The organism is Haloferula sp. A504, assembly GCF_044385805.1.
GTDB lineage: Bacteria > Verrucomicrobiota > Verrucomicrobiia > Verrucomicrobiales > Akkermansiaceae > Haloferula.
The window spans coordinates 55564-113234 of sequence record NZ_JBISBU010000011.1; the positions used below are offsets into that span (position 1 = coordinate 55564).

Annotated in this window: 39 protein-coding genes (2 of these 39 only partly in view); 24 read left to right on the top strand and 15 right to left on the bottom strand. The window is 66.7% G+C overall.

Annotated elements, in window-relative coordinates:
- A protein-coding gene (locus ACG2LG_RS07820; RefSeq protein WP_396257858.1) for a PQQ-dependent sugar dehydrogenase crosses the window boundary here: on the bottom strand, nucleotides 1-611 show its beginning. Its footprint begins 664 nt before the window's first position; 611 of the gene's 1275 nt are visible here — the first part of the coding sequence; the start codon lies at nucleotides 609-611; its stop codon lies beyond the left edge, outside the window.
- Nucleotides 612-698: 87 nt separating this feature from the next.
- Nucleotides 699-1289, bottom strand: a complete 591-nt coding sequence (locus tag ACG2LG_RS07825; RefSeq protein WP_396257860.1) for a DUF4136 domain-containing protein — start codon at nucleotides 1287-1289, stop codon at nucleotides 699-701.
- Nucleotides 1290-1454: 165 nt separating this feature from the next.
- Between ACG2LG_RS07825 and ACG2LG_RS07830 the strand changes: the two genes are divergently transcribed.
- The 6 genes from ACG2LG_RS07830 to ACG2LG_RS07855 all read left to right on the top strand — a co-directional run bounded on the left by ACG2LG_RS07830 (nucleotide 1455) and on the right by ACG2LG_RS07855 (nucleotide 13843).
- Nucleotides 1455-3551, top strand: coding sequence for a beta-galactosidase (locus ACG2LG_RS07830; RefSeq protein ID WP_396257861.1), 2097 nt, complete (start codon nucleotides 1455-1457; stop codon nucleotides 3549-3551).
- A gap of 139 nt (nucleotides 3552-3690) precedes the next feature.
- Complete coding sequence (locus tag ACG2LG_RS07835) at nucleotides 3691-5988, top strand: autotransporter domain-containing protein (protein ID WP_396257862.1); 2298 nt, start codon at nucleotides 3691-3693, stop codon at nucleotides 5986-5988.
- Between the two features lie 150 nt (nucleotides 5989-6138).
- Nucleotides 6139-6288, top strand: coding sequence for a hypothetical protein (locus ACG2LG_RS07840; RefSeq protein ID WP_396257864.1), 150 nt, complete (start codon nucleotides 6139-6141; stop codon nucleotides 6286-6288).
- Between the two features lie 101 nt (nucleotides 6289-6389).
- Nucleotides 6390-9260, top strand: a complete 2871-nt coding sequence (locus tag ACG2LG_RS07845; protein ID WP_396257866.1) for a sialate O-acetylesterase — start codon at nucleotides 6390-6392, stop codon at nucleotides 9258-9260.
- A 210-nt stretch (nucleotides 9261-9470) separates the two neighbouring features.
- On the top strand, nucleotides 9471-12659 hold the full coding sequence (locus ACG2LG_RS07850; RefSeq protein WP_396257868.1) for a DUF6288 domain-containing protein: 3189 nt from the start codon (nucleotides 9471-9473) through the stop codon (nucleotides 12657-12659).
- A 131-nt stretch (nucleotides 12660-12790) separates the two neighbouring features.
- A complete protein-coding gene (locus tag ACG2LG_RS07855; RefSeq protein ID WP_396257870.1) occupies nucleotides 12791-13843 on the top strand; it encodes a phosphoribosylaminoimidazolesuccinocarboxamide synthase in 1053 nt (350 codons plus the stop codon).
- Nucleotides 13844-13977: 134 nt separating this feature from the next.
- Here the strand turns inward: ACG2LG_RS07855 and ACG2LG_RS07860 are convergent, their stop codons facing one another.
- Nucleotides 13978-15255 (bottom strand): acetylxylan esterase, encoded by a 1278-nt coding sequence (locus tag ACG2LG_RS07860; protein WP_396257871.1) that lies wholly within the window; start codon nucleotides 15253-15255, stop codon nucleotides 13978-13980.
- A gap of 144 nt (nucleotides 15256-15399) precedes the next feature.
- Here ACG2LG_RS07860 and ACG2LG_RS07865 point away from each other — a divergent pair, with 144 nt between their 5' ends.
- The 12 genes from ACG2LG_RS07865 (at nucleotide 15400) to ACG2LG_RS07920 (ending at nucleotide 34312) form a co-directional block, all read left to right on the top strand.
- On the top strand, nucleotides 15400-16404 hold the full coding sequence (locus tag ACG2LG_RS07865) for an AAA family ATPase (RefSeq protein ID WP_396257873.1): 1005 nt from the start codon (nucleotides 15400-15402) through the stop codon (nucleotides 16402-16404).
- Between the two features lie 38 nt (nucleotides 16405-16442).
- Nucleotides 16443-17081 carry a hypothetical protein gene (locus ACG2LG_RS07870; RefSeq protein ID WP_396257874.1) on the top strand — a complete coding sequence of 213 codons (639 nt, stop codon included), beginning with the start codon at nucleotides 16443-16445 and terminating at the stop codon, nucleotides 17079-17081.
- 31 nt (nucleotides 17082-17112) lie between these two features.
- A complete protein-coding gene (locus tag ACG2LG_RS07875) occupies nucleotides 17113-18039 on the top strand; it encodes a DUF58 domain-containing protein (RefSeq protein WP_396257876.1) in 927 nt (308 codons plus the stop codon).
- Nucleotides 18040-20850, top strand: a complete 2811-nt coding sequence (locus tag ACG2LG_RS07880) for a PA14 domain-containing protein (protein ID WP_396257878.1) — start codon at nucleotides 18040-18042, stop codon at nucleotides 20848-20850.
- Entirely contained in the window at nucleotides 20847-23249 is a 2403-nt protein-coding gene (locus ACG2LG_RS07885; protein ID WP_396257880.1) for a hypothetical protein, read from the top strand. The genes ACG2LG_RS07880 and ACG2LG_RS07885 overlap by 4 nt, the downstream gene beginning before the upstream one ends.
- Nucleotides 23250-23266: 17 nt before the next feature.
- A complete protein-coding gene (locus ACG2LG_RS07890; RefSeq protein ID WP_396257882.1) occupies nucleotides 23267-27178 on the top strand; it encodes a hypothetical protein in 3912 nt (1303 codons plus the stop codon).
- Nucleotides 27175-28221 (top strand): prenyltransferase/squalene oxidase repeat-containing protein, encoded by a 1047-nt coding sequence (locus ACG2LG_RS07895; protein WP_396257883.1) that lies wholly within the window; start codon nucleotides 27175-27177, stop codon nucleotides 28219-28221. Before ACG2LG_RS07890 ends, ACG2LG_RS07895 begins: the two co-directional genes overlap by 4 nt.
- A gap of 348 nt (nucleotides 28222-28569) precedes the next feature.
- The gene (locus ACG2LG_RS07900) at nucleotides 28570-29712 is read left to right on the top strand and encodes a hydrogenase small subunit (RefSeq protein ID WP_396257885.1); all 1143 of its coding nucleotides are present in this window, start codon (nucleotides 28570-28572) and stop codon (nucleotides 29710-29712) included.
- On the top strand, nucleotides 29696-30637 hold the full coding sequence (gene hybA, locus ACG2LG_RS07905) for a hydrogenase 2 operon protein HybA (RefSeq protein ID WP_396257887.1): 942 nt from the start codon (nucleotides 29696-29698) through the stop codon (nucleotides 30635-30637). The genes ACG2LG_RS07900 and hybA overlap by 17 nt, the downstream gene beginning before the upstream one ends.
- Nucleotides 30634-31917, top strand: a complete 1284-nt coding sequence (gene hybB / locus ACG2LG_RS07910; protein WP_396257889.1) for a Ni/Fe-hydrogenase cytochrome b subunit — start codon at nucleotides 30634-30636, stop codon at nucleotides 31915-31917. Before hybA ends, hybB begins: the two co-directional genes overlap by 4 nt.
- A gap of 9 nt (nucleotides 31918-31926) precedes the next feature.
- Nucleotides 31927-33612 carry a nickel-dependent hydrogenase large subunit gene (locus ACG2LG_RS07915; protein WP_396257890.1) on the top strand — a complete coding sequence of 562 codons (1686 nt, stop codon included), beginning with the start codon at nucleotides 31927-31929 and terminating at the stop codon, nucleotides 33610-33612.
- A 211-nt stretch (nucleotides 33613-33823) separates the two neighbouring features.
- The gene (locus ACG2LG_RS07920) at nucleotides 33824-34312 is read left to right on the top strand and encodes a HyaD/HybD family hydrogenase maturation endopeptidase (protein ID WP_396257892.1); all 489 of its coding nucleotides are present in this window, start codon (nucleotides 33824-33826) and stop codon (nucleotides 34310-34312) included.
- Nucleotides 34313-34333: 21 nt separating this feature from the next.
- Here ACG2LG_RS07920 and ACG2LG_RS07925 read toward each other — a convergent pair whose 3' ends face one another.
- Complete coding sequence (locus ACG2LG_RS07925; RefSeq protein ID WP_396257893.1) at nucleotides 34334-35851, bottom strand: glycosyltransferase family 87 protein; 1518 nt, start codon at nucleotides 35849-35851, stop codon at nucleotides 34334-34336.
- A 174-nt stretch (nucleotides 35852-36025) separates the two neighbouring features.
- Here ACG2LG_RS07925 and ACG2LG_RS07930 point away from each other — a divergent pair, with 174 nt between their 5' ends.
- Complete coding sequence (locus tag ACG2LG_RS07930) at nucleotides 36026-39601, top strand: DUF6288 domain-containing protein (RefSeq protein ID WP_396257895.1); 3576 nt, start codon at nucleotides 36026-36028, stop codon at nucleotides 39599-39601.
- A 58-nt stretch (nucleotides 39602-39659) separates the two neighbouring features.
- Here the strand turns inward: ACG2LG_RS07930 and ACG2LG_RS07935 are convergent, their stop codons facing one another.
- Nucleotides 39660-41018, bottom strand: a complete 1359-nt coding sequence (locus tag ACG2LG_RS07935) for a Gfo/Idh/MocA family protein (protein ID WP_396257896.1) — start codon at nucleotides 41016-41018, stop codon at nucleotides 39660-39662.
- A gap of 100 nt (nucleotides 41019-41118) precedes the next feature.
- Between ACG2LG_RS07935 and ACG2LG_RS07940 the strand changes: the two genes are divergently transcribed.
- Nucleotides 41119-41598: a hypothetical protein gene (locus tag ACG2LG_RS07940; protein WP_396257898.1), complete on the top strand. Its 480-nt coding sequence runs from the start codon at nucleotides 41119-41121 to the stop codon at nucleotides 41596-41598.
- Between the two features lie 17 nt (nucleotides 41599-41615).
- Here ACG2LG_RS07940 and ACG2LG_RS07945 read toward each other — a convergent pair whose 3' ends face one another.
- The 5 genes from ACG2LG_RS07945 to ACG2LG_RS07965 all read right to left on the bottom strand — a co-directional run bounded on the left by ACG2LG_RS07945 (nucleotide 41616) and on the right by ACG2LG_RS07965 (nucleotide 47281).
- Entirely contained in the window at nucleotides 41616-42203 is a 588-nt protein-coding gene (locus ACG2LG_RS07945) for a hypothetical protein (protein ID WP_396257899.1), read from the bottom strand.
- Between the two features lie 211 nt (nucleotides 42204-42414).
- Nucleotides 42415-42846, bottom strand: a complete 432-nt coding sequence (locus tag ACG2LG_RS07950) for an endonuclease/exonuclease/phosphatase family protein (RefSeq protein WP_396257901.1) — start codon at nucleotides 42844-42846, stop codon at nucleotides 42415-42417.
- Between the two features lie 267 nt (nucleotides 42847-43113).
- Nucleotides 43114-45702: a choice-of-anchor Q domain-containing protein gene (locus tag ACG2LG_RS07955; RefSeq protein ID WP_396257902.1), complete on the bottom strand. Its 2589-nt coding sequence runs from the start codon at nucleotides 45700-45702 to the stop codon at nucleotides 43114-43116.
- 272 nt (nucleotides 45703-45974) lie between these two features.
- Nucleotides 45975-47114: a uroporphyrinogen decarboxylase family protein gene (locus tag ACG2LG_RS07960; protein ID WP_396257904.1), complete on the bottom strand. Its 1140-nt coding sequence runs from the start codon at nucleotides 47112-47114 to the stop codon at nucleotides 45975-45977.
- The gene (locus tag ACG2LG_RS07965; RefSeq protein WP_396257906.1) at nucleotides 47111-47281 is read right to left on the bottom strand and encodes a hypothetical protein; all 171 of its coding nucleotides are present in this window, start codon (nucleotides 47279-47281) and stop codon (nucleotides 47111-47113) included. The genes ACG2LG_RS07960 and ACG2LG_RS07965 overlap by 4 nt, the downstream gene beginning before the upstream one ends.
- Before the next feature lie 153 nt (nucleotides 47282-47434).
- On the opposite strand from ACG2LG_RS07965, the gene trpB reads away from it, so the two are divergent.
- A complete protein-coding gene (gene trpB, locus ACG2LG_RS07970) occupies nucleotides 47435-48649 on the top strand; it encodes a tryptophan synthase subunit beta (protein ID WP_396257908.1) in 1215 nt (404 codons plus the stop codon).
- 92 nt (nucleotides 48650-48741) lie between these two features.
- Here trpB and ACG2LG_RS07975 read toward each other — a convergent pair whose 3' ends face one another.
- The 4 genes from ACG2LG_RS07975 to ACG2LG_RS07990 form a co-directional block, all read right to left on the bottom strand.
- Entirely contained in the window at nucleotides 48742-49881 is a 1140-nt protein-coding gene (locus ACG2LG_RS07975) for a 5-(carboxyamino)imidazole ribonucleotide synthase (protein WP_396257910.1), read from the bottom strand.
- 74 nt (nucleotides 49882-49955) lie between these two features.
- The gene (gene purE / locus ACG2LG_RS07980) at nucleotides 49956-50450 is read right to left on the bottom strand and encodes a 5-(carboxyamino)imidazole ribonucleotide mutase (RefSeq protein WP_396257912.1); all 495 of its coding nucleotides are present in this window, start codon (nucleotides 50448-50450) and stop codon (nucleotides 49956-49958) included.
- 31 nt (nucleotides 50451-50481) lie between these two features.
- Nucleotides 50482-50955, bottom strand: a complete 474-nt coding sequence (locus tag ACG2LG_RS07985) for a nucleoside deaminase (RefSeq protein ID WP_396257914.1) — start codon at nucleotides 50953-50955, stop codon at nucleotides 50482-50484.
- A complete protein-coding gene (locus ACG2LG_RS07990) occupies nucleotides 50952-51437 on the bottom strand; it encodes a potassium channel family protein (RefSeq protein WP_396257916.1) in 486 nt (161 codons plus the stop codon). The genes ACG2LG_RS07985 and ACG2LG_RS07990 overlap by 4 nt, the downstream gene beginning before the upstream one ends.
- 107 nt (nucleotides 51438-51544) lie before the next feature.
- Here ACG2LG_RS07990 and ACG2LG_RS07995 point away from each other — a divergent pair, with 107 nt between their 5' ends.
- Both ACG2LG_RS07995 and ACG2LG_RS08000 read left to right on the top strand, forming a co-directional pair.
- Nucleotides 51545-52273, top strand: coding sequence for an N-acetylmuramoyl-L-alanine amidase (locus tag ACG2LG_RS07995; protein WP_396257918.1), 729 nt, complete (start codon nucleotides 51545-51547; stop codon nucleotides 52271-52273).
- Nucleotides 52274-52276: 3 nt separating this feature from the next.
- The gene (locus ACG2LG_RS08000; protein ID WP_396257920.1) at nucleotides 52277-54307 is read left to right on the top strand and encodes a hypothetical protein; all 2031 of its coding nucleotides are present in this window, start codon (nucleotides 52277-52279) and stop codon (nucleotides 54305-54307) included.
- 90 nt (nucleotides 54308-54397) lie between these two features.
- Here ACG2LG_RS08000 and ACG2LG_RS08005 read toward each other — a convergent pair whose 3' ends face one another.
- Nucleotides 54398-55447, bottom strand: coding sequence for a class I SAM-dependent methyltransferase (locus ACG2LG_RS08005; RefSeq protein WP_396257921.1), 1050 nt, complete (start codon nucleotides 55445-55447; stop codon nucleotides 54398-54400).
- A 79-nt stretch (nucleotides 55448-55526) separates the two neighbouring features.
- On the opposite strand from ACG2LG_RS08005, the gene ACG2LG_RS08010 reads away from it, so the two are divergent.
- On the top strand, nucleotides 55527-57671 hold the 5' portion of the coding sequence (locus ACG2LG_RS08010; RefSeq protein WP_396257923.1) for a transglycosylase domain-containing protein. Its footprint extends 297 nt past the window's final position; 2145 of the gene's 2442 nt are visible here — the first part of the coding sequence; its start codon is at nucleotides 55527-55529; its stop codon lies beyond the right edge, outside the window.

Sequence of the window (57671 nt, forward strand, 5' to 3'; positions counted from 1 at the left end):
CGCAGGATCTTGCCGAGCAGGGTGTCGAGCGACTGGCCGTTGCCGCCCTCGGCGTGGCCGTCGGCGAGGTCGTTCGCCGCGCCGCCGTCGCCGACGCAGATATAGAGATGGCCGTCGGGCCCGAAGGCGATGCTGCCGCTGTTGTGATTCCACTGCGGCTCGTGGATTTCCAGAAGCACCCGCTCCGAGTCCGGATCCGCCTTGGAGCCGTCGGCACTCGTCTGGAATTCGGAGAGCCGCATGGTGTGGTCGAAGCCCTCGGGCGCCCCATCGGCCAGGGGCGTGCCGAAGTAGAGGTAGAAGCGGCGGTTATTCTCGAACTCGGGGTGGAGCGCAAAGCCGAGCAGGCCGCGTTCGTCGAAGCCCTCCCGCACCCAGTCGAGTCGCGAGCGGAGGTCGAGGAAGGCCTCGCCCCGGGTGCCTCCCTTTTCCGACAGGAAGGAGATCAGACCTGCCTGCTCACCGATCAGGAAGGCCCGGTCGCCCGACTGGTAGGGGACCATGAAGACCGGCCCGCTGAGCTGCTTGGCGAAAGCCTGAAGCTGGATTTCGGGGAGGGCTTTCGCAGCGGAAATGCCGGCGAGGGCGGCGAGCAGGAGCATGGCCTTCATGGGAGCGAAGCTCGGGCCACCACGACCCCGGCGCAACCGGAAACCCCGCCGACCGGTATCGGGCGAGGTTTCCGTGCTGTCCCTGGCTCAGCTTCCGGCCCGTGGGAATCCCTTGAGCAGGCGCCGGGCAAGCTCGCGGGCATCATCCTGCTGCATGAGTTCGCTGCGCGAATCGTCCACCCGGACGACCCCCTTGCCGCGCCACACCTCCTTGTCGGTGGTCGGTTCCGAGACCAGAAAGCGGACCCCGATCTGTGTCTCGGACTTGAGGTAGCCGCTGCTGACGCCCGATCCCGCCGAGGTGGCGGCGAGCCAGGAAGCTCCTTCGTCACCCGGGACGTAGCGCGACTCGTAGGTCGGGCTGCCGCCGACCGAGCGGTAGCCGGGCATCCGCAGGCCGCGGGCGTAGAGAAAGAGGTCGGGCGTGCCGCGAACCGACAGTCGGTAGCCCCGGTTGGTCATGATTCTGTCCGCCTCGTCGGTGAATGCCTTTCGAAGCGCGCGGTCCTTCTGGGTGAAGTCCTTCGCCGCCTGCCGGTCGAGTGGAACCCAGGCGTAGGTTTTGTAATTCGAGAAGTCGGCACCTTCCGCCGGATAGGCTTCGACGTCGAGTGAGGTGGAAAAGCAGGAGGTCAGGGCGATGGAGGCACCGGCAGCAAGGATGGGGAGCAGTTTCATGATTCTTCTGACGAACTAGTGGGAGAAAATCGACCTTTGGTCAAGGACCCCACCCGATTCCCGTGCCGGACCCGGAAGCCCGCATCGGGTGCCGGGGGCGGGAGCGCTCGAGACAAGACGCCCGCTTGTGATCGACGGGATTTTCGCCCACCCTCCGATATGCGCATGAGGTCCGCGATTCTACTGGGGCTGCTGCTGGCGGCCGTCTGGAGCCCCCGGGGCGGGTTTGCCGACGAAGCGCGTTTCTTTCCGGAGAAGGGAACGCACTTCGGGGTTTACTACTACCCGGAGCATTGGCCGGAGGAGCAGTGGGAGCGCGACATCCGGCGGGTCGCCGAGCTCGGCTTCGACTTCATCCACTACGGCGAGTTCGCGTGGGCCCGGCTGGAGCCGGAAGACGGCAAGTTCGACTTCGCGTGGATGGACAAGGCGGTGGCACTCGCCGCCGACCACGGCCTGAAGGTGCTGATGTCGACGCCTTCGCCCTGCCCGCCGGCCTGGCTGGCCACCGCCCATCCCGAGATCCTGGCGGTCGATCGCAATGGAGTGCGAGGTCACCACCGGGGCTCGCGGCTGACCGGCTCGCTGGCGAACCCGGTTTACCGGAAGCATGTCGAACGCATCGTGACGAAGCTGGCCGAGCGCTACGCCAGGGACGAGCGGGTCTGGGGATGGCAGATCGGCAACGAGCCGCACATCCAGACCGGCGAGGACTACAGCCCGTCGGCCCAGGCGGAGTTCCGCGAGTGGCTGAAGAGGAAGTATGGCACGGTCGAGGCGCTCAACGAGGCCTGGGGTGCGGCGTTCTGGAGCTACACGCTCGACAATTTCGAGCAGGTTCAAGTCCCGACTTCGAACCCCCACACCTATCTCGATTTCCAGACCTACACCTCGGAGGAGATCGCCCGCGACCTGGGCGACCAGGCGGCGATCGTGCGCCGGCACGGGGACGGCAGGCAGTGGATCACCACCAACTACGCCTACTATCAGGGACTGGAGAATGTGAATCCCTTCCTCACCCGCGACACGCTCGATTTTGCCTCGCACACGATGTACCTGACCCACAACCGCAAGAACTCCTCGGGCGACTCGCTGGCGCATCGCTTGGGCTGCGGCATGGAATACAGCCTGGGCGAGGAACTGGCGGCGTCGGTCAGCGGCTACACCGGCATCATGGAACTGCAGCCGGGCCAGATCAACTGGGGCCGGTTCAATGCCATGCCGATGCCCGGAGCGGTGCGCATGTGGGTCTGGCACGCCTTTGGCATGGGGGAGCGTTTCGTCTGTACCTACCGGTTCCGCCAGCCGCTTTTCGGCATGGAGCAGTTCCACCACGGCATCATGCAGACCGATGGCGTCAGCGTGAGCCATGGTGGAAAGGACTTCGTCAGGGCGGTGGCGGAGATCAACCGGCTCGAGGAGAAGCTCGATCCCTCCGCCGAGAACGAATTCGTCAACCGCAGCCGCACGGCGCTGCTGTGGAGCAACCGCAACCTGCTCGACATCGAGCGCTACCCGCACCACCAGGATTGGGATACCTGGCAGCACATCTACACCTACTACCAGGGGCTCAAGCGGATGGGGGTGAATGTGGTCTTTGTCGGCGACGGGGATGATTTCGATCCGGCAGGCACCCCCTTCATGGTGGTGCCGGCCTATCAGATGATGAGCCGGGAGCTGGTGGGCAAGCTGGAGGACTATGTCGCGAAGGGCGGCCACCTGATCATCAGCACCCGCTCGGGTCTCAAGGACGACAAGGGCCACCTGTGGGAGGCGAAGATCCAACAGCCGATCTGGAACCTGATCGGCGGCGAGATCGAGTACTACGACCACCTGCCCGCCAACCGGCCCGGCAAGGTGGCTTTCGGCGGGAAGTCCTACCCGTGGCACACCTGGGGCACGGTGGTGAAGCCGGGCAGCACGGTGGAGTCGTGGGGGACCTATGAGGACCAGTTCTACGAGGGGGCGTCCGCCATCCTTCACCGGGATCCGGGCAAGGGCAGCGTGACCTATGTGGGCGCTTGGTCGGACGACTGGGAACTCGAATACGATCTCCTGCGCCGGGTTTATGGCAAGGAACTCGGGAAGCTTCCCTTCGACCTGCCGCCGTATGTCTTTGTCCACTACCGGCAGGGTCTTTGGGTGGCCGTCAATTACACCGATCAGATGATCGATGTGCCGGCGGGCGGGGGAGCGGAGTGGTTGTTGGGAGGGCGGGAACTGCCGCCGGCCGGAGTGAGTGTGTGGCGGGCCGGGCCGTGAACTTGTCCGACCTCCGCTCTGCGGCCAACCGGCCCGGACTTCGGATTTCGGCAGTTTTTTCTTCTCGCGACTCCCCCGCCACCTAGGCTCGGGAATCGTGCCTGACGAGGGCTCGTGAATTGACCAACATCCCCCAGCCATGAAAACACCTCTGCTGACCCTGCCACTGCTTGCCTTTTCGGCTCACGCCTTTGCCGGCCCGGAGCCGCCGAATACCGAAGGACCACCGCCCGTCATCAGCCTGCCCTTCGTGCCGACCAACATCAGCGGCGACGGCACCGCGGTCGTCGGCCCGGACTTCTTCGAATTGATCAACAACGAACCTCCCCCGCCGGATTCACTCACCGCCAGCTACTGGACCTTTGAGAGCGGAACCGTGGAGCTCTTCCCGCGGGGAGCCGTTTTCGGGGTCGATGCCAGGCCTCTTGGAATCAGCCGGGACGGACGATTTGTCGTGGGCGGTTACCAGACCCTGAACGGCGGCGGCATGATGGATCTGATGATGAGGCCGGGCTACCTCACCGCTCCCAACGGATTCTGGATCGACCGCCAGACCGGGAATGCGGCGTATCTCTCCGGCCGGGCATTCGTTGATGTGAGCGATTCCGGCGATTCCGTCGTCGGCTACAACTTCGAGCCCGTCGTCGATACCGCCCCGCAGTTCGTGACGGACGACCCGATCTCCGTGAACGTCCTCGGGCCGGGGGTGGCGACCTGGTGGCAGGGGGCGGCCAGCGGTGGCCTGCTCGGCACGGGCACCCCCCTTGGCGCGCTGCCGGGTGTCAGCTACGGGGCGGACCTCACGGTGACTGCCATGGACGGCGCCGGGACGCGAGCCGTGGGTTCCCAGAGGAACTTCCTGAATGGGGGCGCGAACCTCAATGCGCTGCAGGCCGGCCCCGTTTCCCGGTCGGTCTACTGGGACCTCGGCGGCCCCGGGTCACCCCAGGCAAATGCCATTCCGCTGCTCGCTTCGGAGGCATCCTTCATCGAGTCTTTCGCCACCGATATCAGCCGCAATGGAGCCTACATCGTGGGTTCGCAGTATGACGATGATGGGTGGGTCGGCCTGAACCGTCCCTATCTTTTCACGGTTGCCGACGGAGCACTCACCGAGATCCCGGTCGTCGGTGGATATGCCAGTGGTGTCAGCAACACGGGTCGGGTCGTCGGCAGCGGCTTCAGGGGGAAGCGCCAGGTCTTCGTAGGCACGGCGCTGACGGCGGCGGACGAGCCGGTCGACCCGCCGTTCCAGGCTTTGGGTGCCTGGGTCTTCGACGAAGAGGCGGGTCCCCGCACCATCAACGAATGGCTCGCGGACAGCGGGGCAGAGGTCGGCGACGTGTTCTTCCAGACCGCCGACGCCATCAGCGAGGACGGAACCGTCATCGTCGGCCGCTTCGGCTCGCCGGACAATTATCCCGTGGAGGTGGATGAAGTGGATCCTCCCGGTGACTTCGAGCCGGTCTTCGAAGGTCCCGGCTACATCGCCCGCGCCGGAAGTGGCGCGATCAATCCCGCCCAGTTCATTCCCACCTTGCAGGCCGGTGCCCAGCCGGGTCCGCTCAGCTACAACCTGCTGAACATGACCCTTCACGGCGCACACCACGTGCCGCTGCAGATGCGCGGGGCGGACCGCCACGCCTGGATCACCGGGGACTTCGCCCGCAATGATCGCTACGATTCGGATTCGACACTCGCCGAGGTCGGCGGCGCCATCGATTTGTTCGACCAGCAACTCGTGGCCGGGCTCGGCGTCGGACAAAGCTGGGTGAGCCAGGACCTGCTCCTTGGCGGCGAGACGGAACTGGATGGCCAGTACGTCCTCGGGGAACTCAGCTTCCGGGCAACCGACACGCCGTTCATCTTCACCCTGACCGGTGCCTACGGCTCCTGGGATGCGGACGTCGATCGCAACTATTTCAACGGTGGCCTCATCAACACCTCCTTCGGCAAGACGGACGTCACCTCGAGTGCGCTGCGCCTGCGCGCCGACTGGCTGGACGCGGCACAGCTCCTTGGCTTCGGCATCTCGCCCAAGCTCGAGTACACCGTGACCCGCACCGAGTCCGATGCCTACACCGAAGTGGGTGGCGGATTCCCGGCGACCTTCAACAGCCAGAGCCAGACGATCCACCAGCTGCGCTACGGCCTGACCGCCGCCCGCCCCGTGCTGCAGGAGAAAGGTTTGGTCCGTGTTCGTGCCGAAGGGGTTCATCGATTCGATGACAGCGATGCCCGCACCACCGGTACCGTGCTCGGCCTCGGGCCGTTCAACCTGGCCGGCCGGAGCGTGAAGCAGGACTGGTTCCTCTTCGGTGTCGACTTCGACTACGCCGTCACCGATGCGATCACCTTGACCAGTGGTCTTTCAACCGCGACCAGCGGCCAGGATCCGGTCTTCGGCGCGACCCTCGGGGCGCTCTTCAGTTTCTGAGGCATCGCAAGGATTGTTCCAGGCCGCACCTCCGAAAGGGGTGCGGCCTTTTCTTTTCCCCGGACGACAAGGGGATCGGCCGGAGGCCCGGTTTCCGCAGAGTGGCGATGCGGCATCGACAGCAAGCCGCCCGGTTCCCATGATTGTGCGATGAGATACGGGTCATGGGTCCTTTGTTGCCTTTTGTTCGCGGCGTTCACCTCCGGCTGCCTCACCCGGCGCAAGATCACCAAGAGCGACGGCTCGGTGGAAAAGGAATACATCATCACCCGCCCCTTGAAGAACAAGTTCAAGGACTAGACCCCGGATCGCCAGGCGAACGAAATCCGACTGATTCGGAAGCGGGTTCCGGAAAGGATTCTCCCGCCCGACGGTATGTATCGAGGTTGATCCGACCATCCATGAAAACCTCGCTTGCTTCCCTGCTGCTGACCCTTTCCCTGGGAGTCGGCATTTCCGCCGCCGAATCCCGACTGGAACTCGCGGTTCCCTTCACCGACCACATGATCCTCCAGCGCGAGGCCAAGGTGCCGGTCTGGGGATTCGATGCGCCGGGGAGCAAGGTGACCGTCGAGTTCGCCGGCCAGACGAAGACCGCCGAAGCCGACGCGCAGGGGGACTGGAAACTCGAGCTGGACCCGCTGCAGGCCTCCAAGGAGGGGCGGGGTTTCAAGGTCGCCAACAACAAGGGGCAGTCGATCGAACTGAGCGACGTGCTGGTCGGCGAGGTCTGGTTCTCATCGGGCCAGTCGAACATGGTCTGGACCGCCGGCAAGAGCATGGTGAATGAGCTGGTCCGTGAACTCGCCGGCTCCGAAACGGACATCCCGATCCGCGAGATCAGCATCGAGACGGTTTCCGCGCTCTACCCGCAGAAGCGGGCGACCTCGGCGGAAGGATGGAAGACGATCCAGGGTGCCGGCAGTTTCTCCGCCCTGTCGCTGGCCTTCGCTCACTCGCTTTACCAGGAACTCGACGTCCCGGTGGGCATCCTGCTCAGCGCCCACAGCAACACGCGGATCGAAGCCTTCACCCAGCGTCAGGCGATCGAGGAGCATCCGGATCTCGAGGGCGACGAGGACCTGATCCACGACGCCGATCCGCTGCTTGAGCAGGGCCGCCAGGCGTTTGCAAAATACTACGAGGACCTCGCCGCGTGGCAGGAGGAAGCCGGCCGCATTTCCGAGGCCGGAGGCAAGGTGCCGCAGCGACCCAATCTTCCCGGCATCGCCGGGATGTGGCGCGGGCCGTCGCAGTTTTTCAACGGCAAGATCAACCCGGTGATCCCCTATGCCATCCGCGGCGCGATCTGGTGCCAGGGGACGAGCAACAGTGGCGACGGTCGGATCTATGCCGCGCGGATGGAGGCGCTCGTCCATGGCTGGCGCGATGCCTGGGGCATGCCCGACATGCCCTTCTACTTCACGCAGATGCAGGCCTACGGCGCGCCGGACCCGAACAATGTCGGCTTCGCCGACATCCGCCAGGCCCAGCACCTGTTCTTCATCAACAACCGGGAAAACGTCGGCATGGTGGTGCAGACCGATCTCAACTCGGCGCGACCGCAGGGGATCCACTACTGGGAAAAGCTCCACCCCGGCATGCGGATGGCGCGCTGGGCGCTGGCGAAGGACTATGGAAAGGACATCCCCTTCACCGGCCCGATCTATCAGGGCTACGAAGTCGAGGGCGACCAGGTGGTGGTTTCCTTCGAAAAGGGCAGCCTCTTCGGCGGCCTGATGGTCGGCAGCAAGGGGATGGCGGCGGACTATCGTGAGGAAGGGAAGTACGTCGAGCCGGCCCGCCCGACGCCCGGCGAAAAGCTCAATCATTTCCGCGTCTGCGGGGCCGACAAGAAGTGGCACGCGGCCGAGGCGACCATCGTCGGCGACACGGTGGTGGTGAAATCGAAAAACGTGCCGGAACCGGTGGGCGTCCAGTACGCCTACAACGCGGTGCCCGTGAACTCGAACCTCTACAACAAGGCCGGCCTGCCGGCGACGCCCTTCGCCGCGATCGACGGCAAGCTGATCTTCGAGGAGGACGATCCCGCCAAGGCCGCGGCCGAGGAGGCGAAGTATGCCCGCTACACCGATCCGGACTACCCGATCTTCCAGGTCCTTGAATTCTATCGCGACGGGGCCGTGATCCAGCGCGACCAGACCATCCCGGTGTGGGGCCACGCGAACGAGGGCGTGGAGGTCACCGTGACGCTCGGCGGGGTGACCCGCAAGGCGGTCGCCAACGAACTGCAGCAGTGGTCGGTCGAGTTTCCGCCGCTCAAGGCATCCGCCGGGCCGATCACCCTCGAGGCGGTTTCGAGCCACGACCGCAGCCGGACGGTGAACAACATCCTCGTCGGCGACGTGTGGTACCTGACCGGCAGCCCGCTGCTGACCTCCGACTGGCCCTTCAACCTCCGGGACAAGGAAGCCAAGCGGCCCGAGCCGCTGCCGCTCGTCCGCGAGTTCCGCAAGAAGACCAAGGCCAGCACTTCCACCACCCCGCGGAAGCGGAGCTTCGAGACCGGTGGCGGCAAGTACCGTTCCTCATGGGAGGCGGCGGACTACTCGAAGGAGGGCGCCGGGGTGGGTTCCTTCGCCTATCATTTCGCCAAGGCACTCGACCGGAAGGGAGTGCCGCAGGGGTTCATCACCATGTCGGCCGGTCGGACCGGGCGTTCCCGGGAGCTGGCCTCGCCGCTGTCGTGGACCTCGTTCCAGGGCGTCAAGGACGTCAAGCAGCCCGCCTTCGAGGCGCGGCTGGACGAACTTTTTCTGCAGTTCCCCAACAGCGGGGTGGCGAAGAAGGCGGCGGCCCGGCACGTCGACGAGGTGAAGGCCTTCGTTTCGACCATCATCGATCTCGGCGAAAAGGGGGCTGATCTGTCGAAGGCCCCGCTCCGCGGTCCGGCCTTCCCCGAGGCGGGAACCAGCGGAGCCGTCGCCCGCGACACCATCCCGACCTACGCCTACAACTGGTGCGTCAGCCCGATGACCCCGATGGGCGTCGCCGGCGTGATCTGGATTCCGTCGGATGCAAACATCGGCGAGAACCCCGCCGAGTACGCGGCCGAGATGGAGATCTACGCGAAGAGCCTGCCGGGCACCTACGGGATGGATCAGGTGCCCTTCCTCTACGCGCAGCCCTCACCCGCGCTGGTCGAGGGCATCACCGAGCCGAAGATCCCGGGCGCGAAACCGGTCCCGATCAACGAATGGCCGAAGAGCCTGAAGGAACTCGCGGAGAAGATGGCGGGGTTGGTCGAGTAGGCAGACTGGTGGGTGAAATCTCCCCCGACGGGTGCCCGGAGGCTGCAATGCGCCTTCGCTTGCCGGAATCCCCGGATTTCGTGTCAACGAAACGCCGCAACGGAAGTTTTTTGAAAGGAGGCTGCTCCGTTCCGGTAGGTCTGCGGGATGGTCGGCGCCCGATGCGCGTCGGATCTCCCTTTCAAGCCCACGATCATGATCGCAACGACGATGAAACCTGGTGCCCGGCGGCTCGTGCTGGGAATGGCAGCGGCGGCCCTCGCGGCGACGTCCCTCGCGACGGCCGACGACTACTACAAGGGGGAGCCGCAGTTCCACATGTGGCCCGATCCGGGCGGGGCCCGCTACAAGATCAGCCACTTCGGACCCACCGGCATCGGCTTGGAACTGCGCCAGCCCGCCTTCACGATGCACATCGTCAATATCGAGGAAGGATCCCCGGCGGCGGCCACCGGCGAACTCAAACCGGGGCAGATCATCGAGAGCGTCAACGGCAAGGTGCTCAAGGAGGAGGATCCCCGGGTGCTGCTCGGCAACTGGATCACCGAGGCCGAGGCCGCGGACGGCGTGATGAAGATGATGGTCAAGGACGGCCCGGACGCCACCGCGCGGGAGGTGATCGTGAAGATCCCCGCACTCGGGGCCTACAGCGAGACCTGGCCGGTGGATTGCGAGAAGACCGACAAGATCATCCGCAACCACGCCGAGGCCCTGGCCGCCCACATCGACTCCGCCGAGATGGGCCTCAACGGTGCCGTGCTGTTCATGCTCTCGACCGGGGAGGAGAAGGATCTCGAGGTCGTCCGCGGCTGGATGAAGACCTTCGTCGAGAACTACAAGAAGCCGGCCGAGGGGCGCGAGACCTATCCCTGGTTCGCCGGCTACACCGGGCCCGGCTTCTGTGAGTACTACCTGCGCACCGGCGACGAGTCCGTGCTGCCCATCATCAAGGACACCGCGGATTCCCTGTCGCGCACCATCTACAACGGTTCGTGGATGGGCCGCGGTAGCGCCAACTACGGCTACATGGGCGGCGGCCATTTGAATGCCGCCGGCCTGCATGCGGCGACCTTCCTGCTGATGGCTCGGGAGTGCGGGGTCGAGGTCGACGAGCACACGCTGCAGACCTCGTTGCTCCACGTTTACCGCTTCGCCGGGCACGGCAACGTGGCCTACGGCGACCACCTGCCCGAGGGTGGCTTCACCGCCAACGGCAAGACCGAGGGCCTCGCCTTCACCATGCAGGCGGCCGCCAACCTTCATCCCGACGGGGAAGAGTCGGTCTACGCCAAGGCCCGCGACATCTGCGGCAACAAGGCCTTCTACAACACCTCGTGGCTGTTCCACGGCCACACCGGCGGTGGCATCGGCGAGCTGTGGAAGGGCCGCGCGATGGGGCTCGTCCGCGAGAAGCGCCCCGAGCCCTACCGCTCGTTCATGGACGAGCGACTGTGGATGTACGAGCTGGCCCGCACCCACCAGGGCGTCTTCGGCTGGGTCAGCGACTGGAATGTGGGCTACACCGACACCGGCATCGAGGGACGCGGCTGGGGTGCCTACATCCCGCTGATCTACACGCTGCCGCGCAAGGCGCTGCGGTTGCACGGCGCGCCGCCATCGAAGTACTCGCACACCCACGCCATCCCCGACCTCCCCTGGGGCAACGAGGCCGACAAGATCTTCCTCTCGCTGACTCCCGGCGAGTACCTGCCCGGCAAACGGCAGGACGTTTCCGGGGAACAACTGCCCACGGATGCCTCCAAGCCGGTGCTGGCCCGCCTGCGCGATCCCGATGTGAGCGACGAGGTCGTCCTCATGTACGCCTACCATTTCGAGCACGGCATCCGGGCGATCGCCGCGGGGACCATCAACAATTTCAAGCGCTACCAACTCATTCCCCAACTCTTGAAGTCCAGCGATCCGCGGGCCCGCCGGACGGCCCTCGATGCCATCAACAGCAGCGACAAGAAAAGCCAGGGTTTTCCGGAGGAGCAGTTCACGCCCGAGATCGTCCGCCTGATCGGTGCCATCATCGACAACCCGGATGAGTCGTGGTGGGTGACCATGGGTGCCCTGCAGGCGATGGGCCGTGCCACACCGGAGCAGATCTCCCCTCACTTCGATCGCATGCTCGCGTGGCTGGATCACTCCGACTGGTGGCTTCGCCAGGCCGCCATGCAGGGGCTCACGCCGCTCGCGTCCGACCCGGATCACGCCAAACCCTTCCTGACCAAAGTCAGCGAGGTTCTCCAGACCAGCGACCGGCTTGGTGACCGCGGCCCCTTGGGCGGCATCACCCAGGAGCTCCAGCAGGCCTCCCCGGAGATCCGGGAGTTTGCCATGCAGGTACTGGGCGAATCGTACGTCAAGTTTCCCGAGGAGCTTGTCGAGCCCGGCGGCCAGGATCTCACCGGCAACATCGACCTGCTGCTCGAGAACCTGGCCCGCGACCTGGCGCAGGTCCCCGGCGGCTACGACGTGCTCTACGAGCTCGCTCGCAAGCGCAGCCCCGACGAGGCGCTGCCGCATGAGAAAATCTTCCTCAATGCCGACCCCTCGAACTTCGGCCCGAAACTTCGCAAGGCGATCGAACCGACCATCAAGAACCGCCTGATCCCCGAGTACATCGAGGCCAACCGCCAAAACCTCGAGCGGGAGATCTCCTCCCGCCAGCCGGGCCGCGCGATCGACGGGTTGGTGGACCTCTACCGCAAGGCCGACATCCATGACTACGACTGGAAACTCCACGGGCCGGCGCGCGACGCGATCGTGTGGGACTACATCACCTTCGACCCACCCGAGAAAAAGCTCTGGGAGAACGGCCACCGCTTCCGCGAGGTGACCGTGCCGGAGGGCTCGAAGGACTGGTTCACGACCGCCTTCGACCCGAAATCCGCACCCGGCTGGAAGACCGGCCGCGCGCCCTTCGCCAATAACGACGGCAAGCCGGAACCCGTCGGCACCTGCGTCGGTGAGCACCACTTCTGCGGCTGCGGCAACCCGGTCAACACCTTCTGGGACCAGGAGGCGCTGCTGATGCGCGCGGAGATCGAGCTGCCGCCCATGCGCGACGGCTACGCCTACCGCCTGCTGGTCGGCGGCCGCTCGCACTACAACGCCGGCGGCGGCTCGGATGTCTGGATCGACGGTGACTACCTGCCCAACCGCCGGAAGGGTCTCGCCACGATTCAGGGCGGCAGCGGTCGCAATTCCAACGTGCCCTGGGGGGTGACCATCCAGGACGAGGACCGCGAGCACTTCGCCGACGGCAAGGTCCTGCTCGCCACCAACGGCTTCCTCCGCTGGGGCCACAAGATCGAGCAGATCAAGTCCTACAAGGCCTTTTGGTTCGAGGAGATGAAACTGCCCGAGCTGCCTCCGGCGGCTGCAACGGAGTAGCGGGCGTCGGGACAATCCGGTGGCCTCCCGTCGTCACCACGACCGGGGGCCGGAAACCGATCTCCGTCAGATTCGGCTATTCGCCGTCGTGATCTCGCGGTAGCTCTGGAGCCGCGACGGCGCATTTTCCCATGCTGAACGACAAGGAGATCCGGGAACTGGTGGCGGCTCATGGAGCGGCCGTGAATTCGGGGCGGTCGGTCCGGGAGTTGATCGACGACGGCGAGCTGCCGCGGCTGGAGGGCTGCACCGTGCTCAAGGGCAAGGTCTCCGACTCGGTGTTCGGCGAGACGCTCAAGACGCCATCCGGCAAGCCGGTCCGCCTGATGTTCCGCAACAACCGGATCTCGACCCACGACGTCAACCGCGGCTCGATCCCGTTCAAGGACCAGGTGCTGGCCATCAACCACGACCACATGCTGCGGCTCGTCCGCGACGTCCTCGGGTCCTCGCAGTTCGAGGTGGCGGGCCTCGCCCCGTCCTCGACCGTGATTCCCGCCGAAAACCTCGAGATCGTGAAGGTCGAGAACGTCGTCCGGCGCTACATGGCGGAAAGCTCGACCTCGACCTCGCTCTATCAGCACTGGCTCAGGGCGAAGGAGGAGGGCCTCGAGGTCATGCACTATGCCGGCCATCGCCTGAAGGTCGCCGAACTCGTGCCCAACGGTCCGCTGCCCTACCTGATGGACACGCCCAGCACCAAGGAGGCGGTCGACCGCACCGTGGATGCGGCGTACCTGGTGGAGCACGGCGTTTGCACCGCGGAGCAGTACACGCAGATCCGCAATGCCTCGCTGATGGCCTTCGGGGTGGTTTCGCAGTATCTCTTGGAAAAGGGGATGGTGCTGGTCGACACCAAGACCGAGCACGGGGTCAATGCCGACGGCCGGATCGTCGTGGCGGACGAGGTTTACACCATGGACTCGTCGCGCTTCTGGAAGGTGGGCGACGACGGCGAACTGGTGACCCGCGACGGCAAGCCGGTGTCGTTCTCCAAGGAGTTCGCCCGCGGCCTGGTGAAGGAGAAGGCGCAGCAGTTTTCCGGGGACGAGGCCGCCGAGATTGCGGTGCGTTACATCCAGGGACTTCAGCACCTCACCGGCAAGCCCTTCGCCCCGGACCTGCGGCCGCGCGACCAGCGCATCATCGAGTCGACCAATCTCATTCTCGACGCGCTGCTGTAGCGTGGCCGGGCCTTCCAGGCCCGTCGCCATGTTGAATGAAGGGAGGGGCGACGGGGCTGGAAGCCACGGCCACCCCCGCTGCCGCCCCATCGTGAGGCGCGCTGGTGTCGCTCCCCCACCGGGCGGCAGCCCGCCTACTTCTTCAGCCACCGATCCGCGAAGTCGAGGTAGTGGGCCCAGTCCTCGGGAGTGATGTTGTGTTTGCCCTCGCGAAGGTGGTAGCCCATCCGGTGGCCCACGCTCTTGCCGGGCGCGGGCATGGTGGTCACGCCGCCGAAGGGCTGGTCGTCGTAGAGTTGATAGACCGGCACCGCATTCAAAAGGGACAGGAACTCGCCGCGGGGATCGGCCCACTGGTCGCCGGTGGCGCTGGCGACATAGACGGGACGAGGGGCGATGAGCGCGACGAGCTGGTGCTGGTCGACCGGCAGCGCGGCTTCGTTCCCGTTGTAGTTCTTGAAGTTCGCGTTGAACCAGTGCGGGAAGCTGTTGTTGATGCGGGCCACGGTTTCACCGAAGGCGCGCCGGCTCAGGGCCGCGCCGCCGCAGCCGGAGTTGTTGGAAATGGCGATGGCGAAGCGGGGGTCGGTCGCCCCGGCCCACAGCGCGGTCTTGCCGAGGCGCGAGTGTCCGATCACCGCCACCCGTGCCGCATCGATCTCGGCGATTTCCTCCCCCACCGCGGTGAGCATCTGGCTCAGGCCCCAGGCCCAGGCGGAGATGGTTCCCCATCCCTCCGCCTTCGGCTTGGGAAACATCGCGTGCACGCCGTTTTCGAAGCCATCGTCGTAATCCGGATCGATGTTCCCGCAGCAGGCGGTCACCAGCGCGTAGCCGCGACCGACAATCGTATCCACCGGCCAGCGCTCCTTGCCGGTGCCGCGGTTCTTTTCGGCGAAGGCGGTGTTGTCGCCGGTCTTTTTTCCTCCGAGCACGAAACCGGTCTCCAGGGCGATGCGGGGGTCGTCCTCGACGATCTGGTTGCCGCGGAAGTTCAGACCCATGAACGCGGGCACCTTGTCTTGGCCCTTGGGCAGGTAAACCAGCAGGCGGATCGACGGGCTGTTGCGGTGCGAGAAGCGGAGCAGGTACTCCCGGCGGACCGCCTTTCCGCCGCAGGCGTCGGCCACCTCGCTTTCCAGCGAGACCGACGGGTTCAGGGGTTGCGTCGGCACCGGCACCCGGCCGAACATGTCCCGTTGGAAAAGGGCGAGGGTGGCCGGGCGCACTTCTTTCTCCCACGCGGCGGAGTCGGTCGCCTCCTTTCCGGCCACGACGAGCGAATCCGGCAGCGTGTAATCCGGGACCTTCGACTCGTCGTAGTTGGGCGTGAAGGCGGTCGCCGACGGGAGAACCATCGCCATCATGATGGTGAGGAGGGTGACTCGGGGTTGGGTGGATGCGGTTGCCATCTCCCGGATGTCTATTTCACCCGGTCCGGGCTGTCGACTCCGGTCCGCGCCCGGTCGGAAGGTTCGTGACAGGAGCCGACCGGAGCAATCATCTCCGAAACTCAGGTGTAAGATGATTTACGCCTGTCGTGTAGCGCTTGGGTCATGAGTGGTGATCGCGAAGCGGTGGAGAAGCTCCACGAAACGTATCAGACGATGAAGGCCGAGATCGGCCAGGTCATCGTGGGCCAGGAACAGGTGGTCGAGCAGGCGCTGATGGCCATCTTCTGCCGGGGGCACGCGCTGCTGGTCGGGGTGCCGGGGCTGGCGAAGACGCTGCTGGTCTCGACGCTTTCCCGTTCGCTGGACCTGGGTTTCAAGCGCATCCAGTTCACGCCGGACCTGATGCCGGCGGACATCACCGGCACCGACGTGCTCGAGGTCGACCCCGAGACCGGCCATCGCGGGTTCCATTTCGTCCACGGCCCGCTGTTTTCCAACCTGGTGCTGGCCGACGAGATCAACCGGACCCCGCCGAAGACGCAGGCCGCCTTGCTCGAGGCGATGCAGGAGCAGCAGGTCACGGTGGGCGACAAGAGCCTGCCGTTGCCGCAGCCCTTCTTCGTGCTGGCGACGCAGAACCCGATCGAGCAGGAGGGCACCTACCCGCTGCCCGAGGCGCAGCTCGACCGCTTTCTCTTCAATATCGTGGTCGACTACCCGAGCGGCGACGAGGAGCGCGAGATCATCCGCCGGGTCACCAGCCCCGGCAGCAGCGAGGTGCAGCCGCGGATGAATGCCGAGGAAATCATCCGCCTGCAGGAAGTGGTGAAACGCGTGCCGGTGGGCGACCACGTGATCGACTTCGCCGCCAGGCTCGCCCGGGCGACCCGCCCAAAGGAGGGCGAGGCGCCGGACTTCGTGCGGGAAATGGTGGGCTGGGGCGCGGGTCCGCGGGCCGGGATCAGCCTGGTCACCGCGGCCAAGGCCCATGCGGTCCTGCGCGGGCGCTTCCACGCCACTACCGGCGACGTCGCGGCGGTGGCCCGGCCGGTGCTGCGCCACCGGGTGCTGACGACCTTCAATGCCGAGGCGGCGGGAGTGACCAGCGACGAGATCATCGACCGCCTCGTCAAGGAGGTCGTGCCGATGGAGGAGATCGCGGTTTGATCCGATCCGCGGTTGAGTCCAACTCCCATCCGACATCCATGACTTTCCTCGCGAAGCTCCGGTCGTGGCGATGGCCCATCCTGGTGCTCTTGTGCCTGATGGTCGCCGCGGTGGCCGCCTACCGGATCGCCATGCGAAACTTTGAAGTGCACGTTCGTGTGTGCACCGTTTTCCCGAGATTTGCGAATTACATGGGAATGGTTCCGGCAGAGGAGAGATCGCTGGACTTCTTCCTGCAAAAGGACCGGTTCGCGGTGGAGAAGTTTACCGAGGCATTTTCTGAACCCGTCCAGATGTCGATTCACGATAACGGAGGAGTTTTGTATCTCGTGCGGGTATGGAAGGCCGGCAGCGGCTACCTCGTCCTGACGGCGGGACGAGACCCCCGCGATTTTGAATGCTTTCTCAGGTGGGAGGAAGATGCGCCGGTGAGTTGGGGGGCGTTCGAGAGGAGAACCGAGATGAGCGTTCTCACCCGGGAGTTTCTCGACGATTACGAAGTCATCTTCATCCCGATTGGTCCACGTGGAACGACCGTCGTGCAGACGGAGTCATCCTACACGATCATCGGAAGGCAGATGGACCGCGGTGCCGAGAACCCTCAGGCGGAACCCGAGAAATCTGCCGGTGACCCTTCCCCGTCCTTGCAAAAGGCTGACCTGCCAAAGTCTTTCTAACACCCCCCCTTCAATCTTTTTCGACGAACCCATGTCCGACCTCAAGATGCCCGAGTGCATGCGGCTGCTCCCTCCGGAGACGATGGGGGTGTTGCAACGGCTCGAGTGGTATGCGCGCAAGCGCAAGCAGGGGACCCTGAGCGGGCGCCACGTCTCGCCGGACAAGGGGGCGTCGGTGGAGTTCGCCGAGCACCGAGAGTATGCCCCGGGCGACGACCCGCGGAACCTCGACTGGCGGGTGATGGCGAAGAGCGACCGCAACGTGATCCGCCAGTATATCGAGGAAACCAACCTGCGGGCGACCCTCGCGGTGGACGTCTCGGGCTCGATGCGCTTCACCGGCGACCATGCGAGCACGCTGGGCGGAACGGCGCTGTCGAAGTTCGAGTATGCGCGCCACCTTGCCGCGGCCTTGGCCTACTTCTTCGTCAAGCAGGGCGACGGGGCCGGGCTGGTGACCTTCGATGCGACGATCCGCGCCCGGCTGCGGACACAGAGCCGACCGAGCCAGGTGCGGCGGATCCTCGAGGAACTCCACGCGACCGATCCAGGCATGGATACGGCGGTCGGGCCGGTGCTTCACGAGGTGGCCGAGAAGATCCCACGCCGGGGCCTGGTGATCCTGATCAGCGACCTCTTTGATGATCCGGACGAACTGGTCGAGGCGCTGCACCACTTCGATTTCCGCCAGCACGAGCTGGTCGTCTTCCACCTGCTCGCCGAGGAGGAGCTGACCTTTCCCTACAAGAAGTTCCAGCGCTTCCGAGACCTCGAGGGCGTCGAGGAGATGCTGCGGATCGACCCGCAGGCGGTGCGCGCCGCCTACCTCGAGCGGCTGCGGGGATTCATCCGGAAGATCGAGGGCGCCTGCGGCAAGATGCGGGCCGACTACGTGGCGGTGAACACCAGGGTGCCGCTGCAGGACACCTTGCTGAGATATTTCGGAGGGCGACGTTAGATGCTGTTCCTGAGTCCATGGATGTTGCTGGGGCTGGCCGGGGTGGCCATCCCGGTGCTCATCCATCTGGTGCGCAAGCAGGCGGCCAAGCCGATCGACTGGGGCGCGATGCGATTTCTCTTCGACACGGTCGCGGTGCGCCGGCGCAAGATGGAGTGGGAGGATCTGCTGCTGATGGCCGCCCGCTGCCTGCTGCTGGCGCTGGTCGCGCTGGCGGTCGCACGGCCCTTCGTGCCGCCGGATTCCAATGTGCCGTGGATGTTCGTGCTGCCGGCCGCGCTGCTGGGTATCGCGGTGCTGGGAGGGTCCTTCGTGATCGGCAACAGGCGCTGGCGCTGGATGCTGCGGCTTGCTGCGGTCGTGGTCCTGCTGATCGCCGCCGGCCTGGTGTGGTTCGAGAAACACCTGAACCTGAAACGCTTCGAGGCCAGCGGTCGCCGCGACGTGGCCCTGGTGATCGACGCGTCGTCCTCGATGGAGCTGACGCGGGGCGGACGCAGCGTCTTCGAGTCGGCGCTGAACGAGGCGCGCGAACTGGTGCGGGAAGCGCCGCGAGGTACGGCATTCACCGTGGTTCTCGGAGGTCCGGCACCGCAGGCGGTGACGGCGGCGCCGCTGACCCACCGCGCCGATGTCCTCGGTGTGCTCGAGCAGCTCAAGCCGGTGGGCGGCACCTTCCGCGCCCACGAGGCGCTCGGCGTGGCGACGCTGGCCCTCGCCGAGGGCAACAACGCCTCGAAGGAGATCGTGGTTTTCACCGACTCGCAGCGCCACGGCTGGAGGCTGGAGAATCCGGGCGCATGGGACTCGCTCGAGGCCGCCTGGGACGGCCTGCCGACGAAGCCGAAGCTGATCCTGCGGAACTTCGGAGCCCCCGAGGCGTTCCGCAACCTGGCCCTCACCGGCCTCGACTTCTCCCGCGAGGTGGTGGGCACCGACCGGCCGGTGACCGTGCGGGTCCGCGTGGCCAACACCGGCACCGATGCGGTGACGCCGGGCGGGATCGAGTTGGTGATCGATGGTGAAGAGGTTGGGCGACAGGCGGTCGGCATGCTGGTCCCCGGCCAGACCGAGACGATCGTCTTCCGTCATCCGTTCGAGCAGCCCGGTCCGGCGACGGTTGCCGCGCGGATCTCGGTGAAGGACGACCTGGCCGTCGACGACGTGATCGAGCGGGTGGTGGCGGTGCGGGAAAGGCTTCCGGTGCTGCTGGTCGACGGCAACCGGGCGGGCGACTTCTTCGAGCGGGCGAGCGGCTACATGGCTCTGGCGCTGGCACCGGGCAGTGCGCGGGGAGACGGGGACGGAAAATACCTGATGGACCCCGAGGTGATCCCGGCCGGAAGCCTGCGCGAAGAGGACCTGGAAGGCCGCGACGTGATCGTGCTGGCCGACGTGCCGCGTCTGCCGTCGGCGCTGGCCACGGCGGTCGAGCGGCGGGTGGCGGACGGCGCCGGACTGATCGTCGTGGCGGGCCCCAAGGTCGAGCCGGACTTCTACAATGCCTGGGAGGGCCTCGCCGGTCCGGTCCTGCCGATGAAGCTGGAAGGGGAGAAGGTCTCGCAGGACGGGGTCTCGCCCGCCTCCGCGACCTTCATCCACGAGTCGCTGGAGCTGTTCCGCGAGGGCTCGGACCTCGACGGGTCGCGGGTCTTCCGCTGGCGCAGCACCGGTGATGCCACGCCGGGCGGGGCACCGGGTGCCTCGCTGGCCAACGGCGACGTGCTTCTCGCCTCGCGCAACTACGGCAATGGTCGTAGTTTGCTGGTGTGCTGCGCCCTCGATGCCCGGGCCGGCGACCTGCCGGGCAAGCGCTCCTTCGTGCCGCTGGTGCACGAGCTGGTCACCTGGGCCGCCGGGGGCGGCGTCGGGCTCAACGTGGCCTCGTCGTGGAGTCCGCAGGTGCTGCTCGGGGAGTCGCGTGGCGGGCTCACGGGGCGCTATTTCACCCGCAGCAACCGCCAGTTCGTCTTCGAGCGGATCGATCCGGCGATTGATTTCGACTGGAAGTTCGAAGCACCGGGAAAGCGCGTCGACCGGGATGCCTTCGAGATCGAATGGTCCGGCGGCCTGGTCCCGCCGGTCACCGGGACCTACGCTTTTCACGCGGATGCCGACACCGAGCTGCGGCTGGAAGTCGATGACGAGTCGATCGTTTGGCGCAAGGACGAGGACAAGGGGCTTGAGGTGAAGCTCGAGGCCGGGAAGCCGGTGGAGTTCCGCGCCGGGTTCGTGGAAAGGGGAGGACAGGCGAGGGCGCGGGTCTTCTGGACCCCGCCGGGTGGTACACGCAGCATCGTGCCTGCCACGGCCTTGCGTCCCGATTCCGGCGACACCGGGCCGGTGTTGAAGGCGCAGGACCCGCGCGGAAACCCGCGCAGCGCGCGGATCGAGACGGTGGGACGCGGCCGCATGCTGACCATCGATGGCGCGGCCGTGCCGGGAATCTATCAGGTCGAGATGGGGGAGGCCGGTGCCGACTGGTTGCCGGACTGGGAGGGCGGCACGCTGCCGGTCGCGGTGACCTCGAGTCCGGAGGAGAGCGGCTTCGAAACGATGCGGGCGGATGACCTCGAGATGATTCGTGCGCATGTCGACCTGGTGCGTCCGGAATCCGTCGCCGACACCCTCGCCGTGCTGCAGGGCAAGGGCTTCGGCCGGGGGATCTGGCGGGTGCTCGCGGTGGCGGCTTTTGGGTTTTTCCTGCTGGAAAGCGTGCTGGCCCGCTGGGTGTCGAAGTCGCGCCGGACGGCCGAGGACGTGCGGCTCGAGTTCGGCGAGAACACGGTGTGGGAAGGAGGCGGACGATGAGGCCGTTGGTCGCCACCCTGCTCACCGGCCTCGTCACCTGGGGTGTTTTGTTAGGGCTTTCCAACTGGGTGCGCCTGGCGCCCGACTGGCCGCTGGCGCTGGTGGCGCTCGGCATTGCCGCATCGGTCGGGCTCATTCTCTGGCTCTACCGCTACGAGCAGCGGGCGATTGCCGAGGGCCGGGCGAGGCTGTTGCTCGGTCTGCGTCTGGCGGCGCTCGCCGTGCTGGTCTGGGTCGTCCTCGAGCCGACCTGGGTGCGCACGATCGAGCGCGAGATCGACCGCGAGATCGTGGTGGTCATTGACGACTCGGCATCGATGCATCTGGTCGATGATGGGACCAAAAAATCCCGCATCGCTCTCGGCGAGGAAGCCCTGGCGGGTGTGGAGTTGATCGAGACCCTGTCGAAGGATGCTCGGGTCCGCACGCTGCGGGCGGCGCGGAGCGTGGCGGCGGAAGGGGGCGAAGACGGCGGCTGGCGCCAGTCGACCGACCTCGCCGCCGCCCTCGGCACCGTGCTCGATCAGGTGGCGCCGGACGAGCTCGGCGGCGTGGTGCTGGTGACCGACGGCCGCCACAACCGCCCCGGCCGGGTCGAGGACGTGGCCCGGCGTTTCGGGATCCTCGACGCGCCGGTGGGCGTGCTTGCGGTCGGCAGCGCGGAACCGCCGAAGGATGCCGCCATTCTGTCGGTGGCCGCGCCGGAGGCCATCCACCTCGGCGACCGGATGCGGGTGAAGGCGGAGCTGAAGTTCGACGGCTACAAGGGCAAGAAGGCAACCGTGCGGCTGCTGCGGGCCGACGAGCTGCTTGATGAACGGGAGATCCCGATCCCGCAGGACCATCATCGAGAGGAGCTGCGCTTCGCGCAAGTGCCGGAGGGCGGCGTGGGCGACTTCCGGGTCGAGATCGTCGGGCTCGAGGGCGAGCGTTTCGACGACAACAACGCGTGGGATTTCGAAACCTCGATCACCGACGCGCGGACCAACGTGCTGCTGGTCGACGAGCATCCGCGCTGGGAGTTCCGCTACCTGCGCAACCTCTTCTACGGGCGCGACAAGTCGGTGCACCTGCAGTGGGCGCTGATCCATCCGGACCGGATCGAGGGCCAGGAAGTCGACCCGGTCCCGGCCTCGGCGGCGCGGCCCTTCGGCGAGGCGCAGGCGACCGCGCTCCCCGAGAACGAGGACGAGTGGCGCAAGTTCGACGTGATCATCCTCGGCGACCTCGCGCCCGGGGTGATCGACGCCGAGACCTGGGAGATCATCGGGCGCTGCGTCACCGAGCGGGCCGCGATGCTGGTGATGGTCGCCGGTCCCCAGCACATGCCGCATGCGATCGCCTCGGAAGAGGGCCGGAAGCTGGTGCCGGTCGAGATGAAGTGGGGCGATCACCATCATTTCGATCCCGATGGCGAGGCCTTTCGTCCGATCCTGACCTCCGCCGGTTCGACCCATCCCGTGACCCAGCAGTCGCCGGGCGGCGTCTCGAACGAGCAGATTTGGGCCGAGTTTCCCGAGATGCGCTGGCGGCATCCGATCCGAGGTCTTCGCGAGGGGGCCGAGGTGCTGCTCACCGCCGCCTACGAGGAATCCAGTAGCATGAGCGGCGGGGCGGACTTGGAGACGGCACTCGAGAATCTCGCGGTGCGGCGTCAGCGCGAGGCCGAGAACGCGCTGCTCGTGACCCGCCAGACCGGCCGCGGCAAGGTGGCGCTGCTGCTGACCGACCGCACCTGGCGCCTGCGCGAGGGATCGGGCGACGTCTATCATCACCGCTTCTGGGGCAACCTCGTCCGCTGGGGTGCGGGGCCGGTGCTGCGGGCCGGCGGGGCGCGCGCCCGGCTCGGCACCGATCAACTGACCTACACGCCGGACGACACCGTGGTGCTCCGCGCACGGCTGCGCGACGAGGCGCTCGATCCGGTGGGTGAGGAGGAATTGTCCGCCGAGATCCGGCGCGACGGCACACTGGTCGAAACCGTGCGGATGGCGCCGGTCGAGGGATCGGCGGGCTTTCACGAGGGCCGGGCCGGACCGTTTGGGGATTCCGGCAAGTACGAGGTCAAGCTCACCGGCGGCCGCGCCGACGAGCTGATCGTCGAGGACGGCAGCGAGGAACTGCGGGCCGGCTTCCGGGTGGTCGGCTCGCGGGGTCCGGTGGAGCTGGCCGAGACCACCCTCAACCTTCCCCTGCTCGAGACCATCGCCGACCTTTCCGGCGGCCGGGTGGTCGGAACGGATGAAGTCGCCGGACTCACCTCCCTGTTCCTCGGCGACCAGGAGTCGCGCGAGGAAGTCCGCGAGATCCCGCTTTGGAATCACTGGCTCGTCCTGACCCTCTTCTTTGTGCTACTGACCACCGAATGGATCCTGCGCCGCGGCAGCGGGCTTCCGTGATTCAACCCGTCCCCGCCATGACCACCCACTCGACCCACGACATCGAAGCCCGCCTCCGGCAGGTGCGGGCGCGGATCCGGCGCATGCAGCGGCTGCGGGGGCTGATGCTGGTCGCGGCGACCTTGCTGCTCGGCCTGCTGGTCGCGATGGCGATCGACCTGGCCTTTGCCCCCGTGCCGCTGGCGGTGCGGTGGGCGGTTTTCGTGGCGTGGGTGGCCGTGTCGCTGTGGATGGCCAAGGTCGGTTTCGGCCCGCTTTTCCAGCGCATCGATCTGGTGCGCATCGCGCGCTGGCTCGAGCAACGCCACCCGGAGATCGACGAACGCCTGAGCACGGCGCTCGAGCTGGCCGGCGACGAACGCGTTTCGCCCGACCTGATGGAGGCGCTGGTCGAGGCGGCCGACCGCGACGTCGGCACGGTCGACCCCAATGCCGAGGTCGCACCGGGAGATGCCGTGCGGCGTTGGCGACGGGTCGCAATCGTCTGTGGTGTGGTGATCCTCGCGGCCTTGGTCATTCAGCCGGGCGTCACCTCGCGGCTGCTCCTTCGCGCCGTCGCTCCCTTCTCGGATGTCGGGAATGCCGGGGCGGTGGCCTTTGAAATCGAACCTCAGGGCATCGAGGTGCTCGAGGGCGATGCGATCGAGATCCGCGTCCGCCACGAGGGCGAGCCGCAGCTCGTGCTCGACATGGATTCCGGGGAATCCCTCACGCAGCCGATGACCCGGGTGGAGGACGCATGGGTCTATCGGCTCGAGCCGGCCCGCGAGGGATTCCGCTACCGCGCGCGGGCGGAACGGGCGGAGAGCGATGCCTTTGAAGCGCGGGTCTGGCCCTACCCGCGGCTCCGCTCGGTGGACGTCACCCTCGACTTTCCCGACTACACCGGGCTGGCCGCGTCGCAGCGGCCGCTGGAGAAACGCATCGAGGAAGTGGCCGGCACCGGGATCGAGCTGGTGGCGGATCTCAACACGGGGGTCGAGTCGGCGTGGCTGCTCATGCCCGACGGCCGCAAGGTCGAGTGCCGGGTGGAGAGCCGGGGCGCCGAGGCCCGCCTGGTTTCCAACTGGGAACTCCGGCACGAGGACAACGGCGAGCTGGCCTTGTGGGTGCGGCATCGCCTCGACCGCGAGATCGAGTTGATACGCTTCGAGCAGACGGCGCTGGGCGATGAAGCCCCGCACGTGGTGCTGATCAAGCCGGACCGCCCCGAGCTGCGGCTGCGGCCTTCGGAGAACCTCGACCTGCACTACGAGGTGACCGAGGACTTCGGCGTGGCCAGGGTGGGCATCGAGGTCGAGGCGGCAGGCAAGGGGCGCTTGCAACTCGAGCGGCCGCTGCCGGAGAAGCTGCCCGAGGTCTCCGAGTTCCAGCGCTACGCCGGCCGGGCGGACTTGTCGGTGGGAGAGGTGATGGATCGCACCGACGAGGCGAAGGAATTCCGGTTCCGCGTGATGGCGGAGGATGCGTGTCCCACGGATGCCGGCGGTCCCGGGCGGGGTTTCTCGGAGTGGGTCTTGGTGAAGGTCCAGCGCGGAGCCGAATCGATGGCCCGCCGGGAACTTCGGGAAGAGCACGAGAACGTGCGCGAGAAGCTGGAGAAGGCGATGCACGAAACGCGCATCGCCGAGCAGAAGATGCACCAGAACCGCCGCCACCTCGAGCAGGCCGACGATGACAAGCACAGCGACAAGCTGAGCGAGGAAACCGTCGAGAAGCTGGCCGCTGCCGAGGAGACGATGGAGGAACTCGCCGAACAGATGGAGGAGGGGATCCACGCCGCGCAGGCCGACAAGGTGGAGGAGGCGGCGGAAAAGCTGGAGGAGGCGCGCAACGCCTTCGAGGAAGTCCCGCTGCAGGACGAGAAGGAGGAACGGGCAGAGAAGCTCGACGAGGCCGTGGCGGCGGCGAAGGAGGCGATCGAGACGATGGAGGAGGTTCGCCGGGAGCTCGACAAGGCGCGTCCGCAGATCGAGGACCTGGCACGGATGGAGGAGCTCGCCCAGCAACAGGAGGAGCTGGCCCGCCAGGCCAACGAGATGGCGGCGAACGAGGAGGAAGTCAGCGAGCCATGGCGCCGCGAGCAGGAGCAGATGGAGAACGAGCTTCGCAACGAGTTGAACCAGCGTCCCGAAGCCCTCGCCGAGGCGCTCAAGGATCAGGCCGAAGCGGCGATGGAGTTGTCGCAGGACGTGCGCGAACTTTCCGAGGACCAGCAGCAGCTTCAGGAGGTCACGGCGGAGCGGGCCGAGACGCCGTCGGCCGAGGAACTGGGCGAGGCCCTGGCCGAAGCGCAGGCGCAGTTGGCCGAAGAAGCCCGCGAGCAGGCTGCCGAGGCGGAGGCGCAGGGCAGCGAAACCGCCGAGAGTGCGGATCAGGCCGCCGACCAGACCGAGCAGGCCGCCGAGCAGATGGCGGAAGCGTCCGAACAATCCGCCGATGCCGCGAGGGAAGCAGCGGAGGCGCTCGAGTCCGCGGCGGAGCAGGCCGCGGCCGAGGAGCAGGCACTGGCCGAAGCCGCCAGCGAAGCGGGCGAGACAGCAGGGGAAGAGGCGGGCGAGACAGCAGGGGAAGAGGCGGGTGAGCAAGCAGGTGAAGAATCCGGGGAACAAGCAGGTGAGCAATCTGGTGAGCAACCCGGGGAACAATCTGGCGAACAATCTGGTGAACCATCGGCTGAGCAGGCGGCGGAACGGGCCGAGGCGATGGCGGAGCTTGCCGAGCGTCAGGACCAGCTGGCCGATGCCGCCGAGGCGCTGGCCGAAGGTAATCTCGAACAGGCCGCGGAGGCCCTCGAAGAGGCGGGTGCCCTGCCCGGCGAAGCACTGGCCGAGGCGCTTGGAGAGATGCTTGCGGAGGAGCAGGCGGCGATCGCCGAAGCCGTGGGCGAGCAACTCGAGGCGGCGCCACAGGCCGGAGCCGAAACGCCCGACGCCTTGCCGCAGGCCGCCGATGCCACGGGTCAGGCGGCCGAAGCCCTCGGCGAGGGAGAACTGGGCGAAGCTTCCGAGCAGGCGCAGGCCGCGGGCGAGGCCTTGTCGGACGCCGCGGGTGAGGCGCAGGAAATGGCGCAAGCTGCCGAGTCTCCGGCCGCTGCCGCGGAAGCGCAGGCGATGGGCGAGGCCCTCGGCGAACTGGGCGAGCGCCAGGAGCAATTGAACGAAGCCCTCGAAGCGCTCGAGTCCGGCGATCTTTCCGCAGCCCTCGAACAGGTCCAGGAGATGCAGGCGGCCCAGGCGGCCGAGCTGGCGCAGGATCTGGCATCGGTGCCCTCACCGCAGGGGTCGTCGTTGCAGGGAGCGGCGAACCAGGCGCAGCAGGGGAGCCAGCAGGCGGATCAGGCCGCGCAGCAGTCGCAGGCCGGGCAGATGGCCCAGGCCGCGCAGTCGCATGGCCGGTCGGGCGAGTCGCTCGAGCGGACTGCGGAGATGCTGGAAAAGGCCGCGCAGCAATTCTCCGATCGCGCCGCGCAGCTCGAGCAGAAGCGCACGCCGGCAAACCAGGCACCGGTCGATGCGGAAGCGCTGGCCGAGGCATTCCAGCAGGCCTCCGAGGCGGCCGAGGCGACCCAGCCGGGCCAGGCCGCCCAGCAGGCGAGTCAGGCTGCGCAGGCCCTCGCCCAATCCGCCCGGCAGGCGCGGGCGCAGATGCAGGGTCAGGCGCTGCCCGGTCAACCGGGCCAGCCGGGGCAACCCGGACAGCCGATGCCGCCCGGAACCCAACCCGGCAGCGAATCCGACGACGGTCCCCGCGAGCCGCAGCCGGACCCCGGGGTGCCGGACGAGCTGGCCAAGCTGGGCATCAGCGCCGCCGACTGGGAAAAAATCCAGGCCAGCCTGAAGTCGGACGTCGGCGCGGGCGGTCCGGATGCGGTGCCCGAGGACTACCGCGGCCTGGTGAAGGACTACTTTGAAAACCTGAGCGAATGAAGAGCTGGATCACCGCCGCATTGTTAGGGATCGGATCGCTGTCCGCGCAGGGTCCGGCCGACCCGGTCTTCGCCGAATGGCGGGAGCGGGTGGACCCGGCGGTCGAGCGCGCGCTCGATGCGCTGGCCCGCGCTCAGAATGACGACGGTTCCTACCCGGGCAGCTACGGCGACTCCACCGGGATCCCGGCGCTGGCCGGGATGGCCTTCCTTTCGCGCGGCCACCTTCCGACCGAGGGACCCTATGCCGAGGCCATCAATCGCAGCATCGATTTCGTCCTCGCGAACCAGAAGCCCACCGGCCTGCTGGAGAAGGGCAAGGCCGGCGCCGGCCCGATGTATGCGCACAACATCGCGACGCTGTTCCTTTCCGAGGTGAGTGGCATGGTCGATCCGGAACGGCAGGCGCGGATCGCTGAAGTGCTGCCGAAGGCGCTCGGCGTGATCTATCAGGCCCAGCAGATTCGGAAAGACGAGTGGAACCAGGGCGGTTGGCGCTACCACCCGGGATCGAGCGACAGCGACACCTCGTGCAGCGGCTGGGCGCTGATGGCGCTGCGTTCCGCCAAGCTCAACGGCGCGGCGGTGCCCGACAAGGCGATCGAGGATGCAGTGGCCTACCTCGAGCGCCATCAGGACCCGAACACCGGCACCTTCGGCTACACCGACCAAAACAAGAACGCGATCACGCTCACCGGCATGGGGTTGCTGTGCCTCGAACTGTGTGGTCGTCATGGTGACGAGCGGACGATCAAGGCGGGCGACTACGTGATGAAGACCTACCGCGGCCTGCCCAATGCCAAGCACGGCACCTACGGGCTCTACTACAACGCCCAGGGCCTGTTCCAGCTCGGGGGGCGCTACTGGTCGGAGTTCGCGCCGTGGATGTATGAAACCTACCTCACCCGCCAGAATGCGGACGGCTTTTTCCAGCACAAGGAGGTCAGCCCGGTCTACAGCACCAGCATGATCGTCCTCGCCTTCACCGTCCCCTACCGCCAGCTGCCCATCTATCAGCGCGACGAGACGGTGGACGAGGAGTGATGCGAACGCTTCGGATGGTCCGGACCAGGCCGAGCCGATTTTCAAGGGTGGGCGGAGCTGAGGGGAGCTGGTCCAAGGTCGAAAGGTACAAGGTCGAAAGTCCGCTGGTTCGGGCGTTCGCAGGCAGACAACCCGCAGAGCCTGTGGATGTTCGACATTCAAGCCTTCGAGCTTCGCGATCGCCCTTCCTGACCCAATGGACCGCGCTGCACCGCATGAAATGGTGATTGATGCGCGTGATTTGATCCAATTGGCGATGCCCCTTGCCCTGTCTCCATGGGCGCGGGTTACAATCTCCCAATGTCGAGTGGTGGCTTGTGAACGGCAAGCCACCGGCTTGTTCATCGGATGAAAACGACATCGAGGCTCGCTGAAAACCTGCCGCGCCGGGACTTCATCAAGGCCTGTGTGAAAGCCACGGCCCTGATGGGATTGCCGGCAAGCCTGAGTTCGCGAGTGGAAGCCGCCGCGCAGACCGCCGCGCGGCCCACGGTGATCTGGCTGCATTTCCAGGAATGCACCGGATGTTCGGAGTCGGTGTTGCGCTCGAGTCATCCAAGCGTGTCCGAGCTCGTTCTCGATCTGATCTCGCTGGACTACCATGAGACGCTGATGGCCGGAGCCGGGCTGCAGGCCGAGGAGGCCCTGCACGCCTCGATGGAGGCGAACCGGGGCAAGTATTTCCTGGTGGTCGAAGGGGCGGTGCCGACCGCGATGGACGGCATCTTCTGCATGATCGGGGGCAAGACGGCGCTGGCCTCGCTGCGCGAGGTGGCCGAGGGCGCGGCGGCCATCCTCTGCATCGGCACCTGCTCGAGTTTCGGCGGCATTCAGGCGGCACCACCGAATCCGACCGGTGCCAGGGGGGTGTCCGAGATCCTCCCCGACAAGGCGATCATCAACATCCCCGGTTGTCCGCCCAGCCCCTACAACTTCCTCTCGACCATCCTCTATTATCTCACCTTCAACCGCTTTCCTGAACTGGACGCGCTGCGTCGGCCGAAGTTCGCCTACGGGCGCCGGATCCACGAGCACTGCGAGCGGCGACCGCATTTCGACGCGGGGCGCTTCGCCTCGGAGTACGGGGATGAGGGCCATGCCGCCGGCTACTGTCTCTACAAGCTCGGTTGCAAGGGGCCGGTCACTTATGCCAATTGCTCGGTCCAGCGCTTCAACGACGCCGGCGTCTGGCCGGTCTCGATCGGGCACCCCTGCATCGGCTGCACCGAACCGGACGTGATGTTTCACCAGACGGTGGCCCAGAAGGCGCAGATCGAGGACCCCACGCCATTCGCAGGATTTCCTTCCACCGAGCCCACGCCCAAGGGCAGCGGACCCGATCCGCTGACCGTCGGCGTGCTCGGCCTGTTCGCCGGAGCGGGGATCGGGGCGGGGGCCATGCTGGCCCGCAAGCTGCCGAACCGCCTCGACCCGGAGCAGCAGGCCGAACCGCACCCCACAACGAAATCGGACGATGCAGACGAGACGTAGTTTCTTCAAGACGCTCGGCGCCACCGGAACCGGGTTCGTGGGAGCCACCACGAGCGCCTCCGCCTCCTCGACACCCGAGGCCGACAACAGCCAGTTGGCGATGCTTTACGACGCCACCCGGTGCATCGGGTGCAAAGCCTGCATGGCCGCCTGCAAACGGGTCAACACCCGCGCCGGTGCCCTCGAGGTCGAGCAGGCGGCGTTCGACGAAGACGCCCTGTGGGACGCCCCCGCCGAGTTGTCGGGCAAGTCTCGGACGATCATCAAGCTGCATCGCGACGAAGAGGAGTGGTCCTTCGTCAAGCAGTCGTGCATGCACTGCCAGAAGCCTTCCTGCGTTTCCGCGTGTCCGGTGAAGGCGATGCACAAGGACCCGGTCACCGGGATCGTCCAGTACAGCCGGGACACCTGCATCGGCTGCCGCTACTGCCAGATCGCCTGCCCCTTTAACATTCCGAAGTTCCAGTGGGACAAGAACAACCCGCAGATCGTCAAGTGCGACATGTGCATCAGTACCAATCTCAGGGACAAGGGGACCACCGCCTGCGCCGAAGCCTGTTCCGCTGGCGCGATCCTCTTCGGCCGACGCGGTGACCTGCTCAAGGAGGCCCACCGCCGGATCGAGCGGAAGCCCTCCCGCTACTACCCGAAGGTGTACGGGGAGCACGAGATCGGCGGCACCAACCATCTCTACATCGCCGGACTTCCCTTCGAGAAGATCGGCCTGCCCACGCTCGGGACCGAGGCCCCGGCCACTGCTTCCGAGGAGATCCAGCACACGATCTACAAGGGCTTCTTCGCCCCGGTGGCCCTGTATGCCGGACTCTGCGCGGTCGCGGTCCGGAACATGCGGCGGAACGGCAACGGAGATCCGGAGCCATCCGGCGAAGACCCGGGGGCTGCGGACGAATCTGCGAAACGATGAGCCACCACGAATACCAGAAAGTCGAGGGCAGGATCTTCAGCCGGTCCTTCTTCATCCTTCTGACCTTCGTGCTCATTGGGATGTCCCTGATCGTCGTGCGCTTCGTCAAGGGCATCGGCGCGGTGTCGAACATGAACGACGGTTACCCGTGGGGGATCTGGATCGCCTACGACGTCGCCACCGGAACCGCCATCGCCTGCGGCGGCTACGCGGTGGCGATCCTGGTCTACATCCGCAACCACATGCGCTATCACCCGCTGATGCGGTCGTGCATCCTGACCAGCCTGTTCGGCTACGGCCTGGCGGGGTTTTCGGTGATGGTCGATCTCGGGCGGCCCTGGAATGCCTACAACTTCTTCCTGCCCTCGAAGTGGCAGTTCAACTCGGTGATGTTCGAGGTGGCCTTGTGCGTGATGGCCTACTCGATGGTGCTGCTCATCGAGTTCCTGCCGGCGATCCTCTACAGCCTGGAGAAGAGCAAGTGGGTGCGTTTCCGCCGGTTCATGGACTGGCTTCACCCCCGCCTGGTGCCGGACAAGAAGGCGGTGCTCGACAAGATCGAGAGGGTGCAGGCGGGTGCCGGATGGCTGCGGCCCCGGCTCGAGAAGATCCTCATCTTCATCATCGTGCTCGGGATCACCCTGCCGACCATGCACCAGTCCTCGCTCGGCTCGATGCTGCTGATCGCCCCGACCAAGCTGCACCCGCTGTGGCACACGCCCATGCTTCCGCTGCTGTTCCTGATCAACGCGATTTTCATGGGGTACTCGATCGTGATCTTTGAATCGATCATCTCGTCGTATTCGTTCAACCGCCCGTACGAGTCGCGGGAAATCGCCGGCGTGTCGCGGGTGATCCCCGGATTCACCGTGGTATGGATGCTGGTTGTCTTCGGCGACCTGGCCTACCGCGGCCAGTTGGGCGCCGCGTTCTCGATGGATCACCTGTCCCTGTGGTTCCTCGCGCAGATGGTGCTGGTCGGAACGGGTTCCTTCCTGCTCCTCGGCGCCCGGGGTCCCTCGTCGCCGCGCCGCTCACCGCGGCGGCTGTTCATTTCCGCGGCCCTGATCCTCGTCGGCGGCGCGGTCTATCGTTTCAACGTCTACCTGATCGGCTTCGACCCCGGACAGGGATGGAGCTACTTCCCATCGCTGGCGGAGATCATGATCACCGTTGGCATCGTCTCCCTCGAGCTGTTGGGCTACCTGGTGCTGGTGAAGATGGTCCCGGTCCTGCCCAAGGCCCACGGCGCGCCGCCGCTCCAAACCCAGAACGCCTGATTCCCGCTTATGTCCACCCGCACCATCACCCTGGACCCGGTCACACGCATCGAGGGCCACCTTCGAATGGACGTCGAGGTCGGTGACGGCTCGGTCGCCAAGGCCTGGACGTCGGCCCAGATGTGGCGCGGCATCGAGGTCATCCTCAAGGGCCGGCCACCGGAGGACGCGTGGACCCTGGCCCAGCGGTTCTGCGGGGTCTGCACCACGGTGCACGCGATTTGCTCGATCCGCGCGGTCGAGCACGCGCTGCATGCCGAGGTGCCGCCGAATGCCCAGTTCATCCGCAACATGATGATCGCCCAGCACTCGGTGCAGGATCACATCGTGCATTTCTACCACCTCTCCGCGCTCGACTGGGTGGACATCACCTCGGCCCTCAAGGCGGACCCCGCGGCGACCGCGAAGATCGCGCAGTCGATCTCCGACTGGCCGGGAAACAGCGTCACGGAATTCAAGGGGGTCAGGGAAAGGCTCCAGCGCTTCGTCGACAGCGGGCAGCTCGGCCTTTTCTCGAGCGGCTACTGGGGGCATCCGGCGATGGAACTGCCGCCGGAGGTCAACCTGCTGGCCGTGGCCCACTATCTCAAGGCCTTCGACTACCAGCGCAAGGCGGCCGAGGCGGTCGCCCTCCTCGGCGGCAAGAACCCGCACATCCAGAACCTGGTCGTCGGCGGCGTCGCCACCGCGATCAACACCGATCACATGGCCGCGCTCAACGTCGAGCGCCTCGCCTACCTGCGCAAGCTGATGGTCGAGACCCGCGACTTCGTCCGCAAGGTCTACTACCCGGACCTGCTCGCGATCGCCGGTGCCTACAAGGGCTGGTTCGGGATCGGTCGGGGCGTGACGAACTACCTCGCGGTGCCGGAATTCCCCGAGGACTCGAAGGGCGTCGAGTTCGCGCTGGGCGGCGGCACGATCGACGGTGCCGACATGGCGACCTTCCGCCCGATCACCGACCACCGCGACCCGCAACTGATCGAGGGTGTCCAGGAGTCGGTTGCCCACGCCTGGTACGAGGGTTCGGATCCGCGCCACCCGTGGCAGGGCGAGACGAAGCCCAACTACACCGGCTTCGAGGCCGAGGGCCGCTACACCTGGTGCAAGGCACCGCGGCTCGATGGAAAGCCCGTCCAGGTCGGTCCGCTCGCCCAGGTGCTGGTGAGTTATGCCAACGACAACCCGAGGGTGAAACCCATGGTCGACGAGGCGAACGCCGGACTCGGCCTCACGCTCGACGATTATCATTCGACGATGGGGCGGATGCTCGCGCGGGGAATGCGCGCCTGCCTCATGGCCGACCTTTCGATCGACTACCTCGACAAGCTGACCTCCAACATCGCCTCCGGCGACCAGACCTACGCCAACCCGACCCACATCCCGGATGGTGAGTGGCGGGGCGTCGGCTTCCACGAGGCCCCCCGGGGCACCTTGTCGCACTGGATCGTCTTCAAGGACCGCAAGATCGAGAACTACCAGGCGGTGGTGCCGACCACCTGGAACGCCTCGCCGCGCGATGAAAAGGGGCAACCGGGGCCATACGAGGCATCGCTGGTCGGCACCCCGGTGGCCGAGCCCGAGAAGCCGCTCGAAGTCCTGCGCACCGTCCATTCCTTCGACCCCTGCATCGCCTGCGCCGTGCACGCCATCGACCCGGACGGCAGGGAAATCACCAAGGTGAGTGTCAAATGAATCTAACAGGTGCAATGATTGACCGCAGATTACGCAGATTAAGGTGATTTGAAGATAGGGAAGGAGTGACTTGTATTGTGATGACCCGATTTCGTTCATCTCATTGATTTCTGCGCAATCTGTCGTTCTCATTTCTGAATCTGGGATAAACAGAGCTGGTGGCTGCGCAGCGGGGCGCCGATCAGGCTCCCGACACCCGCCCGCACCGCCCGTGAAAGTGAAAACCCTCATTCTAGGCATCGGCAACCTGCTGCTCTCCGACGAGGGTTTCGGCGTGCATTTCGTGCGGCATCTTGAGGGGCACTACCTCTTTCCCGAAGACGTCGAGATCTTTGATGGCGGCACCCTCGGCTTGATGGCGACCCACAAGTACGAGGCCGCCGAGCGGGTCTATCTGGTCGACACCCTCGCGATCGACGGCGAGCCGGGCGAATGCCGGCGCTACGGGAAGGACCAGCTGCTTCACGGCAAGCTCCCGGTGAAACTGTCCCCCCACCAGGCCGGGGTGCAGGAGATGATGATGGTCAGTGAACTGCGCGGATGCGGGCCGCCCGAAGTGACGCTCCTCGGAGTGATTCCGGCGTCGTTCGAATCCAGCATCGAGCTCACCCCGCCGCTGCAGGAACGCCTGCACCTGCTCGCCGGGGAGTTGGTCGAGGAACTTCGCTCCTCCGGGCATGCGGTTGAGGAAATCGAATGAACGGCTCCATCTTCCCGGTCTTCACGATGCCCAGCCTTCCGCTTGGAACTCGGGCGTCCCGGATGCCGTGTCGGAGTCGAGGCGAGCGCCGCGCATGGGGAGCGCCGCGCCGGAAGTCCCGGAGGGACGCCGGCACGCTTCTCCGGAAGGGTCGGCTGTGACCGGCCGGAACAAGGCCAGCGCGAGGAACAGGCCCAGCAGCGGGGTTGCCCAGATCAGGTAGTTGTTGTGAAAGGTCCCTGCGGCGAGGAAGGCGGCGGCGTGGGCGACCAGCAGGTAGGTGAGCGTTGCCCGCGGCGTCCAGGCCGCGCGCACGGTCCGCCACAGGGTGAAGCCGATGAGCGCGATCCCGAAAGCCTTGACCACCGATGCCGCCCACGGAGCAAGGAAGTGAACGAGCGCCGTGCTGTCGGTCGAGCGGATGAAGTTGAAGGCGACGAGGTTGGCGAAAATTCCCTGGGGATCCCAGGCGAGGAAGGGGCCGAAGGTTGCGGCGAGGGCGGCCAACGCCGGCCACCAGTGACGAGGCCGCAGCGCCAGCAGCAGCGGCAGGTAGAGGGCACCGGGGAAAAGTTTGGCCGCGATCGACAGCCCGATGAACAGCGCGGTGAGCCGCTCGCGACGACCGAGAAAACAGAGCACGGCCAGCAGGCCGGCGAGGAGTGGCATCAGGTCGGTGGCCGAGAGATCGAGCGTGTTGTGGGCCAGGTGGGGCGGGAAGTGGACGACGATCAGGGCGACCGCCCACGGCGCGCCCGGCTTCGGCCACCAGCGGCGGAGAATCGCGAGCATCGTCAGCACGATGCCGAGATACAGCATCAGGTGGACGACGTAGATGCCGGCGTGCCCGAAGAGAGCGACCGCCGGCGTGTAGAGGATGATCTGCAAGGGACCATACTTGTATCCGAGGCGGGACGAGAGGCTCCGCCATGCCGCCTCGGCCGCGGGATCTTCGCGGGGCGTCGGAATCATCTCCCAGGCGGTGGAGGGCGCTGTGCCCGACTCCAACGCCGCTTCGACCTGATCGACGGCTTCGTCGGCGACCCCGGGTTCGAGCAGATCCTTGAGTTCGATCCGCAGCTCGGTGGTGTCGAGCGGGATCGCGCGGCCGTAGGGATTCACTCCCTGGTCGACGAGGTAGCGGGCGGCCCGGTAGCTGATCTGGCCCTGGTCCAGTTCGATCGATTCGGTCGCCGCGCTGCGCTGAATCGAGCGGCCGACGACGGCGAGGTGGATCGCCACGCCGGCGCATGCCAGCACCAGCAGGAAAACGCCGAGGCGGCAGGGCTTTCCAACCCCGATTTCCCGCGGTGGCCGTTTCGTCGCCCACCAGGCCAGCGCCGCCAGGCCGGCGACCAGCCCGGCGCGGGCCGGTCCGTAGCCCCAGTCGAGGGGGAAGAACAAGCGGAGCAGCGCCCAGGTGCCTCCCGCCACGACCGCGACCCTCAAGTTCGGGCGAAGGCGCGGCTCCGTGGCATTCCGGTGGGACGAATTCATCAGGTCGGGCTCGGTCGCGAAGCGGGAGTGGACGGCATCCACTCCCGCGCTTCAACCACCGATTCGGGTCCGGTCCCGGACGATTTCAATGAGGCAGACGTCGACGCACGGTTTAGCCTGTAGGCACCGGGTTCCATCGGCTACCCTTGGCCCGAGGCCGAAGCGCGACTCCCGGGGTTTTCGCCCGGTGGCGCCGCAGGCCGCTTGCCCACACTCATGAAACGTCTTGTTCTCTCCGCCCTCGCGATCGGCCTGGCTGCCGGCCCCGCTCCTGCCCAGGAAAACTTCTACGCGGAACCGCCGCTGTTCCACTTCTTCCCCGACCCGGGCGCTTCGACCAACACGATCGGCCGGCTCGGCCCGATCGGGCTTGCCCTCGAGCTGCGCAAGCCGGCCTTCACGATGCACATCAGCCAGGTGGAGGAAGGATCGCCCGCCGCGGCGACCGGCAAGCTCAAGCCGGGCCGGATCATCGAGAGCATCAACGGCGAGGTGCTCAAGGACATCGATCCGCGCGTCCAGCTCGGCAACCTGATCACGAAGATCGAGGCCACCGACGGGGTGGTTCGCCTGATGATCAAGGACAACCCGAAGGCCGAGGCCCATCCCGTGGAGTTCAAGATCCCCGTGCTCGGTCCCTACAGCGAGACCTGGCCGGTGGATTGCGCCAAGTCCGACGCCATCGTCGAACGCATGTCGGAGTATCTCCGCAACGCCGAAACCTGGGGCTGGGGCGCGGCCCTGTTCCTGCTGTCGACCGGTGAGGAGAAGGATCTGGAGGCGGTGCGGGAGCGCTTCAGCGGCAAGCTGGGAACCGACAATCCCGGCCACCCGTGGTCGATCGGCTACACCGGCATCGCGATCTGCGAATACTATCTCAAGACCGGAGACCGGAGCGTGCTGCCGGCGATCCAAGCCCGGCACGACTACCTGCTTGACAAGGTTTACAACAGCTCGTGGATGGGCCGCGGCGGGGCGAACTTCAACTACATGGCCGGCGGCCACCTGAATGCCGCGGGCCTGCACTGCGTGACCTTCCTGCTGATGGCGAAGGAGTGCGGGGCCGAGGTCGACGACGACTTCCTCGAGGACACCTTCCGCCACCTCTACCGCTACGCCGGCCGCGGCAACGTGGCCTATGGCGACCAGATGCCGGAGAGCGGGATGACCGACAACGGCAAGGTCGGCAAGCTGACCTTTGTCCTGCAAGCCGCGGCCAACCTCACCGGGAAGGGCGAGGACTCGGTGTATGCCCGGGCCCGGAACATCAGCGCGACCAAGAGCTTCTATTCGACCTCGTGGATGTTCCACGGGCACACCGGCGGAGGCATCGGCGAACTCTGGCGTGGGTCCGCGATGGGCATGGTGAAGGACGAGAGGCCCGAGCAGTACCGTTCTTTCATGGACGAGCGTCGCTGGGTCTATGAACTCGCCCGCACCCACGAGGGGGCCTTCGGCTGGGCCGCCGGGACGAATGTCAACTACACGAGTGTCAACGACGGCGGCCGCCCCTGCGGCAACTACATCCCGTTGATCTACACGCTGCCCCGCAAGCAGCTGCGGATCTTCGGCGCACCGGCGACCGAGTTCTCCAAAACCTACGAGCTGCCCGAACGGATCTGGGGCACCGCGGCGGACGACGCGTTCTACTCGCTCGAGCCGGGCGAGTATGCGCCGGGCAAGCGGATGGATATTTCCGGTGAAACGATCCGCACCGCCGCCTCGAAGGCGATCTTCGACCAACTCAAGAAGCCGGACATTTCCGAGGACGAGCTGCTCGGATACGCGCTGCACATCGAGCAGGCGGTCCGCGACGGTGCCGCGAAACAGATCGCGGGCCGGGGTCTGCACGGGCTGACGATGCAGCTTCTGAAATGCGAGGACCCGCGCGGCCGTCACACGGGTCTGATGGCCGCGGGCAGCCTGCCCAAGCCGATGTCGGACGAGGTTGCCGGGCTGCTTTGCGCGATGATCGAGGATGAAGAGGAGTCGTGGTGGGTGGTCATGGAGGCCCTGAAAAACCTCGAAGGCGCCAGCGCCGACCAACTCGCACCCCACGAGGCCGCCATCGAAAAGTGGCTGGCGCACGACGACTGGTGGCTGCAGGCCTGCGCGATGAAGGCGGCCATCCCGCTCGTGACCGACACGCGCTACTACCAGAGCCTGATTTTCAAGATCGCCGGACACATGGCCACCAACCAGCGCCCGGGCCTGAGCCGCTATTTCAACGATGTCGCGAAACGCACCCGCGAAGCGGATGAGACCATCCAGGCATTCGCCAAGGAGCAGTTCGCCCACGCCTATGCCGAGTATCCCGAGGTCATCGATGCCCCGGGCGGTCAGGACATGACTGCCGGCACGGAGTACATGATCCGCAGCGTGGCCCGCGCGGTCGCCGACACGCCGGGTGGGCTGGACGTGCTCTACAAGGTCGCGAAGGAGCGATTCCCCGACATCACCCTGCCCCACAAGGAACTCTACCTGGATGCCGACCCCGCGCGCCTCGGACCCGAGCTGCAGGACTCCATGAAGAAGATCATCCTGGAAGACCTGATCCCCGAATACATCGGAGCGGGAAGCCACCCGCAGTCGAACCGCGGCTACCTGGTCAACGAGGCCACCAGCAGCGAGCCGCTCGAGTGGGGCTTCTACTACCGCGAACCGCGGATGGCCGGGCTGGTTGAACTCTATCAGCGGGCCGGCGTGGACGACTACAACTGGCGCGACACCGGGCCGAAGTGGGACGAGATGGAGTGGCACTACCTCACCTTCGACCCGCCGGAGAAGAAACTCCCCGGGACCGGCACCCGCTACCGGGAGGTGACCCTGCCCGGGGGCATGGACGACTGGTTCAAGCCCTCCTTCGATCCTGCCAAAGCGGGCTGGAAGAGCGGCCGGCAGCCCTTCGGACAACTCAACGGCAAGCTCGTCGACCGCCTGCGCGGCTGCGGGCTCGACTTCTGCCGCTGCGACCAGCCGATGCACACCCTGTGGCAGGACGAGGTGATGCTGATGGGCGGCACCTTCAGGTTCCCCGCATTCAAGGACGACCACCGCTACCGCCTCGTGGTCGGCGGCATGTCGCACGTGAATGCCGGCGACGGGTTTCAGGTCTATGTGGAAGGCAAACCGATGATGGAACGGGACCGGGGCGTCGGCAAACGCGAGGGCGCCAAGCCCCTGGCCTACTACATCGACCGGGAATGGTGGCCGCAGTTCGCCCGGGACGAAACCACCCTGGCGGCGATGAGCTTCCTCCGCGTCGATCAGGATACCACGCGACGGCACTTCTCGGTATGGCTGCAGGAAATGAAGACGCCGCCGATGGACCGGGGCGTCATCCTCAACTCCGCGGTGAAGGTGCCGATGCGTTCGGCCGAATGGCAGGCGCTGCAGGACACCATGCGCAACACCGGCGAGGACGACGGCAAGTACGTCTGGGACGGCGAGTTTGTTTCCAACCCGAAGATCGAAGGCTCGTGGACGCAACTCGGCCAGGTGCAGGCCATCGATGAGTTCCAGCCCGGCGGCCCGATCAAGGGCAACAAGGAAGGGTCTCTGCAGGAAGTCACCTTCAGCGACGACGGCTCCACCGACGACGGCCTCGTGATCTGGTCGGACACCATGCTGCTCGACCTGAGGAAGAACGAGGCCCTGAAGATGACGCCCCGGACGATCGAGGGGATGGATTACCTGTTCATCGAGGCCGGTGGTTTCCACACCAAGCACGGCCCGGACTGGAAGGCACCCCTTTACGTGATGAAGCGCAACCAGGGCGATCCCGGACGATGAGCCGGGACGCTCCTTTCCCCGGCTTCGTCTTTCCGGATGGAGGGTTTCCGCCGGGGGGCTACCCGTTCATCGTCCAGCCCTCGCGATAGGGCTTGGTGAGGTACTGGTTGGCCTCCGCGTTGTTGGTGACCACGCCCTTGGCGGCGTCGTAATCCAGCTCGCCGCCGGCGCGGAAGGCCGCCAGGCCGAGGCACATGGTCTCGATCATGTTGGCGCTGTATTCGAAGTTGCAGGCGGTCGCGGCGGGCTTGCCGTTCTTGCAGGCCTGGGTCCACTGCTTCTGGAAATTGCCGAGGTCCGGCAGCAGTTCGGCTTCCGGGCGCGGCTTGTAGTAGCTCATGTTGCCGGAGCGGCCGTCGGGGATGATGATGCGCTTTCCGAAGTCCGCGACCACGAAGCCCTTGTCGCCCTTGAACATCGCGCCGTGACCGATGCGGTTGAGGTCGATCCCGCCCGAGGGCGACTTCGGCATGGCGCCGCCCTGGAACCAGGTGCAGCGGATCTGCTCGCGCCAGTCGTTGGGCGGCAGGATGAAGCTCGCGGTCAGGTTCACCGGCGTGACGTCCGGGTTGAACGCCTCCGGCGAGCTGGCCTTGATGTTCGTGGGAAGGCCGGCGTCGAGGACGTTCCAGGCGAGGTCCATGGTGTGGCTGCCCATGTCGCCCATCTGGCCGATGCCGAAGTCCCAGTACATGTTCCACTGCAGGCAGTTCGCCCCGGGGCCACCGGAAAAATACTCCGGGTTGTAGGGATGCTCGGGCGAGGGTCCGAGCCACAGGTCCCAGTTGATGGTCGACGGAGGCGGTCCCGCGGCGGGGAGGTAGCCCGGCTTGGGGATCTGGCGGTTGCCCCAGACATACACCTCCTTGAGCGACCCGATCACGCCGTCGTGAATGCACTCACGGAGGCGGTTGAAGTTCGGATCGGCGTGGCGCTGCATGCCGACCTGGGTGGCCAGCTTGTCCTTCTTGGTCAGGTAGGTCGCGCGCACCGTGCGCGCTTCGTTCACCGTGATCGCGAGCGGTTTCTCCATGTAGACATGCAGGTCGCGATTGAGCGCCCAGTTGGCGATGAAGGCGTGGGTGTGGTCGGTGGTGCAGCAGAGCACCGCGTCGAGGCCCGGGTGATCGAGACACTTCCGCCAGTCCTCGTAGACCTTCGCCTTCGGAAACTCCTTGGTCGCGAAGGGCAGGTTCTTCTGGTTGACCTCGCAGATCGCCACCACGTTTTCGCTCTTGAGCGTGCCGTAGTGGGCGCGGGCGCGCCCGTAGGCGCCGATCAGCGCGACATTCAGCCGGTTGTTGGCACTCTCGGCACCAAACAGGGTGCCGCTCGGAAGGATGGTCAGCCCGCCGCCGACCGCGAGGCCGGTACGGAGGAAATGACGGCGATTCAGGGGATGGGGTGTCTCGTTCATTGGAGGTCCGGGTTTGAAAGTCCCAAGGCAGGGAGGCGGTCAGGCTCCCAGGCGGGGATCGCCCGGGGATTCGCCTCCAATCTAGAGACGTTGGCCACGGGTGAGTCTATCAACCGGCTTTGTCAGCGCCGGCGCCCCCGGACGCCCGGGGCGGCCGGTCCGTGGCACCGAGCACGACCTCAAGCCCGGTCGGACCAAGGTCCGGGTGGGTTTCGACTGGCCGCAGGGCGGCGAGCAGGAGGTGGACCTCGACTTCAAGGCCCGCCCGGACAAGACCTACGTCGTCTACTACGATGTGCATCCGCCTTATGTGAACCGGATCGAACAGGCGGGGTTGCTTGATGCGACGGCGGGTGAATTGACTCATGCCGGCGCCGGGATGGGCAGCGGCGCCTTCCTCATGCTTCCTCCGCTGTTGGCGGCGGCGACGGGGGCCATGGCCGTGCGGGTGGGCAATGAGATTGCCGAGGATTCCAAGGCAGCCGACTACGTCGACGTGATGGTCGTCGCCCAGCATTCGCTGGAGGGGGTCACCTGCATGCGCCGGGTTTATCCCGACGGGAGGATCGAGGACCGGTAGGCAGGAGGTTCGCCGGGTCAGGGTTTCTTGAGGGAGATCGCGAAGATCTCGGTCAACTGGATGACGACCCGGTCTCCCTTCTGGAATTGATCGAGATGGACATCCGGCCGGACTTTCACCCGCTGGGTATCGCCGTCCGGGAAGGCCAGCGTGACCTTTCGCTGCCTGGTGCTGAGGCTGGTGATGGTAGCGACCATCTGGCTGGTCGTGACCGTTTCCATGCCGGGCTTGTCACCGGCCTTGGCCAGGTCGGCGTCGAGTTCGAGGAACTCCTCTACCCGTTCATCCGGGCGGGCCATTCGGATCACCACCTCGTCGGTCAGGGTGGCGGTCAGCTGATCCCCCAGCCGGATCTGGTCGAAGTTGAGGACCTCCGGGCCGGCGGTGGAGGTGAACTTCCTTCCCTTCGGTGTGACGAAGGTAATCTTCCGTGTTTCGGCGTCGATCCCGGTGACGGTTGCCGTGATGGTGGTCGTTTCGGAGAACTTGCCACCGGGAACCCCTTCCTCGAAATCAGCGGACGAGGTGTATTCACCGTCGATGCCCGTGCAGGACCAGAGGGAAAGGGCGGCAAGAGTGATGAGGCAGTGAAGAGGGAGTTTCATGACAGGTTAGAGTTGGATCGATCCGAAGTCGCAGGACGGCAGGAGGGCAGGACGGCACGTGCCGATTTTTACCTCAGGCTCCCGGATTTGTCGAAGCCGGGATTTCCGGTCACCCGGGTCGGGCATCCTCCGAACCGTCCGACGACCTTGCCGCCCAATCAACCCGCGCAAATCCATCCCTGTCATCCGCCTTCGCCTGGCGGGCGCCGGTTCACGGATCTCCGGCAGGTGGTTTGGCGGGAAGCTTGAACACGGCGAAGACGGGAAAGTGGTCCGATGCGGTCGGTTCATCGAGAACCGCGGATTCGAGCAATTTCAAGGACCCCGCGGGTCGATACAGGATATAGTCGATGCGGGAGTGCGGATCTGTCGACGGCGCACTGGCCGCGGGTGGCGAGTTCATCGTGTTCGTCCATCGCTGGTGAATCACCTCCATCGGCTCCGATTCGGGCAGGGCGTTGAGGTCGCCGGCGAGAATCGTCAGCACCTGGTCGCCTTCCGCGGCGAAGAGCTGGTTGATCCGGGTCGCCTGCGCGAGACGGTCTTCGGCGAGGTTGTGTTGGAAGTGGGTGCTGATGAAGCGCAGCGGGCGGCCGTCGGGCAGTTCCACGGTCACGGCGATCGCCCCCCGCGGGTAGGTCACCTGTTAGCAAAGGACACGGAGTGTGGCGGGTGGGTCCGCCGCCGGGGCGACGGATGCCAGCAGGAAAAGACATGCGCAGGGCATCCGGAAAAGCCGGCCGTGGAAGCACGCCGCTGTCACCGGTGAAAAGAACCTCGTCAAGTTCATGGTCGTGGGTCCGAGGCTCCACCCCGCCGCACCGGGGAACCAGTGGAAACTTCCGGGCTTCGCGCGATTGGGTTGGTCTTGCCTGCGCTGCTGGTACCCTCCGCCGTGATTCCGGCGTCGCTACTTCGGCACGGCCACGAGGCGGTAGAAGGCCCGGCCCGCGGGAGGCGAGGGGTCGGTGATCGTGATCAGCCCGCCGCCGCCCGGAGCCGGGAAGCCGAGGTCGGAGGAGGAGACGACGACGTCGAAATTCGCCAGGTCGGTCGAGCGCCGCAGCTCGAGGGTGATCTCGGCCGCCGTCGAGGCGTCGTAGCCGAAGGTGAACTGCGGGGTCGCGCCCGGGAGGATGCGCAGGTTGCGCGGGTCGCCGGCGTCCGGGACACCGGGATCGGTGCCGATCGCCAGCTCGACGCCGCCGTCGGTGCCATCGCCGTCGGCATCCTCCTCGAAGGGATCCGGTCCCTGGTATTCGAGCGCGCCGAGGTCGATGATCCAGTTCACGATCCGCGGGTTGCCGGCGAGGTCGAGGTCGGTCGTGATCGCGGAGACCGAGCCCGCGTCGATCACCGGAGAGCCGCCGCCGAGGGCGGCGTTGCCGGCGAGGGTCGGGGCGGCGGCCGGATCGGTCGGCGAGACGAACTGCGGATCGACCGGCTCCAGGTTGCCGTTGGCCGGCGCGCCGGCATCGAGCGTGGCCTTGGTGAAGTTGTCGATCAGGCAGTGGATGTAAGACGCGGAACCGTTCGAGAACCTGAGTGAGGCCGACGGCGTCGTGGTGGTGCCGGGATAGCCGATGTTGTTGTAGATGATGGTGTCGCGAAGCGTGGCGGCGGCGGATTCGATCGAGAAGGTCCCTTCGTCGGCCGAATTGCCGGTCGCGGTGCAGCTCTCGATCACCGGCATGCCATCGGAAAACCTCGCCGCCGAGCCTCGGCCGGTGGTCGAGTTGCCGGTGAAGAGGCACCCGCTGACAAAGGGGGCGGTGCCGCCGAAGAGGGTGAAATTGCAGGCCCCGCCGTAGGCCGGCGCCGAGTTGCCGCGGAACCGGCACTTGATGACCTGGGGCACGTCGGCGCCTGTCGAGTCGAGGTTCAGGGCGCCGCCCGCAAACCCGGAGAGGTTCGAGTCGAAGTCGCAGCCTTCGACCGAGGGGAATTCGCTGCTGATGCTCAGGGCACCGCCACCCGAATTGGTGCCGGTCGCCTCGTTCCCGGTGAAGGTCGATCCGGTCACCGCCACCCGGTCGCTGCGGAGGTTCGCCGCGCCACCGGCCTTGGCGGTGTTGTTGGTGAAGCTCGAGTCCTCGATCGTCACCTCGGCCCCGCTGCCGACCTGGATCGCGCCGCCGTTGTCGACGGCGGTGTTGAGCACGAAGGATGCTCCCGTGATTCCGACCGTGGTGTTGCTGGCGTTGATGGCTCCTCCGCTGCCGTCGGAGGTGTTCGAGGTGAAGGTGCCGCCGGTGATGGTGAGCGTTGCCGGGACCGAGGCGGTGGCGAACAGGTCGAGCGCGCCGCTGAAGGTTGCGGAGTTGCCGGTGAAGGTGCAGTCATCGAATGAGGGGCTGGAAGCGATCGAGTCACGGACCGCGGCCCGGCACGCTCCACCGTTCTGCTGGGCACTGTTCGAAAGGAAACTGCAGCCGGTGTAGGTCGTCGAGGAGCCCCCGTCGTAAACCGCGCCGCCGTCACCGCCGGTCAGCGTCCCGGAACCGTCGTCTTCACCCGGCGCCGTGTTGTCCTCGAAGATGCAGTGGGTGAAGGACACGGTCGCGGTCGAATTGAAGACCGCCCCGCCGTTGAACGGCGCGGTGTTTCTCCGGAAATCGCAGCCGGTGAAGGTGAGGTCCGAGTCCTCGTTGAAGATCGCGCCCGCCTGGCGGCCCGCCACGTTGTCCTCGAAGTCGCAGTCGGTGAAGAACGAGGTCGAGTCCTGGTTGTAGACGGCGGCACCGTCGTTTTCCGTGTTGTTTCCGGAAAAGGTGCAGCGGAGGAAGGTGGCGTCGGGGGTCTGGTTGAAGGCGGCGCCACCGCTGCGCGCGCTGTTGTTGGAGAAGACGCAGTCGGTGAACGACGGCGAGCCCTTGCCGGGGTCCCAGGCGATGTAGATGCCGCCGCCGAGGTTGGGCGAGTGGTTGTCGTCGAAGATGCAGTTGCGGATCGTCGGGGAACCATTGGGCTCGCACACCAGCCCGGCGCCGACATTGTCGGGGAAGGTCCCGCCCTCGCCGTTGCCGGCGGTGATGGTGAAGCCGTCGAGGATGGCGGTCGAGTTGGTCCCGGAACCGGTGACCACGTTGTAGGCGTTGCCCGAAGTGTCGGCCGGGGTGCCGTCGATCTCGCCGCTGAGGATGGTGACGTTGGTGGCCGGGTCACGGTCGGCGAAGTTGGTGCTGACCCCGTCGAAGCCGCCGTAGATGGAGACCCCGTTCTTGAGGGTGAAGGTCGAGGATCGGTCGTTGTTGGTTTGGTTGTTTCCAACGTCGGGGTAGTGGGTGCCGGCCTTGACCCAGATTTCGTCGCCGGGCTGGGCGATGTCGATGGCGGTCTGCAGGTCGCGCAAGGCCTGGAACCAGTTGGTGCCGTTGCCCAAGGTGATCTTGTCGGAACGCACGTAGATGATGTCGGCGGCCGCGATCGGAACGAGCATGGGCAGCGAAACCAGGGCCGTGACGAAGAATGAGGGGAGGCGAAGCTTGGGAACAAACATGGACGGTGGATGGTGGGTTGGGCAACGGGGCTTTCCCCGGGGAGGGGGGATGGAAGATGAGTGCGGACGGAGGCGCCGCACGGCCCGTGCCAATTGGAATCCGGGTATGCTGGGAGCTGCGGCTGACTTGGAAAGCCAAATCGAGTGCTGTCGCGCGGTGAATTCCCTCGGAATGGCGGGGCCTGCCGACCCCGTGCCCGCCTGCAGAGCCGGGAAGCCGGTGGAACTCGCGGTCCGTGCCGATGGTGGGGTCCGGCGTCAAGATCCACCCCTCACCCCAGCTCCCGCCAGGCGTCGCGGAAATCGAGCAGCGTTTCCCAGCGGGCGTTGATGGCGGTGTTGCAGCTCGCGGCCAGCAGGAAGCGGTGGCGGTAGGGGCGCAGGCGCTCGAACAGCCCGCCGACGTAGTCGAACACCTCCTGCCGCGAACGCAGGCTGCCGGTTTCGATGGCGCTGATCCCGCCGGTGATGAGGAAGCGGTCACCGGTCAGGGCGAACGCCTCGTCGAGTTCGATGTTGCCGAGCGGCGGGTAGGCGACGCCCTCCAACCCGTCGACCCCGTAGGAGGCGATCCGGGCGAGGTTTTCGCGCTGGTTGCCGCAGGCGTGGATGAAGAACTGCGCGCCGTACTCGTGGCAGACCGACGAGGCGTTCTGATAGAACGAGGCGCTGTAGGCCTCGAGGTAGGCGGGCGTGTGGAAGACGCTGTCGAGATTGTCCATCGCCATGATCGCGGGCACCCCGGCGGCGGCCATCTGGCGGATCAGCCCGAGCTGGGCCTGCTCGTGCCTTTCAAGCAGCGTCGCGGCGCGTTCCGGCTCGTCGCAGAGGAAGTAGGTGGTGGCCTCGGGACCCATCACCAGGTGGAGCAGCTTGAGCGGGCTGAAGACCTCGCCGGCGCAGGGCAGGCCGCGGTCGCCGACCCGGTCGATCCACGCCTGCCAGCGCGCGGGTTCGAAGCGCCAGCGGCGGCGTTCGACCAACTCCTCCAGCAGGTTCAGCTGGAGCTCGGGGTCGTCGACGAGGAAGCGCTCCTGCACCAGCGTGCTTTCACGGGCCACGTGGCGTTGCGTTTCGGCGAGCACTCCGGACGGGAGGTGGTAGCGACGGTTGATGAGCAGGTCGCCCCCCGGCCCTTCCTCCTCCTCGATCTCGATCCGGCCGCCGTCGAGCGTCTCGTCGGCGAGTCCGCCGAACCAGCAGCGGCGCTGGTCGCAGTAAAGGTTGCGGCTGAAGACATCGACGTCCAGATGCGCGAGCAGGTCATACTGATCGAGGCACAGGGACAGCTCCGCGGGCAGCGTCCCGTGCCGGCGGTGGTGGGCGAACCACTGCCAGTAGTTGGGCGCATAGACGACCCGGCCCGGGTCCTCGCGGCGGAAGACGGCTTCGATGGCCTGGCGGGAAGTCATGGTGGGGAGGAAGTCCTCGACCCACCCTGCCAGCGGTGGCGGCGCTCGAACAGGGCGAAGGCTGTCTTCCCGCCGCCGTCCGGAGCCGGAAACGCGGGGTCGGAGGAGGAGGCGGCGACGTCCTTGAAATTCAGCAGGTCGGTCGAGCGCCGGAGGATCCGCGTCATCCGCCATGTGCCTGCTCCCCGGGCGGCCGAGGCGCCCCGGATGAGGATTTAGGCGTGGCATGCGACAAGCCCCGCGTGGCTTCCGCGGGCTGTTTTGTCGATCTCTTGGGATGGTGCTTCCCGCGCTGCCCACGCGTCAATCATCTGAAATCCATGAACAACACCTTTGCCCATCCGCAGCCGACCGCCGATGGTTGGTTTGGCGACTACGGAGGGAGCTTCATCCCGCCCGAGCTCCAGACCATCGTCACCGAGATCTCCGAGGCCTACGACGCGATCATCGCGGACCCGGAATTCCTTTCGGAACTCACCTCGCTCCACCGCCACTATGTCGGGCGGCCGAGTCCGGTGTTTCACGCCCGGCACCTGTCGGAAAAGTATGGCGCGGACCTCTACCTCAAACGCGAGGACCTCAACCACACCGGTGCCCACAAGATCAACCACTGCCTCGGCGAGGCCCTGCTGGCGAAGCGGATGGGCAAGACCAAGCTGATCGCCGAGACCGGGGCCGGCCAGCACGGCGTCGCGCTCGCCACCGCCGCCGCCCTGGTCGGCATGGAGTGCGACATCTACATGGGCGAGGTCGACATGGCCAAGGAGCACCCGAACGTGGTGCGCATGCACATCCTCGGGGCCACGGTGGTGCCGGTCGGCCACGGGCGGCGCACCCTCAAGGAGGCCGTTGATGCCGCCTTCGAGGCCTACCTCAAGGATCCCGTCAACCAGTTCTACGCGATCGGCTCGGTCGTCGGGCCGCACCCGTTTCCCCGGATGGTGCGGGATTTCCAGTCGATCGTCGGCAACGAAGCCCGCGAGCAGTTCATCGAAATGACCGGTCGGCTGCCGGATCACGTCGTCGCCTGCGTCGGCGGCGGGTCGAATGCGATGGGGATCTTTTCCGCCTTTCTCGACGACGAGCCGGTGGCCCTCCACGGGGTCGAGCCGGCGGGGCGGAACCTCGAAGTGCCCGGCGAGCACGCCGCCACCCTGACCAAGGGGACGCCGGGGGTGATGCACGGCTTCAAGTCGTACATGCTGCAGACCGAGGACGGTGAACCGGGCGAGGTCTATTCGGTGGCCAGCGGCCTCGACTATCCCTCGGTGGGTCCCCAGCACAGCTACCTCAAGGACCTCGGCCGGGTGAACTACCACACCATCGACGACCGGCAGGCCATCGATGCGTTCTTCGAGTTGTCGCGGGCCGAGGGGATCATTCCGGCGATCGAGTCGGCCCACGCGGTCGCCCACGCCACCCGCCTCGGCGCCGACGCCGGCGGCCAGATCCTGGTGAACCTCTCCGGGCGCGGCGACAAGGACATCGACTTCGTCGCCGAGCACTACGGCAAGGACTACGGACTGCCGGATTGAGCCCGGTCGAGGGGCTCATGAAGTGCCCGAAGACCCGCTGAAGCGGGAACCACGAACATCGTTGGCCCGCCGTTACGGCTTCGGGTCGGGCATCATCCATGCCCGAGCCAGCCCGCCTTCAGCGTTTCGGCGCGTTCGAGGCAGTCACCGACACTCTCCCCGAGCACGTTCGCATGGCCCATCTTGCGGCGGCCGACGGCGCGCTTCTTGCCGTAGAGGTGCAGGCTGGCGGCGCCGTCGGCGAAAAGCGGTGCCCAGTCCGGCGGGGTGGTTTCGTCGGGCCACATGTCACCGAGCAGATTGAGCATGACCACCGGCGAGAGCAGCCTGGTGGAGCCGGGCGGCAGGCCGCAGACGGTCCGGAGCTGCTGCTCGAACTGAGAGGTCGCGCAGGCGTCGAGGGTGTGGTGCCCGCTGTTGTGGGGACGGGGCGCCATTTCATTCACCCGCAGCGAACCGTCGGGCAGGACGAAGAACTCCACCCCCATGATGCCGCGGTAGTCGAGTGCCTCGGCCACCCGCCCGGCGAGCTGGATGGCCTCGTCGGCGGTCTCGCTCGAAATCCGGGCCGGGACGATGGAAACGTCGAGGATGTGATGACGGTGCCGGTTCTCCGCCGGGTCGTACACCGAGCAAACGCCGCGCGCATCCCGGGCGATCATCACCGAGATCTCGCATTCAAAGGGCACGAAGGCCTCGAGCACCGCCCGCGCACCGTCGAAATCCCGCCACACCTCGGCCGCATCCTCGCCTCCCTCCAGCTTGCGCTGGCCCTTCCCGTCGTAGCCGAAGGCGGCCGTTTTGAGCACCGCCGGGGTGCCGATCCGGCGGATGGCGGCCGCCAGTTCCCCGGCGTTGGAAACCACCTCGAAGTCGGCGCAGGGGATGCCGTTCGATTGCAGAAAGCGCTTTTCCCGCTCGCGGTTCTGGCAGATCGCCAGTGCCTCGGGCGAGGGATGGAGAGGGATTTCCTCCGCCACCGCCTCCAGCGTCTCCCGCGGGATGTTCTCGAATTCCACCGTGGCGACTTCCACCTTCGCGGTGAATTCGGCCAGCGCCGCCGCCGAGTCGAAGGGGGCATCGACGGCCTCGTCCGCCACCTCCACCGCGGGGGCCTCGAGTCCGCCGGTCCAGACGACGGTGCGGTAGCCCATCCGCCGGGCGGCCATGCAGAACATCCGGCCGAGTTGGCCGCCACCGATGATGCCGAGGGTCGCGCCAGGAAGGATCATGGAGTCGGGAAGCGGGAGGCGGGAAGCGGGAGGCGGGAAGCGGGTGATCAAACTCTAAACTCTGAACTCCAAACTCAACCCAGCGGCGGCAGTTCGGCGCCTTTTACGGTTTCGTTCTGGTTCTTGCGGAAAGCCTGAAGCCGCTCGAGCAGCGCGGGGTCTTCACCGGCAAGCATCGCGGTCGCGAAAAGCGCGGCATTGATCGCCCCGGCCTTGCCGATCGCGAAGGTGGCGGTCGGGATGCCGCCCGGCATCTGCACGATCGAAAGCAGCGAGTCCATGCCCTTGAGGGCCTTCGACTCGACCGGCACCCCGAGCACCGGCAGGTCGCTGATCGCGGCGGTCATGCCCGGCAGGTGGGCCGCGCCGCCGGCACCGGCGATGAGGCATTTCAAACCCCGCCCGCGGGCACTTTCGGCGTAGCCGTAGAGTTTGTCGGGAGTGCGGTGGGCGCTCACCACCTCCGCTTCCCACCCGACACCCAGATCCTCCAGGGTGCGGGCGGCGTGCTCCATGGTGGGCCAGTCGGAGGTGCTGCCCATGATGATGCCGACCAGTGTGTCTGCCATGCCCGCAGCGTGGCCGGGAGGCTGGCGCGGGTCAATACCGCGCCCGGTCCGGCAGCGCGAGGAACTCGTCGATCAGCGCCGCCGCCTCCTCGCCGAGAAGCTGCGACGCCGGGATGGGCGAGTCACCCGCCGGGCGGGCGAAGCGTTCGTAGAAGGTGCGGTCGTCGAAGCCGCCGCGCTCGGCATCCTCGATACGGAACCCGTAGTAGATCCGCCCGATCCGTGCCCAGTGGATCGCGCCGAGGCACATCGGGCAGGGCTCGCCGGTGGTGTGGATCTCGCAGCCTTCGAGATGGGGGCTGCCGGCCCGGCGGCAGGCGTCGCGGATCGCGCTCACCTCGCCGTGGGCGGTCGGGTCGTTGTCCGCCCGCACGCGGTTCCAGCCTTCGCCGATGATTTCACCGTCGCGCACGATCACCGCACCGAAGGGGCCGCCGTCGCCGGCAAGCATGCCCTTGCGGGCGAGCTCGATGGCCCGCTGCATGAACTCTTCCCGGGTGCTCATCCTTTGGGCGGGTCGCCGGGACCCTTGAGGTGCTGCTGGAACATGCGGGACACGGCGGCAAACAGCGTCGCCGTCGAAACCCCGAACATCATCACGCCGACGCTGGCCTCGAGGGCCCCGGCGAGCCGCCACGGCGGCTCCATCACGATGTCGCCGTAGCCCAGCGACGAGTAGTTGACCGTCGAGTGGTAGAAGGCATCGCCGAAATGGTCGAACTGCCCGAAGGCCCGGAACAGCGCCGCCCACACACCGATCTGGAGGAGGTGACCGAGGAACAGCAGCGTGACCATGACGCCGAGCACGCGGATTTGCTCGATCAGTGTATGCTGCCGGTCGCGGAGTCGCGTGGCGAAGCGTGCCCCCGTGAAGATGGCCGCCAGCTGAATCAGGAGATTCAGCAGCAGCGCGCCGACGCAAAGGCAGAGAAGAATCAGCATGGGGTGGCCGAAGACTACGGGAAGGAAGCCCGAGTCGTCACGCATGGACCGCGAGCTTCAGCTCGCATCCGGCATGAAGAGGCGAGCTGAAGCTCGCGGTCCATCCGGCTTCGTGCTCGCCAGTGGGGCGGCAATCGCCTCATCTTCCCGCCATGCGATATCTGGTGGTTCTCGCGCTGACGGTTCTCTTGCTGGCCTCCTGTGGCAGTGGGGGTGGTTCGGGAGCGACGAGCTGGAAGCGCGACTACTGGGGGCATCGCCCGGGGCCGAAAGGGTTCTCCACCGTCTTTCTCGATGCGGGACACGGCGGGCGCGATCCCGGCGCGGTGGCGCGGTCGAACGGCGTCCGCGAGAAGGACCTGGCGCTCGACACCGTCAAGCGCGTCCAGCGCAAGCTCGGCGGTCGCGTGAAGGTGCGCGTGATCCGGTCGGGCGACGAGTTCGTCGATCTCGACGAGCGGGTGCGCCGCGCCAGTACGCGCGATGGCGCGATCCTGGTGAGCATTCACTACAATGCCGGACCCTCCGGCTGGAACGGCCCCGAGAACTACTACTGGCGGGTCGACAGCCACGGTCTCGCGACCCGCCTCCAGCGCGAGCTCGACAAGGCCTCGCCCTTCAGCGGACCCAACCGCGGCAAGGTCCGCCGTCGCCTGCGCCTGACCCGCAACCCGAACGTGCCCAGCGTGCTCGTCGAATGCGGCTATCTGAGTCACCCTTCCGAAGCGAGCCGCTGCGCCGATGCCGGCTATCGCGATCGCCTGGCCTCGGCCATCGCGAAGGCGATTCTGGACCAGCAGGCGCACGGCGACCCGCCGGGTCCGCTGCCGCCGCCGATCAACAAGCCACCGAGCCGGCCGACCGATCCTCCGGGGTCCTGAGTCATGACACCGGAGCTGGAAAAATTCATCACCCTCGCGACCCGCCCACTGGAGGGTCAGGAAGAACGCGATGAAGCCCGGGGCGAGCTGATGGGCCGCCTTGGCCAGAGCGGGGTGCCGCTGGAAATGATCGACGTGGCGGCACCGACCGAGCGCCTCGAGGCGGCGCGCCCCCTTCCGGTCCGCTGGCGGCGGGGTCTGGTGCTCGGCGTGCTGCTGGCGCTTTTGGCCTGCTTTCTGGTCGGGCTGTGGCGCGATGGTTCGATGCTCGCCCGGGCGATCTACTCCACCAGTCTCGGCTGGCGGGTGGCGTATGGTTCCTCGGTCCCGGCCGCTCCGCGCGGACGCTGGGACCAATTTTTCTACGGCTGGCTCGACCGGCGTTCGCCGGATCTGCCGCTGAGCGGGCGGAGTCGCGAGATCGAGGTGCTGCGCGAGAAACGACCCGGGGACCTGATGGTGCTTCAGGAGACGCTGGCCCGGCGGTCGATCAGCGAGGACGCGTTCATGACGCCCGAGGAGCGGGCCCTGGTCGAGCGCGCCGACCCCGGCAACGCCCTATGGCCGATGATGGAAATGTGGTGGGAGTTCAACAAGGGCAACGGCACCGATCCCTTCATGGGATACTATTCCGGATCGTCCTCGACGCCCGATCCCAAGGCGATCGACCGGGCCTGGGAGCGTCGCGCCGAGGCGGTGGCGCTGGAACATTTTCACTCCTATGGAGGCGAACTGGCCCGCCGCCAGGGCGAGGCCTACGGTCCGGACCACACCGTCCTCGATGGTTTGATCCGGTCCGAGTTGGTCAGCCTGCCGCGGATCACGATGGACCGGAACACGGTCTTCATTGGCCATGGTTCCGGCGGGATCACGAACATGGTGCGGCAGAGGATCGGGGAATTCGAGAAAGCGCGTCAGCAGGACGAACTCCTCGAATTCTTCGGCGGCTGGAAGAAGCTTCACCGGCTCCTGGTCGCCGAGGAGCATCCCGATGCGTGGGCCCTGATGGTCTTCGGCGATCAGGCGGCCGACGAGGCGCAGCTGTTCCGCAGCGCCTTCCGGACCCTCGGGATGGAGGAGGCGGAAAAGGAGGCGAAGGCCATCGCCGGACGATTGAGCCTGCATGCGCCCAAGCCATCCTACCGCCGCGACGGCGAGGCGGGCATGCGGCTGCAGTCGGCCCGCCTGTGGCGGGAGGTGCCGGTGGGCCCGGAGGAGATGCGGCCGGGCCGCAAGGCGGACATGGCGATGTTCCACCGCATGCTCGGCTGGCCGCTGGTCCTGATCGCCCTCCTGTTCGTGCTGATGTGGGGCTTCGAGTCGTGCCGCCGATCGCCTGCGGTGAAGGGCACCGCGCGGGGGCTGATGCCGCTGCTCGACGTGCGCGACCACGTGTTCATCGGCCTCTCCGGGATCGTGTTTCCCTGGCTCTACTGGTGGGCGGTCACGCGCCTGACCCCGGTGGGCGTCTGCGACAAGGTCTTCGATGAGGAATGGGACGCCCTGGCATGGGTGCTGCAGATGGCCATCGGGATGGTGCTGGGGCTGGTGATGCTCACCCACGCGGTGCAGTGGAAGTGGTCCAGGCGGGGAGGTTTTCTCGGCATTTCCAGCAACCTGCCGTGGCTCGGACGGCTGGTGGCGTGGCTGGTGGCCCTGTCGCTGCCGGCGGTCGGGCTGATCCGCTTCCTGCCGCTGCCGGGCGACGAGGAAAAGGCCTACTTCCTCCTGGGTTGTGCGGCGACCGGGGCCGTCGGGCTGTTGTGGCTGCTGTGGATCGGAATCATGAACCTCTGCACCCCGCGGCACGGGGCCCTGCGCCCGAACCTGGTGGCCCGCACGATGATCCCGTGGTCGCTGGCCGGCCTGGCAAGCCTGCTGCTTGCGGTCGGATTTCTGCGGGTTGCCGAGGGCTTCTGGTATCAGCGCGATCCGCTGCTTCCCGGTGGGACCAGCGAACACTATCCCAATGCGCTGGTGGAGCGGAGCGTCACCCGTCAGGCGGAAGTCCTCCGCGAGGTGTTCGGCGAGTAGGCGTGGCGCGAAGCTTTGCTTTGCGAGAGCCGGGCGAGCTTCCAGCTTGCCCCGATGCACAGCTCAGGGCACCCGCCGGAGTCGGGTGCATCACTCACAAAGCGGAGCTGTGCGCCACGCCGCCTCCATCACGTGGAAGCGGCTGCCGAGCTGGCCGGGGTGGGTGAGGGTCTGGAACTGGCGAAGCGACCTGGCGGCATCGGTCCGACCCTCGAGCGACAGCAGCCATGGCCGGGCGATTTTGGTGAGGAAGCGGCCCTGGTTTTCAAATCGCATCACCTCGCCGCCGGAGGCTTCGGTCGCTTCGCGCAGCGAGGTGAAATCGACGTGCGCGCTGATGTCGCGGGACCCCGGGGCGTCGAGCGGATCGTCTCCCGCACGATGCCGGGAAAAGGTCCGCAAGGTCCCTTCCACGCGGCCTTCGGCGTAGTAGTCGTCGCGCTCGTAGCCGTAGTCGATCCACAGCATGCGGCAGGGCGCGAGGGCCGGCAGGAAGCCCCGCAGGAACTCGTCGAGCCCCCGCCGGACCTCGGTGCGGTAGCCGGCGGGACGGCGGGGGAGATTCTCCGCCAGTTCACCGGCCGGTCCGAGCGGGACCCACTGGAAGCCGTCATCGAAGCCGACCCCCAGCTCGATCCAGCCGTCGCCGGTCGATTCGACCAGGTGACACGGCAGGGCGTCGAGCACCTCGTTGGCGATCAGCATGCCGGGCAGCGGATCGAGGTCGCCGGGCGCCCCGACGATCGTGACCCGCTCTCCAAGCCGTTCGCGCTGGGCGGCGGCGAGGGACGGCAGCGGCTCGACGATGGCATGCTCGACCGCACCCGCTGCCGTGGCATCCAGCTCCGGCAGCGCCGCCAGGATGTCCGCCGCGAGCTGGCCCTCGTGGGCCCCGACCTCGAGGATCCGCCAGCGCTCGGGACGCCCGATTTCCTCCCAGAAAGCCACCAGATGGCGGGCCAGAAGGTGTCCGAAAAGGGGCCCGACGCTGACGCTGGTGAAGAAGTCGCCCGCCCGGCCGACCTGTCCGCGGCGGCCGGCGTAGTAGCCGTGTTGCGGGTCGTAGAGCGCGGCCGCCATGAAGCGGTCGAAGCCGAGCGGGCCGTTTTCGCGGATTTCCCGCGCAAGACGCTCGCTCAAGCCCGCTATTGCCTCGGGGGGGCGATCCCTATATGCCCCTCGGGAGCCGGCGACTTGATTGTCGGCATTTTTCTCCATCATGGTTCTCTCCGAGAAATCCAAGCCCGTGAACCGCAACAAGCGGAGGAAGCGCCGCTTCTACAAGCGGAAACGCTTCTGGGGCAGCTTGCTGCTGCTGGGATTGATCGCTGCCGGGGTGGGCTACGTCGCGGTCGAGCGCTACACGCGGCCGCATCGCGAGCGGGCGGCCGAGTACGATCTCGAAAGGATCAACGAGCTGGAGGTGCCCAGCGTGATCCTCGGGCGCGACGGCGGGGAGATCGGCCGGTTCTTCGTGCAGAACCGCAGCATCATCGGCGTCGACAAGATCCCCGACCGGTTCATCGACGCGCTGCGGGCGGGCGAGGACAAGCGTTTCTATGACCACGGCGGCGTCGACTACATCGGCATCGCCCGCGCGGCGAAGAGCTGGCTGTCCGCCGGCGAGGCGGTGTCCGGCGCCTCGACCATCACCCAGCAGCTCGCCCGGGGTGCCTTTTCGCTCGAGGCGGACCGGCGCAAGCGGGGCGATTCGGCCATCGACCGCAAGCTCGTCGAGGCCTTCCTGGCGATGCGGATCGAGGATCGCTACCGCAAGGACCAGATCCTCGAGTTCTACCTCAACCGCATCTACTTCGGCAGCGGCTTCTACGGGATCCGCTCGGCCTCGCTGGGCTATTTTGGCAAGGAGCCGGAGGAACTCTCGGACATCGAGTGCGCCACCCTGGTCGGCCTGATCAAGAACCCGACCGGCCTTTCCCCGCTGAACAACCGCGAAGCCTCGGAGGGCGCGCGCAACATGGTGCTCGCCCGGATGTCGAAGCTCGGCATGTTCTCCTCGTCCGAAGCCCGGCGCCTGATGGCCAAGCCGATCAAGCTGAACCCGAAGCCGCTCCAGCGGGGCACCACCCACCTCTACGAGCGGATCGCCGACGAGATCCGGGCGCTGCTCGGTGAGGACGGACTCGCGGCGGGCGGCCTCCAGATCCGGACCTCGATCGACTCCAGGGTCCAGTCGGCCGCCACCACCAAGCTCGAGGAAATCCTCAAACGGGCCGAGGCCCGGGAAGGCTACAGCCACGTCAAGCATGGCGAGTTCTCCAAGGGCAGCCCCGAGGTGAAGGAGTACCTGCAGGGGGCCGTGCTGATGGTCGACCATCGCAATGGCGGGGTCATCGCCCACGTCGGCGGACGCGACTACGCCGAGGTGCCCTTCGACGTGATCGAGCTCGGTCAGCGCCCGCTCGGCACGGCGTTTCATCCCTTCCTCTATGCCGCGGCGCTGGAGTCGGGCATGACGCCCGCCAGTCCCGTCGACGACTCGGCGATGGACAACCGCGCGGTCATGGTCGGCGGGCGCGAGGGCATCCTCGGTGAATGGGGGCTGGAGAGCCCGACGCCGCGCTATGAGGGCGAGGTGACGCTCCGGCGGGCGCTCGAGGCGTCGAAGATCGCCGGCTCGGTGCGGGTCGCCAACGAGGTCGGTCTCGGGAAAGTGGTCGAGCAGGCCCGGAAGTTCGGGCTGCCGGTGCCCGAGGATGTCGAACTGCTGCCGCGGATCGCGCTCGGATTCGAGTCGGCCTCGCTCAAGGAGGCGGTTTCCGCCTACGCCGCCTTCGCCCGCGACGGGATCCCGGGGCCGCGCAAGGTTTGGTACGTCGAAAGCATCCGGGATGCGGGCGGGCAGGTGCGTTTCCAGCGGCCCGTGATCCACCCGGAAGTGCCGCGGGCGGTGAGCGACGCCACCGCCTTCCAGATCCACAGCATCCTCCGCAGCGGCATGCAGCGCGGCAGCGCCCGGGGACTCACCGACCTGATCGAGGCCACGCCCTTCAACGGGGCCGGCAAGCCGGGAACCACGCACGATTTTTCCGACAACTGGTTCCTCGGCTACAACGGCCGGGTCGCCTGCGGCGTCTGGATCGGTTTCCTGGAGGGCGACCGCAGCATCTACGAAGGCGCCTTCGGCCGCGACCTTGCCATGCCGGTGTGGGCCGAGGTGATGAATGCCGCCGGCAGGGACTTCGGCGGACGCGGAATTCCGCAGCCCCCGAGCGTGGTCGAGGCCGAGGTCTGCCGCGTGTCGGGCCAGAGGGCCACGCCCTACTGCTACGAGATGGTCGAGGATCCGGCGACCGGCCGCCTGCGCTCGCGCCCGGCGGGCATCACCGAGTACTTCCGCAAG

What these genes read in the sequence shown, in the direction of transcription:
- ACG2LG_RS07995 (WP_396257918.1), top strand. Translation starts at nt 51,545, where the DNA reads ATGCGATATCTGGTGGTTCTCGCGCTGACGGTTCTCTTGCTGGCCTCC.
- ACG2LG_RS07850 (WP_396257868.1), top strand. Translation starts at nt 9,471, where the DNA reads ATGAAACCTGGTGCCCGGCGGCTCGTGCTGGGAATGGCAGCGGCGGCC.
- ACG2LG_RS07965 (WP_396257906.1), bottom strand. Translation starts at nt 47,281, where the DNA reads ATGACGCGGATCCTCCGGCGCTCGACCGACCTGCTGAATTTCAAGGAC.
- ACG2LG_RS07915 (WP_396257890.1), top strand. Translation starts at nt 31,927, where the DNA reads ATGTCCACCCGCACCATCACCCTGGACCCGGTCACACGCATCGAGGGC.
- ACG2LG_RS07960 (WP_396257904.1), bottom strand. Translation starts at nt 47,114, where the DNA reads ATGACTTCCCGCCAGGCCATCGAAGCCGTCTTCCGCCGCGAGGACCCG.
- ACG2LG_RS07835 (WP_396257862.1), top strand. Translation starts at nt 3,691, where the DNA reads ATGAAAACACCTCTGCTGACCCTGCCACTGCTTGCCTTTTCGGCTCAC.
- ACG2LG_RS07880 (WP_396257878.1), top strand. Translation starts at nt 18,040, where the DNA reads ATGCTGTTCCTGAGTCCATGGATGTTGCTGGGGCTGGCCGGGGTGGCC.
- ACG2LG_RS07890 (WP_396257882.1), top strand. Translation starts at nt 23,267, where the DNA reads ATGACCACCCACTCGACCCACGACATCGAAGCCCGCCTCCGGCAGGTG.
- trpB (WP_396257908.1), top strand. Translation starts at nt 47,435, where the DNA reads ATGAACAACACCTTTGCCCATCCGCAGCCGACCGCCGATGGTTGGTTT.
- ACG2LG_RS07895 (WP_396257883.1), top strand. Translation starts at nt 27,175, where the DNA reads ATGAAGAGCTGGATCACCGCCGCATTGTTAGGGATCGGATCGCTGTCC.
- ACG2LG_RS07825 (WP_396257860.1), bottom strand. Translation starts at nt 1,289, where the DNA reads ATGAAACTGCTCCCCATCCTTGCTGCCGGTGCCTCCATCGCCCTGACC.
- ACG2LG_RS07875 (WP_396257876.1), top strand. Translation starts at nt 17,113, where the DNA reads ATGTCCGACCTCAAGATGCCCGAGTGCATGCGGCTGCTCCCTCCGGAG.
- ACG2LG_RS07885 (WP_396257880.1), top strand. Translation starts at nt 20,847, where the DNA reads ATGAGGCCGTTGGTCGCCACCCTGCTCACCGGCCTCGTCACCTGGGGT.
- ACG2LG_RS07930 (WP_396257895.1), top strand. Translation starts at nt 36,026, where the DNA reads ATGAAACGTCTTGTTCTCTCCGCCCTCGCGATCGGCCTGGCTGCCGGC.
- hybB (WP_396257889.1), top strand. Translation starts at nt 30,634, where the DNA reads ATGAGCCACCACGAATACCAGAAAGTCGAGGGCAGGATCTTCAGCCGG.
- ACG2LG_RS07830 (WP_396257861.1), top strand. Translation starts at nt 1,455, where the DNA reads ATGAGGTCCGCGATTCTACTGGGGCTGCTGCTGGCGGCCGTCTGGAGC.
- ACG2LG_RS07870 (WP_396257874.1), top strand. Translation starts at nt 16,443, where the DNA reads ATGACTTTCCTCGCGAAGCTCCGGTCGTGGCGATGGCCCATCCTGGTG.
- ACG2LG_RS07975 (WP_396257910.1), bottom strand. Translation starts at nt 49,881, where the DNA reads ATGATCCTTCCTGGCGCGACCCTCGGCATCATCGGTGGCGGCCAACTC.
- ACG2LG_RS07860 (WP_396257871.1), bottom strand. Translation starts at nt 15,255, where the DNA reads ATGGCAACCGCATCCACCCAACCCCGAGTCACCCTCCTCACCATCATG.
- ACG2LG_RS08000 (WP_396257920.1), top strand. Translation starts at nt 52,277, where the DNA reads ATGACACCGGAGCTGGAAAAATTCATCACCCTCGCGACCCGCCCACTG.
- ACG2LG_RS07990 (WP_396257916.1), bottom strand. Translation starts at nt 51,437, where the DNA reads ATGCGTGACGACTCGGGCTTCCTTCCCGTAGTCTTCGGCCACCCCATG.
- ACG2LG_RS07900 (WP_396257885.1), top strand. Translation starts at nt 28,570, where the DNA reads ATGAAAACGACATCGAGGCTCGCTGAAAACCTGCCGCGCCGGGACTTC.
- purE (WP_396257912.1), bottom strand. Translation starts at nt 50,450, where the DNA reads ATGGCAGACACACTGGTCGGCATCATCATGGGCAGCACCTCCGACTGG.
- ACG2LG_RS07935 (WP_396257896.1), bottom strand. Translation starts at nt 41,018, where the DNA reads ATGAACGAGACACCCCATCCCCTGAATCGCCGTCATTTCCTCCGTACC.
- ACG2LG_RS07985 (WP_396257914.1), bottom strand. Translation starts at nt 50,955, where the DNA reads ATGAGCACCCGGGAAGAGTTCATGCAGCGGGCCATCGAGCTCGCCCGC.
- ACG2LG_RS07945 (WP_396257899.1), bottom strand. Translation starts at nt 42,203, where the DNA reads ATGAAACTCCCTCTTCACTGCCTCATCACTCTTGCCGCCCTTTCCCTC.
- ACG2LG_RS07865 (WP_396257873.1), top strand. Translation starts at nt 15,400, where the DNA reads ATGAGTGGTGATCGCGAAGCGGTGGAGAAGCTCCACGAAACGTATCAG.
- hybA (WP_396257887.1), top strand. Translation starts at nt 29,696, where the DNA reads ATGCAGACGAGACGTAGTTTCTTCAAGACGCTCGGCGCCACCGGAACC.
- ACG2LG_RS07855 (WP_396257870.1), top strand. Translation starts at nt 12,791, where the DNA reads ATGCTGAACGACAAGGAGATCCGGGAACTGGTGGCGGCTCATGGAGCG.
- ACG2LG_RS07840 (WP_396257864.1), top strand. Translation starts at nt 6,139, where the DNA reads ATGAGATACGGGTCATGGGTCCTTTGTTGCCTTTTGTTCGCGGCGTTC.
- ACG2LG_RS07955 (WP_396257902.1), bottom strand. Translation starts at nt 45,702, where the DNA reads ATGTTTGTTCCCAAGCTTCGCCTCCCCTCATTCTTCGTCACGGCCCTG.
- ACG2LG_RS07845 (WP_396257866.1), top strand. Translation starts at nt 6,390, where the DNA reads ATGAAAACCTCGCTTGCTTCCCTGCTGCTGACCCTTTCCCTGGGAGTC.